The following is a 57,671-nucleotide window of genomic DNA, read 5'->3' as shown; positions in this document are numbered from 1 at the left end:
GGAATTAAAAATCACAGCTTCGCTAAGCGCGGTTGCTGGCTACACTGTAGAGCAGCAACTGATTTAAAAAAGGAGAGAGGTTTGACACAGGACTCGCAACGCCGCGTCGTATTTTTCGATCTGGATGGCACGCTGCATCAGCAGGATATGTTTGGAACCTTTATGCGCTTTTTGCTGCGCCGGCAGCCGCTGAATCTGCTGCTGGTGGTTCCGCTGCTGCCGGTTATCGGGCTCGGGCTGCTGGTTAAAGGCCGGGCAGCGCGCTGGCCAATGAGTCTGCTGCTCTGGGCGATCACGTTCGGGCACAGCGAAACGCGCCTGCGCGCGCGTGAAGCGGAGTTTGCGCAGTGGTTCCGCGAGCGGGTAGTGGCGTTTCCGGTGGTGCAGCAGCGCCTGACAGATTACCTGCAGAGTGACGATGCCGATGTCTGGCTAATTACCGGATCACCGCAATCACTGGTGGAGCAGGTCTATTTCGATTCCGCCTTTCTGCCGCGTGTGAAACTGATCGCCAGCCAGATGCGGCCAGGACGCGGCGGACGCGTGCTGGCAATGCGCTGTCTCGGCCACGAAAAGGTCGCGCAGCTGGAAGAGCAGATTGGCACGCCGCTGCAGCTTTACAGCGGCTACAGCGACAGCAAACAGGACAACCCGCTGCTGTTTTTCTGTCAGCATCGCTGGCGCGTAACACCGCGTGGCGAACTGCAGCAGCTGGAGTGAATCGCGCGGCGTTTTTGTCTATAATGCGCCGCCTTTTCATTCTGCAGGAGTTACCCGGTGAAACCACAAACTGATGAATACTGGATGCGTCACGCGCTGCAGCTGGCGCAGCGTGCCCGGGAGCAGGGTGAGGTGCCGGTCGGGGCTGTACTGGTGCAGGGAGAGCGGATCATAGGGGAGGGCTGGAACCGGCCCATCGGCCAGTGCGATCCTACCGCACACGCGGAGATCATGGCGCTGCGCCAGGGCGGTAAAGTGCTGGATAACTACCGCCTGCTGGATACCACGCTCTATGTCACGCTGGAGCCGTGCGTCATGTGTGCCGGTGCCATGGTACACAGCCGCATTACCCGGCTGGTTTACGGCGCAAAAGATGTCAAAACCGGTGCGGCCGGTTCACTGCTGGACGTGCTGGGGCATCCGGGGATGAATCATCAGATCGAGATCGCCTGCGGCGTGCTGGCGGAAGAGTGCGCCGGCATGCTGAGCGACTTTTTTCGTATGCGACGCGAGCAGAAGCGCGCGCTGCGTCAGGCACAGCGCGCAGATTAATTCATGGCGATTTTGGGCTCAACCGCCGGATAACCGGCGCCCAGCTCCGCTTCCAGCGCTGAACGCTGCGCCAGGCGCCGCTCCTGCTCCTGCAGATAGCCCACCAGACTTAGCTGATACTTACGGATATTCTCCACGTAGTTATACGCTTCGTGCCCGCGCGCATAGCCATAGGCGGTTTGCGCGTAGTAGCGCTTCTGACTGAGCATCGGCAGGCGCAGCTTCACATCTGCCCAGCTGTCAGGGTTGCCGCCCTGTTTCGCCGTCAGCCGGCGCACATCGAGCATGTGCGCATATCCCATGTTATAGGCCGCCAGCGCAAACCAGATGCGCTCGTCGTCAGGCACGCTCGCCGGCACTTTATCCATCATACGCTGCAGATACTCACTGCCGCCGCGAATGCTCTGCTCCGGGTCAAGCCGGTCATCAACATTAAGGCTATCCGCCGTGTTACGCGTCAGCATCATCATGCCGCGTACGCCGGTGGGTGAGGTCGCCTGCGGATTCCAGTGCGACTCCTGATAGGAGATCGCCGCCAGCAGACGCCAGTCCATACTTGCAGAATACTTTTTAAACAGCGGTTTGATATCCGGCAGCGTATTGTCAATCGCGCGCAGGAAGGTGCGGGTATCGACATAATCAAATGTGCCAACGTGACCGAGGTATTTCTCCTCCAGTCGCGCCATAGTGCCTTCTTCACCCATCTGGCTGTAAAAATCGAGCATGGCCGCGTTAAGGCTGCTGTCATCATTGCGCGGCAGATACCAGGTCACCGGCTCTTCATCGGTGATATCAAAGGCGACCGCCAGCTGCGGGTGAATACGCTGCAGCAGGCCCACGGTAACCGAGTCGCCTACCGTGTAGTCAAGTTTGCCGTCAGCCACCGCCTCCAGCAGCGCTTTCTGTCCCTGATCGGTGGCGATTGCCCAGTCGAGATCGGGATAGCTGTTGGCTTTTTCTGTCCGCAGCGTCGAGAGATAAGCTGAGCCGGACTGCACCACCAGGCGGCCTTTCAGGTCGCCCAGCGTGCGCGGACGCGGTTTATCGATACGGTAAACCAGCTGCTGCGACACCGAATAGTAGCTGGGGCCGGCCTGATAGTGCGCCAGACGCTCGCTGTTATAGATAAGCCCGGCGGCGAGCAGATCGGCTTTTCCCTCATCGAGATCGTCAAACAGATCGCCCAGGCTGGGCCGCACAGTGACCTCCAGCCTGACGCCGAGGTAGTCTGCAAAGCGCTTTGCCAGCTCGTAATCCATGCCAGCCGGTGCCTGATTGATGGTGTAATACGTCAGCGGCGAATTGACCGTACTGATGCGTAACACGCCGCGTGATTTGATCGCTGTCAGCGCGTCCCGATCGCCCCCGTACCAGGGGATTGCCGGCCATAGCGCCAGCGCCAGCAGCACGGTGATCAGACCGATGAACAGATAATTTAATTTTAGGCGTTTCAAATGGTTGTCTCTTAATGGCTCACAGGCCTCTGTCCTTTAAAGGCAGTATTGGTATTGTTTTTTACTCCCAGAGCGAGGGGCATTTTGCGCAACAAAGCGAAACAGGGCAACTCATATAGCAGGTTTTGCGCAAAATTCAGGCAAATCCCGTATGGCAGTTTTTCTGCGCAAACGGTTTCGTTACCTGCGCGCTTTCTCTATAATACCGCCCGTTTTCCCTGTTGCGCCCAATGAAGCGTCGCCCGGCGCTTCGAAGACGAGAGATCTTTAATGATGGAAATTCTGCGTGGTTCGCCCGCTCTGTCAGCATTTCGTGTAAACAAACTGCTGACCCGCTTTCAGAACGCTCATCTGCCGGTGAGTGATATTTACGCCGAGTATGTCCATTTTGCTGATGTTGCTGCACCGCTCAGCGCGGATGAACACGCCCGCCTGCAGCGCCTGCTGAAATATGGCCCTTCTCTCGCTGAACATGCGCCTCAAGGGCGTCTGCTGCTGATTACGCCGCGTCCTGGCACTATCTCTCCCTGGTCATCGAAAGCCACGGACATTGCTCACAACTGCGATTTGCCGCAGGTTAAACGCCTGGAGCGCGGCCTGGCGTTCTATGTTCAGGCGCCGCAGCTGACAGAAACGCAGTGGCAGCAGCTGGCTGGCCTGCTGCACGATCGCATGATGGAGTGCGTATTCAGCGACCTGCAGGCAGCAGAGCAGCTGTTTGCTCATCACACGCCGCAGCCGCTGCAGAGCGTTGATGTGCTGGGAACCGGACGTCAGGCGCTGGAGCAGGCGAATACCACGCTGGGGCTGGCGCTGGCAGATGATGAAATAGACTATCTGCTGGATGCTTTTACCCGTCTGGGTCGCAACCCTAATGACATTGAGCTCTATATGTTTGCACAGGCGAACTCAGAGCACTGCCGTCACAAAATTTTCAACGCTGACTGGATCATTGATGGCGAAAAACAGCCCAAGTCGCTGTTTAAGATGATCAAGAATACGTTTGAGCAGCATCCCGATCACGTGCTGTCAGCCTATAAAGACAACGCTGCCGTGATGGAAGGATCAGACGTTGGTCGCTTCTACGCTGATGCACAGCAGGGCGAATACGCTTTCCATCAGGAAGCCGCGCATATTCTGATGAAAGTAGAGACGCATAACCATCCCACCGCTATTTCTCCCTGGCCGGGTGCAGCGACCGGCTCGGGCGGTGAAATTCGCGATGAAGGCGCAACCGGGCGTGGCGCCAAACCGAAAGCGGGTCTGACCGGCTTTTCCGTTTCCGATCTGCGCATTCCGGGCTTTGAGCAGCCGTGGGAAGAGGATTTCGGCAAGCCGGATCGTATTGTTACCGCGCTGGATATCATGACTGAAGGTCCGCTGGGTGGCGCAGCGTTTAACAACGAATTTGGCCGTCCGGCGCTGAACGGTTACTTCCGTACCTATGAAGAGCAGGTTAACAGTCATAACGGCGTTGAACTGCGCGGCTACCATAAGCCAATTATGCTGGCAGGCGGTATCGGTAATATTCGTGCAGACCACGTGCAGAAAGGCGAGATTGTCGTGGGGGCCAAACTGATCGTCCTGGGCGGGCCGGCGATGAACATCGGCCTCGGCGGCGGTGCAGCGTCATCCATGGCCTCCGGTCAGTCAGATGCCGACCTCGATTTTGCGTCAGTGCAGCGCGACAATCCGGAAATGGAGCGCCGCTGTCAGGAAGTGATCGACCGCTGCTGGCAGCTGGGCGAAGCCAACCCGATTCTGTTTATCCACGACGTCGGCGCGGGCGGTCTCTCTAACGCCATGCCTGAGCTGGTCAGCGATGGCGGACGCGGCGGTAACTTCAATCTGCGCGACATTCTCAGCGATGAACCTGGCATGAGCCCGCTGGAAGTGTGGTGTAACGAGTCGCAGGAGCGCTATGTGCTGGCCGTGGCGCCAGAGAAACTGGCGCTGTTTGATGAGCTGTGCCAGCGCGAGCGCGCCCCGTATGCGGTGATTGGTGAAGCTACCGAAGAGCAGCACCTGTCGCTGAGCGACAGCCATTTTGACAACAAGCCCATCGACATGCCGCTGGATGTTCTGCTGGGCAAAACGCCTAAAATGACGCGTGATGTCACGCGGCAGCAGGCAAAAGGCGATGCGCTGCAGCGTAGCGGCATCACAATTGCTGACGCGGTTAACCGCGTGCTGCATCTGCCTGCGGTGGCTGAGAAAACGTTTCTTATCACCATCGGCGACCGGTCGGTGACCGGTATGGTGGCGCGCGATCAGATGGTCGGACCCTGGCAGATCCCGGTTGCGAACTGCGCCGTGACCACGGCCAGCCTCGACAGCTATCACGGCGAAGCCTTTGCCTTAGGTGAGCGCGCGCCGGTCGCACTGCTGGATTTTGCAGCCTCCGGGCGTCTGGCAGTAGGCGAAGCCCTGACTAACCTGGCTGCTACTGCAATTGGCTCGCTGAAGCGCGTGAAGCTGTCCGCGAACTGGATGGCAGCAGCGGGACACCCGGGTGAGGATGCCGGCCTGTATGAAGCGGTTAAAGCCGTTGGTGAAGAACTCTGCCCGGCGCTGGGGATCACTATTCCGGTTGGCAAAGACTCAATGTCGATGAAAACCCGCTGGCAGCAGGGCAATGAGGAGCGTGAAATGACCTCGCCGCTCTCGCTGGTGATCACCGCTTTTGCGCGCGTGGAAGATGTCCGGCGTACCGTAACGCCGCAGCTGCAGGCGGATCAGGATAACCTGCTGCTGCTGGCAGACCTCGGCAACGGAGCCAATACGCTGGGTGCAACCGCGCTGTCGCAGGTCTATCGTCAGCTGGGCGATAAGCCGGCTGACGTGCGCGATGCCGCACAGCTGGCGGGCTTCTTTAATGCTATCCAGACGCTGGTCAGCGAACAGAAGCTGCTGGCCTACCACGACCGTTCCGACGGCGGCCTGCTGGTGACGCTGGCAGAGATGGCCTTTACCGGCCACTGCGGTATTGAGGCGGATATCGCCGCGCTGGGCAGCGATGCGCTGGCGGCGCTGTTCACCGAAGAGCTGGGCGCGGTGCTGCAGATTAACGCAGCCGATCTGGCGGCGGTAGAGCAGGTATTTGCTGACCACGGTTTGCGCAGCGCGCTGCACGTGATTGGTAAGGCGCTGCCGGGCGACCGTTTTGTGATCCGCGCCGGCGAGCATCCGGTCTACAGCGAAAGCCGCACAACGCTGCGTACCTGGTGGGCCGAAACCACCTGGCAGATGCAGCGCCTGCGTGATAACCCGGCCTGTGCCGATCAGGAGCATGAAGCGAAGCAAAACGACAGCGATCCGGGTCTGAACGTTCAGCTGACCTTCCGTCCGGAAGAGGATGTGGCTGCACCGATGATCGCCACAGGCGTGCGTCCGCGCATCGCCGTACTGCGCGAGCAGGGCGTTAACTCGCACGTTGAGATGGCAGCGGCGTTCCATCGCGCCGGCTTTACCGCCGTGGATGTGCACATGAGCGATCTGCTGGCGGGCCGTCGCGGTCTGGAAGAGTTCCATGCGCTGGTGGCGTGCGGCGGCTTCTCTTACGGTGACGTACTGGGTGCCGGCGAAGGCTGGGCAAAATCGATTCTGTTTAACGGGCGCGTGCGTGATGAGTTTGAAAACTTCTTCCATCGTCCGCAGACGCTGGCGCTGGGGGTTTGCAACGGCTGTCAGATGATGTCAAACCTGCGCGAAGTGATCCCCGGCAGCGAGCTGTGGCCGCGTTTTGTGCGCAATCAGTCTGAGCGTTTTGAGGCGCGTTTCAGCCTGGTGGAAGTGGCGGCCAGCCCGTCGCTGCTGCTGGAAGGGATGGCGGGTTCACGCATGCCGATCGCGGTATCGCACGGTGAAGGCTTTGTTGAAGTGCGTGATGGCGCCCATCTGGCCGCGCTGGAAGCAAAAGGCCTGGTCGCACTGCGCTTCACGGATAACTTCGGTAACGTGACCGAAAACTATCCGGCTAACCCGAACGGCTCGCCAAATGGCATCACGGCAGTGACGAACGAAAGCGGTCGCGTCACGATCATGATGCCGCATCCGGAGCGCGTCTTCCGCACCGTCAGCAACTCCTGGCATCCGGCGGAGTGGGGTGAAGACAGCCCGTGGATGCGCATTTTCCGCAATGCGCGTAAACAGCTGGGCTGATCTGCATTTCGCAGCAGGCAGATGAAAGAAACCACAAAGCCGCCGCAGGGCGGCTTTTTTGCAGGATTCAGGGCACGTGTCGCGATATACCGACAAATGAGCGACTGTACTGTCGCTATCAGGAGACACTTAACGCCCTGATTTTTATGATTAAGAAAAAACCTGACGAAATGCGTCGCTAAGCAGAGACACTTCTGCGCCGTCAGCAGGCTGCTTTCGTGATCCGGACGCCATTTTCCCTGGTGTATCTCTGATAAATAAAGAGATTTAAAAAGTGGCACGATAGTTGCTATAATTAGCGCGTGGCTCATTCGCCTGTCTGTGATTGCCCCGTACTTTACGGCAGAGCTCACAGAACCCTGAATGACGCACCAAACGGAGCCTGCCGTCCACCTGACCGATAATCGCCTGCATTGCAGCGTTATCAAGCATCGGACGTAACGTTGAGTTAGGCTCCACCTCTTCTGAGCGGCAGACCTTCGGGTCTGCCGTTTGCATTTCCGGCTTTCTAAGCGCGCCAGAGTTAGCTAGCATGCCTGCAGCACCCTATTTGCGAGAGCGCGGCAGTATGAGATGGCGTCTGTTTCCCCGATCCCTGCGACAACTGGTCCTGATGGCATTTTTACTGGTGCTGCTGCCGCTGCTGGTGCTGGCGTGGCAGGCGTGGGAAAGCCTGTCAGCGCTCAGTAATCAGGCCGCCGATACGAACCGCAATACCTTTACCGACGTGCGGCGCAGCGAGGCGATGGCCCGCACCGCGCTGGAGCTTGAACGCAGCTATCGTCAATACTGCGTACTGGGTGATGCTGCGCTGATAAAGCTCTATACCACGCAGTGGACCCGCTACGGGCAGATGCTGAACAGCCATGCGGCCAGTCTGCCGGAACTGCCCACCTTTACCCTGTTGCGCGGCACGCTGCCGCAGCTCGCCACAGCCGCCTGCGAAAATGGCACGCCTTCGGCGTCCGGAGCCGCTGCGCTGGATCGCTTTTCGGACGCTAACGCGCGTATGGTACAGGCGACGCGCGAGGTGGTGTTTTCCCGCGGGCTGCAACTGCAGCGTGATATCGCCGAGCGCGGCCAGTTCTTTGGCTGGCAGGCGCTGATCCTGTTTCTGATTACATTGATGCTGGTCCTGCTGTTTACCGGCATGATTATCGGACCGGTAAAGCGTGTGGAGCAGATGATCAACCGGCTGGGAGAAGGGCAGTCGCTGGAAAACAACGTCAGCTTTCGCGGACCGCGTGAGTTGCGCTCGCTGGGGCAGCGTATTGCGTGGCTTAGCGAGCGGCTGAGCTGGCTGGAGGCGCAGCGACATGAGTTTTTACGTCATCTTTCGCATGAGCTCAAAACGCCGCTCGCCAGCCTGCGTGAAGGGACCGAGCTGCTGGCCGATGGCATTGCCGGGCCGCTTAATGCAGAGCAGCAGGAAATCGTCGCTATTCTGGACAGCAGCAGCCGCCATCTGCAGCGTCTGATTGAACAGCTGCTGGATTACAACCGCAAGCTGAACGAGATGCCGCTCAGCCCGGAACCGGTCGCGCTGGATGCGATCGTGACTGCTGTGACCCGCATACATTCCCTGCCAGCCAGCGCCCGGCAAATAAAAACGCACGTTGATCTGCAGGCCACCTCCTGTCTGGCAGAAGCGACACTGCTGCAGCGCGTTATTGACAACCTCTACTCGAACGCCGTGAACTATGGGCGTGAATCCGGTAACATCTGGCTGCGCAGCCAGCAAAAAGGCGATCGGGTGTGGATTGACGTAGCGAACAGCGGTATCCCGATCCCGCCAGAGGAGCAGGCGATGATCTTTGAACCCTTCTATCAGGGCAGCCGGCAGCGGCAGGGGCCCGTAAAAGGCAGCGGTCTGGGCCTGAGCATTGCGAAAGATTGCCTGCGTCGCATGCAGGGCGATCTGCAGCTGGTCAGCCACAAAGAGGCAGATGTCTGCTTTCGCATTATTTTACCCGCCAGCGCCAGGAAGCCTGAACCATGAAACGCCTTATCAGACACGCACTTCTGAGCGTACTTATTTTGAGTGGCGTGAGCGCCTGCCAGCCGCATGCGGTGCCTGTGCCACAGCGTGAGCGGGTGAGCGTTGCTGAGCCCGCTACCCGGCTGCCTGACTACCTGACGACCGCCTGTCAATACGTATGGCCTGCGGAAACCTCAGCGGCGGTAAATAATCCGCTTTACTGGCAGCGTGCGATTGATTGCAGTGAACGTTTTACGGCCACGGAGGCCCGCGCGGAGGCGCGCCGCTGGCCGGTGCAGAACTGGGCGCGTGCCTTTAAGCAGGGCATCCTGCTGGCGAACGGTAACGTAACGCCGGTTGAGCGCCGGCAGTATATCGCCACGCTCGACAGCTACAGCGCAGACTTTCCCGCAACGGTACGTCCGCTGATCCAGCTGTGGCGCAGTAACCAGGCTGCACAGCTGGAGCTGAGCGCGGCGCGCAGCCGCTACAGCGCGCTGCAGCAGAGTCACGATAGCGAACTGGATGCCCTGCGTCATCAGCAGACCCGGCTGCATCAGGCGCTGAACGACACCCAGCGCAAACTGGAGCGGCTGACCGACATTGAACGCCAGCTCTCAGCGCGTAAAGCGCCGGACAGCAACGATAGCCCGCACAGTGAGGGCGAAACGCAGAGTGAGGAGCAGCCATGAGTTCACGCGCCCGTTTACTGCTGGTGGATGATGACCCCGGCCTGCTGAGGCTGCTCGGTATGCGTCTCACCAGCGAAGGTTTTCAGGTCGCTACCGCCGCCAGCGGAGCTGAAGCGCTGCGTCAGCTGCAGAAAGAGCCGGCTGATGTGGTCATCAGCGATTTGCGGATGGATGAGATGGACGGACTGGCGCTGTTTGGCGAAATTCAGCGGCGTCATGCCGGGCTGCCGGTAATTATCCTGACCGCGCACGGTTCCATACCCGATGCAGTGTCTGCCACGCAGCAGGGCGTGTTCAGTTTTCTTACCAAGCCGGTAGATCGCGACGCGCTGTATAAAGCGATTGATGAGGCGCTGGCGTTGCGTGCCCCGGTCAGTGACGACCGGTGGCGTGAAGCGATTGTCACCCGGAATCCGCTGATGCAGCGGCTGCTGGAGCAGGCGCATATGGTGGCACAGTCGGATGTCTCCGTGCTGATTAATGGTCAGAGCGGCACCGGGAAAGAGGTGCTGGCACAGGCTATCCATGCTGCCAGTCCGCGCGCCGCAAAACCGTTTATCGCCATTAACTGCGGCGCACTGCCGGAGCAGCTGCTGGAGTCAGAGCTGTTTGGTCATGCGCGGGGTGCGTTTACCGGCGCGGTCAGCGCGCGCGAAGGATTATTCCAGGCAGCAGAAGGCGGCACGCTGTTTCTGGATGAGATTGGCGATATGCCGCCGGCGCTGCAGATTAAACTGCTGCGCGTGCTGCAGGAGCGTAAGGTGCGTCCGCTGGGCAGTAACCGGGATGTGGAGATCAACGTCCGTATTCTTTCTGCTACCCACCGCGACCTGCCTAAAGCGATGGAAAAAAAGAGTTTTCGGGAAGATCTCTATTACCGGCTTAATGTCGTGAATCTGAAGATCCCGGCGCTGCACGAGCGCGCTGAAGATATTCCGCTGCTGGCTAATCACTTACTGCGTCAGGCAGCCGAGCGCCATAAACCCTTTGTACGCAGCTTCTCCGCGGGTGCGATGAAGCGACTGGTCAGCGCCAGCTGGCCGGGTAATGTCCGTCAGCTGGTTAACGTGACTGAGCAGTGCGTCGCGCTGACCGTTGCACCCGTCATTGGCGAGGCGCTGGTGGAGCAGGCGCTGGCGGGTGAGAACACCGCGCTGCCCACCTTTGCTGAGGCGCGCAATCAGTTTGAACTTAATTATCTGCGCAAGCTGCTGCAGATGACCAAAGGCAATGTTACGCATGCCGCGCGTCTTGCTGGACGCAACCGTACCGAATTCTATAAGCTACTCTCTCGTCATGAGCTGGATGCCAGCGACTTTAAAGCGTAGTTTGCCGCGTCACCGGCGCCGTTAGCGATATATACTTTCTGTTATCCGTCCGTCATGGAGGGAGCAAAAAAGGGATCTGCGATGAAAAAGATCGATGCAATTATTAAACCATTTAAACTTGATGACGTGCGTGAAGCGCTGGCGGAAGTCGGCATCACCGGGATGACGGTGAGCGAAGTCAAAGGCTTCGGACGTCAGAAAGGCCACACTGAACTCTATCGTGGCGCAGAATATATGGTCGATTTTCTGCCTAAGGTAAAAATCGAGATGGTCGTGGGCGATGATATCGTTGATACCTGCGTAGAAACCATCATGAAAACGGCGCAGACCGGCAAAATCGGCGACGGTAAAATTTTCGTGTTTGACGTGGCCCGCGTGGTGCGCATTCGTACCGGCGAAGAGGATGAAGAGGCGATCTGATCGTCTGCTCTGCATTACAGTAAAAGCCTGCCAGCCGCAGGCTTTTTTATTGTTGCGGTTACAGCACCTTATGCGGGCCGAAAACCTCATAGTGGATACGGTCCGTGGTGACGCCTGCGTCCAGCAGCTGGCGAGCAACAAACTGCATAAACGGCAGCGGGCCGCAGAGCCAGAACTCACGGTCCGGCTGGCTCAGTTCCGCTGAGACGCAGGCCAGATCCATCACGCCCCCGGCATCATACTGACCGGCATCGTCGCTGGCAGGCTGGCGATACCAGACATGGCTGCAAAAATGCGACAGGGTGGCTCCCAGCGTTGCGACCTCCTGCGCAAAGGCGTGCTGCGCGCCATTTTCCGCCGCGTGCAGCCAGGTTACGGCTGCCGGATGCTGCTGCTGCGCCAGCACGGCGAGCATCGCTAACATCGGCGTCTGGCCCACGCCCGCTGAGATCAGCGTGACGGGCGTCGCTGGTTCTGTCTGCAGCACGACATCACCCGCCGGCGCGCTGCACTGCACAATATCTCCTACCCGGGCGCAGTCGTGCAGCCAGCCGGACACGGTGCCGTGCGCTTCACGTTTGACCGCAATTCGATAGCCTTTGCCGTCAGGCGCGTGCGTCAGCGAGTACTGACGATGCTGCATAAATCCATTTTCTGTCAGACGCAGGCTGAGCGTCAGGTATTGTCCCGGCAGGAAACCGGCTACCGGCTGTCCGTCATTGGGCACCAGCTCCAGACTGGTGATCACGCTGCTCTCCGGCGTGATACGGCGGATACGGAAATCACGCAGGCCACGCCAGCCACCGGTTTTCTGTTCTGATGCCTGGTAAATGGCTTCTTCGCGCTGAATAAAAACCTGTGCCAGCAGCGCATACGCTTTGCCCCATGCCGCAAGCACCTCATCCCCGGGGTTCAGCTGCTCCTTAATGGTATCCAGCAGCGTCGCACCGACCAGATCATACTGTTCAGGCCGGATATTCAGGCTGGCGTGCTTCTGCGCAATTTTTTCTACCGCCGGCAGCAGTGCAGGTAAATCTTCCAGGTGGGTGGCGTAAGCGCAAATCGCATTAAACAGGGCTTCACGCTGATCGCCGCTGCGCTGGTTATTCATATTAAATACGTTTTTCAGTTCAGGGTGATCGTTCAGCAACTTGTGGTAAAAACAGCCGGTAAGAGCAGGCCCCATCTTTGCAATAGCGGGCACAGAAGAGTGAATAGTCGCGATAGTCTGAGCGTCAAGCATGGTGTGTTCCTCAGCGGATAACTTAAAAGATGTATTTTAAATGCATCTTATGCTGCGCGCGTCCGGCTGTAAACCGGATGCAACGGGTTTTATCGCAAAGCGGATCCATATTCCGTGCGATTCAGGCTTATCTTTCGGACCCTCACGCCATTTTTCTGCGCATCGCTGAAGCGTAAAAAAGCCGTTCCAGCGGCCTGCCAATCGTTTGCGTAAAAAGAGCGCCCTGGCGCTATCGTCCCCTGGCAAAACCGTTTACACTGTTGGCCTTCGCCCCTAAGCGGGGGCTTAAATTGCCGTTAAAGTTGCTGAGTCAGGAGATGCGGATGTTAAAGCGTGATATGAACATTGCCGATTATGATGCCGATTTGTGGCAGGCTATGGAGCAGGAGAAAGTGCGTCAGGAAGAGCATATTGAACTGATCGCTTCAGAAAACTACACCAGCCCGCGCGTTATGCAGGCGCAAGGTTCACAGCTCACCAATAAATACGCGGAAGGGTATCCGGGCAAGCGCTACTACGGCGGCTGTGAATATGTTGATATCGTTGAGCAGCTGGCTATCGACCGTGCAAAAGCGCTGTTTGGTGCAGATTTTGCCAACGTTCAGCCTCACTCTGGTTCTCAGGCAAACTTTGCTGTTTACACTGCGCTGCTGCAGCCGGGCGACACCATCCTCGGGATGAATCTGGCGCACGGTGGTCACCTGACCCACGGTTCACCGGTCAACCTCTCTGGTAAACTTTACAACGTTATTCCCTATGGCATCGATGAAACCGGCAAAATCAACTATGACGAACTGGCCGAACTGGCACAGACGCATAAGCCAAAAATGATCATCGGCGGTTTCTCTGCTTACTCCGGCGTCTGCGACTGGGCAAAAATGCGTGAAATCGCTGACAGCATCGGTGCCTGGCTGTTTGTGGATATGGCTCACGTGGCAGGCCTGGTGGCGGCTGATGTGTATCCTAACCCGGTTCCGCATGCGCATGTCGTTACCACGACTACGCACAAAACGCTGGCGGGTCCGCGTGGCGGCCTGATCCTGGCGAAAGGTGAAGATGAGGATCTGTTCAAGAAGCTCAACTCTGCTGTTTTCCCTGGCGGACAGGGCGGCCCATTGATGCATGTCATCGCTGGCAAAGCTGTGGCATTCAAAGAGGCGATGGAGCCGGAGTTCAAAACCTATCAGCAGCAGGTCGCTAAAAACGCTAAAGCGATGGTGGAAGTCCTGCTGGAGCGCGGTTACAACATCGTTTCCGGCGGTACGTATAACCATCTGTTCCTGATCGATCTGGTGAGCAAAGGCCTGACCGGTAAAGAAGCGGATGCCGCGCTGGGACGTGCAAATATCACCGTGAACAAAAACAGCGTGCCAAACGATCCGAAAAGCCCGTTTGTGACCTCTGGCGTGCGCATCGGTACACCAGCGGTAACCCGTCGCGGCTTCAAAGAGGCGGATGTGCGTGAGCTGGCTGGCTGGATCGCTGACGTGCTGGATGATGTGAATGATGAAGCCACCATCGAACGCACCAAACAGAAAGTGCTCGATATCTGTGCCCGTCTGCCCGTTTATGCCTGACAGGTTTTAACGGATGAAAAAAGGATGGCTCCGGCCATCCTTTTTTATTTGTGTGCTTTCCACCGCTTAGCGCACAATTGATCCGCTCTGCGGGTTTATTTTTGGCCGGTGCTTTGCCACAGTAGCGCCCAAATCGCAGTCAGTGGCGCGCGCCACAGGAGAGAGCATGACCATCGCATCAGCCAGGTGGCTGGGACTGAGCTATTTCACCTACTTTTTTTGCTACGGCATCTATTTACCTTTCTGGAGTGTCTGGCTGCAGGGCAGCGGCCTGGATGCGGAAAAAATCGGCCTGCTGCTCGGTTGCGGCATGGTGGCTCGTTTTGCCGGCAGTCTGCTTATCGCCTCGCAGGTTAAAAATCCGGCGCAGCTGATTGTCGCGCTGCGGCTGCTGGCGCTTCTGACCGCACTGTTCGCCCTCGGCTTCTGGTTCGGCGGTCAGTGGCTCTGGCTGCTGCTGGTCATGGTGGGATTCAATCTGTTTTTCTCCCCGCTGGTGCCGCTGAGCGATGCGCTGGCGGCCACCTGGACGCGCCAGATTGGGCTGGCCTACGGCCCGGTGCGGCTATGGGGATCGCTGGCGTTTGTCATCAGCTCGGCGCTTACCGGCATGCTGGTCAGCGCTTACTCTTATCAGGCGATTTTGCTGCTGCTGAGCCTGGGCGTGATGGCCATGCTGAGCGGTATGCTGCTGCCACCGCAGACGCGTCCGCAGGGTGATGCGCGACAGGGTGCCAGCGGAGGCTGGGCAGCGTGGCGCGACCTGCTGCGGGAAAACAGCGTCTGGCGTTTTATGATCTGCGTTACGCTGCTGCAGGGCGCACATGCCGCCTATTACAGCTTCAGTGCCATCTGGTGGCAGCAGGCGGGCTACTCTGCCTCTGTGGTGGGGTATCTGTGGTCGCTTGGCGTGGTGGCGGAGATCGTGGTGTTTGCACTCAGCAGCCGGTTATTCAGACGCTGGAGCGCGCGCGATCTGCTGCTGCTTTCCGGCGTCTGCGCACTGATCCGCTGGACGCTGCTCGGGGCCACGACCGCGCTGTCGCTACTGGTTGTTGCTCAGATTTTGCACTGCGGCAGTTTTACCGTCTGTCATCTGGCGGCGATGCGCTTTATCGCTGCACGCAAAGGCACAGAGGTGATCCGCCTGCAGTCGCTCTACTCGGCGCTGGCAATGGGCGGCGGCATCGCCGTGATGACCATGATCTGCGGCGTCCTGTTTGCACATCTGCAGGGGCATCTGTTCTGGGTGATGGCACTGGTTGCGCTGCCGGCACTGTTCCTGCGCCCTGCAGCTCAGAACTCCAGCAACTGAAGAATGCGCTGCTGCTGATGATCGCTCAGCGGCAGCTCTGCGTGGATCAGCGGCGGCGAAAAGAGCGGCAGTGAAATGGCATAGGGGGTGACCACCAGCGCCACATCGCGCGGTGCACCCTCACGCTGAAAGTGCAGCATATCCTGATAGGTAATATTGATCGGCAGCAGCGTCATGTCGCGCAACTGCTGCTCCAGCAGCTGCTCCAGCGCAGCGTCCACGCCGGTCAGCAGCAGAACCTGCTTCTCCTGCAGCGCACTCTCCTGCATCATCCAGGCACCAAACAGCACGGCGACCAGGCTTGTCTCCTCGGCGCTGAACTGCGTGCCAAAGTCGCTGCTGAAATGGTACAGCGCGCGCTCGGTGGTGCGCATCAGTCGCGGATAGAGCCGCGCCACATCCAGCGCAACGCTGTTATCTATGCCAATCGAGAAATGGCTGCGGTCCAGCGCCTGCGCCAGGTGGGTATAGAGCTGTATCTTTAACTCATGCTGGTTGCGGATGCGCGTTTTTGCCAGCTGCTCAAAACGCGCAATCAGCGCCTCTGTGGCGCTCATCAACCGGCGCGCCTGCGGCGCACTCAGCTGCGTGGCATCAGGGGCGTGGATCAGGCTGAACAGCAGCGTCCAGAAGTCGGTTTCGCTGGCATCAGGCATCAGGTGGCAGCGTTTCTGCCAGTGGTGGATAACATCATCTGCTGCGATACGCTCCGCTTTCTCTGACAGCCAGCTGCGCTGGCGCTCATTGAACAACGCCGCCTGACGCTGACAAAGGGCATATTTCATAAAAATAAGCAGAAAAAGCCGATCGCGTGGAGAAAAGTTGCGCATCAGCCGCAGGCTGCAGTGCTGGATCAGCGCCTGCAGGTTGATCTCATCCCACAGCGCTTTTTCAATCTTCAGCACTTTAAGTCGCTGGCGCAGTGCAGGAACAAAATGGTCGCAGACAAACGCCTGCGACAGACGCAGCGCGCGTCGCAGCCAGTGGATCAGGCAGAGTCTTCTGTCCAGTTCCGTACCGTGAATGCGAAAGCTGCCATCCACCATCTGATGTAGTTCCAGCTGATGAAAGCGCTGTATCTCATCACCCACATCCGCGATATCCTGACGGGCAACCGCAGGATCAACGCCGTTCAGCTGGCACAGTTTTTCGAGCGTCAGGGCGGGAGCGGGCAGAAATAACAGCAGTAACAGATGGCAACGTCGCTGGGAACGGCTGAAGAGTGGTGCTGTAGCAGGCGCAAAACTCATCACGTATTTTATCCGCAGCTCATTTTTCAGCTAAGAATAGCTAATATCGCGCTGAAATTACGCCATCAGTACAGACTTTTACTCAGAGCTTCAGGGCGGGTCACAGTTTTTTTCGGACCACGTAAACCTTTACCTTATAAATTGTTACTTTATAACATATGAAAATTGCGCTTTTACTGGTTACGCTGTTTTTCTCCGCTGCAGGTGCCTGTCATCCGCACAGTTTTATTGCGATGAAAGCAGAGCTGACAGGCGAAAACGATCGGCTGACCGGCATAAAAATGGTCTGGACGATGGATGAAATAACTTCCGCTGACCTGCTGTATGACGCCGGAAATGCTGAACCGGGTGACGTGGTATGGAAAAAGCTGGCGGCTCAGGTCATGGCTAACGTGCTGGGCCAGCACTATTTTACCGAGCTGTGGCAAGCGAAAACGCGGATGAAATTTCTCAATCTGCCACAGGAGTATCATTTGTCGCGTAACGGACATAAGGCCGTACTGGAATTTATTATGCCGCTGGGCGAGCCGCAGCCGCTGGCCGGAAAGCGTTATCGTATGCTGACGTTTGACCCCAGCTACTTTGTTGATATGCAGTATGAGAATGCACAGGATATTGCCATGGATGAGAATGTAAAGGCGCACTGCCAGCTGGCACTGACTACACCCCAGCCGGATGCTTCGCTGCAGCAGTACGCGCTCTCGCTGGATAAAGCTGACGCGCCGCCGGAAGAGATGGATCTGGGCCGACAGTTTGCTCAGACGGTGACGCTGATATGTCGCTGAATACCTCGCTTTCAGTCCGGCGTCGCTGGCCGCTGCCCGCCGCCATAATGCTGCTGCTGATCGCGATGCTGCTCTGGCACGCCTGGCCGCAGATCCTGCTGCAGAGTGTACTCTGGCAAAAAGTGCTTAATCAGGCAATGACACAGCTGCTGCAGCAGGTGGCGGCACAGCCACATCAGGCAGGGCTAACATTATTGCTGCTGAGCCTGGCGTATGGCGTGCTGCACGCGCTGGGGCCGGGACACGGCAAAGTGGTGATCGCCACTTTTTTAGCGACGCACCCGACACAGTTACGCACCAGCATCCGGCTGACTCTGCTGGCTGCACTGCTGCAGGGCGGTGTGGCGGTCGCTCTGGTCACGCTGATGCTGGTGGTACTGCAGACCTCATCGCGCCAGCTTCATCTCAGCAGCTACTGGCTGGAAAAAGGGAGTTATCTGCTGGTGATAGCGCTGGGTGGCTGGCTGGGCTGGCGCGCCGTGCAATCGCTGCGGTCAGCCCTGCGTCCGGCAGCAGGCGGGCAGATCCACGCGGTACATCCGCAGCATCAGCATGAGGCAGGTTGCGCGTGTGGCCATGCGCATGTGCCGGATGCGCGTCAGCTGGCACAGGCGGTGGACGTCAGGACGCAGCTGCTGCTGGTGCTCTCAATGGGGCTGCGCCCCTGTTCCGGAGCGCTGATGATGCTGTTATTCGCGAAAGTGATTAATGTCTATCTGTGGGGCGTGGCCGCCGCGCTGGCGATGGCGCTGGGTACCGCACTGACGGTCTCGCTGCTGGGCATTGTGGTTCAGCGTTCACGCCTGCTGGCCGCCAGAGTGAGCCGGTCAGCGTCGGATCAAAAACGGACCGCCATCCTGATAGCGCTATTGATGTTACTGGGCGCCATCGCACTGATTCTGGCCGGACTGCTTTTGTGGCAGAGTGCACTACCCGCTGCCGGCGGCGGCCTGCGACCTTTTTAACGTGCTCCATAATAAACATCCGGACGCGTGTAATCGCCCGGATGTTTACGCTTCTTCTGTCTGATAAAAATATCCTGCTGCCCGGCGCTGGTGTAATTAGCATTCTCTGTCTACGCTAAATGACATCAGCTGAGAATTTACTTTTTTAAAATAAACTTTTATCAGTCGTCGTTTTTGCGAGGAAAATACCATGCCTGAAATCCGGACTCATAATGGCATCACGGATACCGTGACCGATACACATACGGGCCTGCCGTTAAAGCGCATTTCCTGGAGTGCAATATTTGCAGGGGTTATTGCTGCGCTTATTGTTCATATATTACTGGGAGTATTAGGAACGGCAATTGGTGCCACGACCATTGATCCGCAGCAGGAGCAGAATCCTCTGGAGCATCTTGGCACGGGCGCACTGATCTGGACCGGTGCCAGCATGCTGATTGCAATGGCGGTAGGTAGCTATATCGCCGGCCGTCTGGCACAGCGTGAAGGTGCACTGCATGGTTTACTGATGTTTGGTGTCAGCACGCTTATTACTCTGTGGCTGGCCTTTTCACTGGCGAGCGGTATTATTGGCGGCGCCTTTAATATTCTGGGTTCAGGTGTAAACGCACTGGGTAATGGTATTTCTTCTGTTGCGCCTTCGCTAACCAATATGGCGAAAGAGAAACTGCAGGAAAATAATATTAACCTCGATGATCTGCAGAATGAGCTGGAAACCACGCTGCGCCAAACCGGCAAGCAGGAATTACAGCCAGAAAATCTGCAGCAGGATGCAAATAGCGAAGCAAATAACGCTGAAAATCAGGCAAAAAATACGGCACAAAATCCGCAGAATGCGGATGCCGATCTGAGCAACTGGTTTAAAGGTGTGCTGAGCCGTCATTCTGATACGCTGCAGGCTGCTGACCGCGATGCGCTGAAAAACATCATCAAAGCGCGTACCGGTAAGAGCGATCAGGAAGCAGAGCAGATTGTTAACCAGGCAGAGCAGAGCTATCAGCAGGCAATGCAGAAGTATCAGCAGCTGAAGCAGGAAGCGGAGCAAAAAGCGCGTGAAGCTGCAGAACAGGCTGCCGCTGCTACAGCGAAAGCAAGCTGGTTTACCTTCATCATGCTGATTATCGAAGCCGTACTGGCCGCGATTCTGGGTGGTGTGGGTCGTCGCACTCAGCCACGTCAGGTGTTAACGCACGAACGTCGTTAATCCGTACCTTCAAAAAAGGCGGCCCGCGGGCCGCCTTTTTTTTGCTTAGCGCTTCAGCGCTTCGCTCAGCTCTTCGCGCATGTTAGCCAGCATGGCTTTCACAACGCGCGGGTTACCGGCTACAAGATTACCTGAGTGCAGGTAACCGTGGTTGCCGGTGAAGTCGGTAACGAGACCGCCAGCCTCACGTACCAGCAGTTCGCCCGCGGCAAAATCCCATGGCTTCAGGCCAATCTCAAAATAACCATCTACGCGGCCTGCTGCCACATAAGCCAGATCCAGCGCCGCTGAACCGCTGCGACGGAAGTCTGCGCACTGGGTAAACAGTTTGCCAACAATGTTGATATACGGCGTAGCGTGCTGCTTGACCTTGAACGGGAAGCCGGTCGCCAGGATAGTGCCATCCAGATCGCGGGCGTTGCTGCCGCGCAGACGATAGCCATTCAGCTGTGCACCCTGACCGCGTACGGCAGTGAAGAGTTCATTACGCATTGGATCGTAAACCACGGCCACTTCAGTACGGCCTTTAATGCGCACGGCAATAGAGACGGAGAAGTGTGGCAGACGTTTGATGAAGTTGGTGGTGCCATCCAGCGGATCGATTACCCATTGAATGTCCTGATCCTCACCCGCCAGCTCACCGCTCTCTTCGGTGATGATGGTATGTTGTGGGTAAGATTTACGAATCACTTCGATAATCAGGCGTTCTGCGTCGCGGTCAACATTCGTAACGAAGTCGTTGCTGCCTTTCTGGCTGGCTTCGACAGCGTCCGGGGTTTCGTAATTTTTGGCAATTAAATTTCCGGCCTTGCGCGCTGCGCGCACGGCGATGTTGAGCATCGGATGCATCGGTATCTCTCGCTGGATGTTAAAGAACGGGGAAAACGGCGCGGAGTATAACAGCGTGTTCAGCAAATGTCCTGCATTTATGTTAGGATGCGCGCCATCATTTTCTCACCCGCTCATAATTATGCTGCAAAATATCCGAATTGTACTGGTTGAAACGTCCCACACCGGCAACATGGGTTCTGTTGCCCGCGCCATGAAAACCATGGGGTTAAGCAACCTTTATCTGGTGAATCCGCTGGTTAAACCTGACTCGCAGGCGATTTCTCTGGCGGCGGGTGCCAGCGACGTGATTGGCAACGCCCGCATTGTTGATACGCTGGATGAGGCGATCGCCGGCTGCAGTCTGGTGGTCGGCACCAGCGCCCGTTCACGATCGCTGCCGTGGCCAATGCTGAATTCACGCGAGTGCGGCATCAAGAGCGTGGAGGAGGGGCAGCAGGCACCGGTCGCGCTGGTGTTTGGTCGTGAGCGTGTCGGACTGACCAACGATGAGCTGCAGAAGTGTCACTATCACGTAGCCATTCAGGCCAACCCGGAGTACAGCTCGCTGAATCTGGCGATGGCGGTGCAGATCATCGCGTATGAAGTCCGTATGGCGTGGCTGGATGCGCAGGAAAAAGCGGCCCCGCAGCCGGAATATGAAGCCTCACCTTATCCGCTGGTGGACGATCTGGAACGCTTTTATCAGCATATCGAACAGATGATGCTGGAGAGCGGCTTTATCCGTACCGGCATACCGAGCCAGGTGATGAGCAAGCTGCGTCGCCTCTATACGCGTGCGCGTCCGGAACGCGATGAGCTGAATATTCTGCGCGGCATGCTCTCCTCCTTTGAAAAACCCAAAGGTGATAAGGGTAATAGTTGAGTAAAACGCCAGGTTAAATAGTTGAGTAAATTACTCGGTTAAATAGTTGACCAAAATACTCGGGAATGGCAGACTGCGCTGACTGACATTCCACCGATAACCCGCCTGCGCAAGGGCGGACGCCGACGAGGTTTTACGCTATGAGACTGACATCCAAAGGACGCTATGCCGTTACCGCTATGCTGGACGTGGCCCTGCATTCGCACGAGGGACCGGTACCGCTGGCGGATATTTCCGAGCGTCAGGGGATATCACTCTCCTATCTGGAACAGCTGTTTTCACGTCTGCGTAAGCATGGCCTGGTCGCCAGCGTGCGCGGCCCGGGTGGCGGTTATCTGCTGGGCAAAGAGGCCAGTGCGATCGCAGTAGGTGCAGTGATCACCGCGGTGGATGAGTCGGTGGATGCCACGAAATGTCAGGGCAAAGAGGGCTGTCAGGGTGGTGAACGCTGCCTGACTCACGTGCTGTGGCGCGATCTCAGCGAGCGCATCAGCGATTTCCTGAATAATATCTCGCTGGCTGAGCTGGTGAATAATCAGGAAATCCTGGATGTTGCTGACCGTCAGAACAGCGTGGATAACCGTCGTTTTCAGCAGCATCGCGTGCAGGAAACCATCAACGTTAATCTGCGTGCCTGATCGCAATCGCATTGCCTGACTGAAAACTGACTTTTTACAAAGCCCCGGGCGCTTAGCGATTAAGCCCCCGGGGCTTTGTGCTGTTAGCGCTTCTGCCACCGGCCGCATGACCGGTTTACTCTCCGCAGGCTGAATCATGCTATAAAGACCTGTGTTTTATTTTACGGAGTTACAGCGCCATGAAATTACCGATCTACCTGGATTACGCAGCGACTACGCCTGTGGATCCACGGGTCGCCAGCAGAATGATGCAGTGTCTGACGCTGGATGGCACCTTCGGTAACCCTGCATCCCGTTCCCATCGTTTTGGCTGGCAGGCCGAAGAGGCCGTGGATGTTGCCCGCAATCAGGTTGCGGCGCTGGTTAACGCCGACCCGCGTGAAATTGTCTTTACTTCCGGGGCAACCGAAGCGGACAACCTGGCCATTAAAGGGGCAGCACACGCCCGCCAGGCGCGCGGACGGCATATCATTACCAGCCAGACAGAACATAAAGCGGTACTCGATAGCTGCCAGCAGCTGGCCCGCGAAGGGTTTGACATTACCTGGCTGACGCCCGGCAGTGACGGCATTGTCACGCCGGCTATGCTGGCTGCCGCGCTGCGCGACGATACCGTGCTGGTGTCGCTGATGCACGTCAACAATGAGACGGGCGTCATTCAGGATATTGCGGCGCTGGGTGCGCTCTGTCACGCACGTGACATTCTGTTTCACGTCGATGCCACGCAGAGTGTGGGCAAGCTGGCGCTTGACGTCAGTACGCTGCCGGTAGATCTGATGTCGTTTTCGGCGCATAAGCTCTACGGACCCAAAGGCATCGGTGCCCTCTGGGTGCGCCGTAATCCGCAGGTAAAAATTGATGCGCAGATGCACGGCGGCGGACATGAGCGCGGTATGCGTTCCGGCACGCTGCCGGTACATCAGATTGTCGGCATGGGTGAAGCCTATGCGCTGGCAGGCGAGGTGATGGCTGAGGAGATGGCGCGACTCGCTACGCTGCGTCAGCGACTCTGGCAGGGCATCAGCAGCCAGCTGAGCGGCGTACAGCTCAACGGTACACTGGCGCACAGCGCGCCAAACATCCTCAACATCAGCTTTGCGCAGGTTGAGGGTGAAACGCTGATTATGGCGCTGAAAGATCTGGCGCTTTCGTCCGGCTCCGCCTGCACTTCGGCGAGTCTGGAACCTTCGTACGTGCTGCGCGCCATGGGCGTTGAGCCGGAACTGGCCTACAGTTCGCTGCGCTTTTCGCTCGGACGCTTCACCACGCAGGAGGAGATTGACTACGCCATTGCGCTGGTCAATAAAGCTGTCAGCCGGATGCGGGCCGTTGCCCCGGCAGCGGCCCGCTGATCCATGCCACTCTGCGCCGGTCTGGCGCGGAAATGAGACCAAACGTAAACGGAGCGACGCGATGACAACACAACCGATGAATATTACGCTTAGCGCTCAGCCCGCTGATGCGCGCTGGGGCGAAAAAGCGCTGCTAAGCAGCACTGAGAGTGGTATGACGCTGCACCTCACGGGCACCGATGCTCTGCTGACGATTCAGCGTGCGGCGCGCAAGCTCGACAGCCAGGGGATCCGCCACGTCGCGTTGTGCGGTGACGACTGGGATCTGGAGAAGTGCTGGGCATTCTGGCAGGGCTATCGCAGCCCGAAAGGACAGCGTCAGGTTGAATGGCCGCCGCTCAGCGAGAACGATCGTGCTGAGTTCGATCGGCGCTTGCAGATTGTAGACTGGGTGCGCGATACCATTAACCTGCCCGCGGAAGACCTGAGTCCGGAGCAGCTGGCGCACAGCGCTATCGATCTGATCAGAGAGGCAGGCGGCGATGCCGTCAGCTATCGCATTACCAAAGGTGAAGATCTGCGTGAGCAGGGGTACAGCGGGATCCACACCGTAGGCCGCGGCTCATCGCGCGCGCCGGTGCTGCTGACGCTTGACTTTAACCCGACCGGTGACGCAGATGCGCCGGTTTACGCCTGTCTGGTCGGTAAAGGGATCACCTTTGATACCGGCGGCTACAGCCTGAAGCAGAGCGCCTTTATGGACTCCATGAAGTCCGATATGGGCGGTGCAGCGACCGTTACCGGCGCACTGGCGCTGGCGATTGCCCGCGGGCTGACGAAGCGCGTAAAACTCTATCTCTGCTGCGCCGATAACATGGTCAGCGGCAATGCATTTCGTCTCGGCGACATTATTCGCTATCGCAATGGTAAAACCGTTGAAGTGATGAATACCGATGCCGAAGGGCGTCTGGTGCTGGCAGATGGCCTGATTGACGCCAGTGCGCAGCAGCCGGAACTGCTGATTGATGCTGCCACGCTGACCGGTGCCGCCAAAACGGCGCTCGGCAACGACTATCACGCGCTGTTTACCTTCGATGACGTACTGGCTGAGTCGCTGCTGGGCAGCGCCACTGGCGAAAACGAGGCGTTCTGGCGTCTGCCGCTGGCGGAGTTCCATCGCAGCCATCTGCCGTCAAATTTTGCCGATCTCAACAACATCGCCAGCCCGGCTCACGCCGCCGGTGCCAGCAGCGCGGCAGCGTTCCTCTCATGGTTTGTTGAAAAATATCAGCAAGGCTGGCTGCATATCGACTGCTCCGCAACCTATCGCAAAAGCGCGGTGGATCAGTGGTCAGCGGGCGCAACCGGACTCGGCGTGCGCACTCTTGCCAACCTGTTACTGAAATAATCCCGCCCCGGGCAGGCTCTCTCCTGCCCGCTTTTTTGGAATGAAACACGCATGAGTAATCGTCTTGAAGAGGTGCTGAAGCTGGCCGCCACCGAGCCGGCGCATCGCCCGGAGTTTTTTCAGCTGCTGCTGGCTGCGGATGTCTGGGTGCCAGGTGAAAGCCCGGCTGAACAGTTTAATGCGACTTCGCCCGTCGAGTTACAGCACTGGGAGAAAGAGGGAGGCGGCAGCGTGATCCCGTTCTTCAGCTCTGAGGCGGCGATGCGCGAGGCGATAGCGGATGAGCAGCCGTGGCTGCGCCTGCCGGCGCGTACGCTGTTTGAGATGACGCTGGGTGAAACGCTGTTTCTGAACCCGAAATTACCGGCCGGTAAAGAGTTTACTCCCGGTGAGATCGCGCATCTGCTGGGTGAAGAGGGGAGTGCGCTGAGCCAGCAAACCGTGCTGGAGGGCGGTCACGCGCTGCTGTTATCCGAAGTAGCTGAACCGCCGGCACAGATGATCGACTCCCTGACCCGGCTGTTTGCTAAATACAAGCAGGTACGCCGCGCCTATATTGCCAGCCTGCGGGAAAGCGTGACGGAGGCGCCCAATCTGCTGATTGGTATTGAAGCTGACAGTGATATTGATGAGATAATTCAGGCAGCAGGCAGCGTGGCGACCGATACGCTGGCTGATGATGCGCCCATTGATATCTGTGAAGTGGATGCCGGACAGCAGGGCGTCAGCCACTTTTTTACCGCACATATCACCCCGTTCTATGAGCGGCGCTGGGGCAGCTTTTTGCGTGATTTCAAAGGCAGCCAGCGCATCATTTAACCATCGCATGCTGATGCATATGGCCCCCGGACCGCACGTAACACGGGGCGCATTAATGCGCCCCCTACGGGGGATGGGTGCAAAATCTTCTGTAGGGGCGCCATTCATGGCGCCCTGGTTTCAGGCGGGTACGCAGTACGCATCAGGTGCGAAATCCCCCACAGGGGCGCCATTCATGGCGCCCTGGCTTCAGGCAGGTGACTATTTTTCGATCGGTAAATCGTCGCGGCTGCCCCATTCACCCCAGGAGCCGTCATACAGCGTTGCATCACGCACGCCCAGCGCCGTCAGTGCCAGAATCAGGACTACCGCCGTTACGCCCGAGCCGCAGCTGGCAACAATGGGCCGGTCCAGCGCCACTCCTGCCTGAGCAAACTGCTGGCGCAGTTCAGCATCGGGTTTCAGCGCGCCGTTTTCCACCAGACTGTTCCACGGCAGATTAAGGCTGTGCGGAATATGTCCGCGCAGCAGGCCGGGACGCGGCTCATCTACCTCAGCGTTAAAGCGGTTTGCCGCGCGCGCGTCTACAATCTGCGCGCCTCCCTCATGGCTGAGCAGCAGCACATCGTTCAGTCGTTTCACCTGGCTGCTGTCCATGTGTGCCGTAAAGTCTCCTTCCGGCAGCGTTACCGGACCCTCTGCCGTAGCGAAACCTGCGGCTTTCCAGCCCTGCTGGCCGCCTGCCAGAATGGAAACCCGTTCGCAACCAAAAGTACGCAGCATCCACCAGGCGCGTGGGGCAGAGAAGAGGTTACCCTCGTCATACACAATCAGGTGCTTATCCTGCACCACGCCCAGTTCGCGCATTGCGACGGCAAAACTTTCAGGACGGGGCATCATATGCGGGTAAGGACTGGTGTGATCGGAAAGCGCTTCAATATTAAAGAAAGCTGCCTGCGGCAGGTGACTGGCCAGATACTCTGCGGTGATATCGCGCACTGCATCCTGACCCGGCGGAACCATACGCGCATCCAGCACCTGGACTTCTTCATCATCGCAGTGCTCATGCAGCCACTCAGCAGATACAAACAGGGGAGCCGTCATTGCCATCTTCTCTCTTATCGGGGAAAAAGCCAGTCTCCGGGAATGTGCAGGCTATCTCAAGCCCGTAATGGCGAAAGTGAGCACCTCAGGATGAAATTACGCCACATAGTCTGCTGCCTGTGTCGGGTCTGTGCCACACGCGGCTAAACCATGGCAGAACGCCAGACCGGCGCATTACTGTGCGGCCTGCACCAGCAAAAAGTAATTATTTTCAATAATTCCACCAATCACTCATAGGCAACACGCGTCGATCTCCCTATAATCGGCGCGTTTTTCTTACCGGGAGAGGGTTCCCGGTTTATTCAGGATGCTAATTCAGAGGTAATCATGGCAATCGAACGTACTTTCTCCATCATCAAACCAAACGCCGTTGCTAAGAACGTTATCGGTGCTATCTACAACCGTTTTGAGAGCGCGGGCTTCAAAATCGTTGGCGCAAAAATGCTGCACCTGACCAAAGAGCAGGCTGAAGGCTTCTATGCTGAGCACAAAGGCCGTCCATTCTTTGATGGTCTGGTTGAGTTCATGACCTCTGGCCCGGTAGTGGTTTCTGTTCTGGAAGGCGAAAATGCCGTTCAGCGTCACCGTGACCTGATGGGTGCGACCAACCCGGACAACGCACTGGCAGGCACCCTGCGTGCAGATTACGCAGACAGCTTCACCGAAAACGCGACCCACGGTTCTGACTCTGCAGAGTCTGCTGCCCGTGAAATCGCTTACTTCTTCGCTGAAAACGAAGTCTGCGCGCGCACCCGCTAAATGCATTGCAGCTGAAGCGGACAGGGGAGTTTACACCTTTTACCTCGGCGTAAAACGGTTACCCTGGCATCGTGCTGCAGTTATAGTACAATAATGCGCCCCTGTTGAGCCTGGCTCAGCCGGGGCGCTGTTTTTTCTTCTTTCCTAACCAGAGCCGTAACGTGTAACAACGAGGCCAGAGATTATTATGTCCGAACAGATTGTGACGCCAGCTGCCGCGTCTCCCGCCGTGGTTTCTCCTAAAAACGAAAAAATTAATCTGCTTGATCTGAACCGCCAGCAGATGCGCGAATTTTTTATCGAAATGGGCGAGAAGCCGTTCCGTGCCGATCAGGTCATGAAGTGGATTTACCACTACTGCTGCGACGATTTCGAGCAGATGACGGATATCAACAAAGTGCTGCGCGGCAAGCTGATGCAGCGCGCAGAGATCCGCGCGCCGGAAGTAGCGGAAGAGATGCGCTCCAGCGACGGCACCATTAAATGGGCGATTCGCGTAGGCGATCAGCTGGTGGAGACGGTCTATATTCCGGAAGCGGAGCGCGCCACGCTATGCGTCTCCTCTCAGGTGGGCTGTGCGCTGGAGTGCAAATTCTGCTCCACGGCGCAGCAGGGTTTTAACCGCAACCTGCGCGTTTCCGAAATTATTGGTCAGGTGTGGCGCGCGGCCAAAATTATTGGCGCCGCGAAAGTGACCGGCCAGCGTCCCATCACCAACGTGGTAATGATGGGCATGGGTGAGCCGCTGCTCAACCTGAACAACGTCGTGCCGGCGATGGATATTATGCTGGATGATTTCGGCTTTGGCCTCTCCAAACGTCGCGTCACGCTCTCAACTTCAGGCGTTGTACCCGCGCTGGATAAGCTTGGCGATATGATCGACGTGGCGCTGGCGATCTCGCTGCACGCTCCAAACGATACGATCCGTGATGAGATCGTGCCGATCAACAAAAAGTACAACATTGAAACCTTCCTGGCCGCGGTGAAGCGCTATATCGGCAAATCGAATGCGAATCAGGGCCGCGTGACCATTGAGTATGTGATGCTGGATCATATCAATGACAGCACTGACAATGCGCATGAGCTGGCAGCGCTGCTGAAGGAGACACCCTGCAAGATCAACCTGATCCCATGGAACCCCTTCCCGGGCGCACCGTATGGCCGCAGCTCCAACAGCCGTATCGATCGCTTCTCCAAAGTGCTGATGGATTATGGCTTTACCACCATTGTGCGTAAAACCCGTGGTGATGACATTGATGCTGCCTGCGGTCAGCTGGCGGGCGATGTGATCGACCGTACCAAGCGTACGCTGCGTAAAAAGATGGCAGGTGACGCTATCTCTGTGAAGGCGATCTGAAACCGCACGTCCGCAGATTCGCTGCGGGCGTAATGCATGGCACTCTCCCGGTTTATTCGCAGGGAGAGCGCTATGTTAAAAGGATTAGGGATTGCCGTGGTGGCTGGCTTTGTTGTAACCGGGTGTGTCACTGGCTCGCCATCGCATCGCGCAGCGGATATTCGTCTGCAGCTGGGACTGCACTATCTGGCGGCGAACAATTTAGCCGCTGCTGAACGCAATCTGCTGCAGGCGCAGCGCGTTGCTCCTGAGGATTACCGCGTGCCCCTGGCGCTGGCGCGGGTCGCTCAGGCGCAGCAGAATAGTGTACAGACACGCCGGTACTACCAGCGGGCACAACAGTTAGCGCCCGCTAATGGTTATGTCGCTAACAATTACGGTGCGTTTCTCTGCGGATTAGGGCAGTATGGCGAAGCGCATCAACAGTTTAAGCTGGCAAATGCGGCACCAGAGAGCGATGCCCGTCAGGATGTCCTTCTGATTTCAGGCTATTGTTATCTGCAGGCGGGCAACGAGGCCGCCGGGCGCAAACTGCTGCTGCAGGCGCTGGAAACCGCACCTGAGCAGGGAAACTGGCTGCTGGAGGAGGGTGAACGGCAGCTGATGCAGCCGGCAGGAAACAGGCTTTCCGTGCTTTTAGAACTCTACCATCAGCGTCTGCCCGCAACGGCAGAGAGCCTGTGGTTACAGATACGTTTCGCCGCGCAACAGGGAAACGCTGCTGACGTTACACGTTATGGCGACCGGTTGGCGCGAAGTTTTCCACAATCGATACAGTACCAGCGTTATTTAGCTAATGAATACTGAAGCCACTCAAGAAAACTCTGCAGTACATTCCACAGGTGAACGCCTGCGTCTGGCCCGTGAGCAGATGGGGCTGACGCAGCAAAACGTCGCTGAGCGCCTGTGCCTGAAACTTTCCACCGTGCGGGACATTGAAGAGGATAAGTCGCCGGCCGATCTCGCGTCGACTTTTCTGCGCGGTTACATTCGTTCCTACGCCCGTCTGGTTCATGTACCGGAAGACGATCTGCTGCCGATGATGGCGAAGCAGGCACCGGTGCGCGCAGCTAAAATTGCGCCGATGCAGAGCTTCTCGCTGGGCAAGCGCCGCAAAAAGCGCGATGGCTGGCTGATGATCTTTACCTGGCTGGTGGCGTTTGTTGTTATCGGCCTGACCGGCGCCTGGTGGTGGCAGAATCATAAGGCCTCACAGGACGATCTGGTCTCGATGGCCGATCAGAACGGCAGCAGCGACAGCGGTCAGTCTATCCCGCTGGGCGATACCAGCACGGATAGCATGAGTGACAGCGACACCAATGCCGCGGGCACGCCGGTTGATAACGGGGCAGGGGCAGTGACGTCCCAGAGCAGCAGCACCGCAGGCAGCGCGGATAACAGCGCTAGCGCGCCGGCGGCCTCTTCTGCCGCCGCGGGCGACAACGCGGTGGTGTCTCCGTCGCAGGCGCCGGTTGATAACACGCCGCCAGCGGCCACCTCGCCGGCACCGGCCAACAGCGTTGCGGCCGGCAGCATGCCAACGGCGAATGCTGCTGTCAGCCAGCCCGCAGGCGATCCCAATGCTGTCGTCATGAATTTCAAAGCCGACTGCTGGCTGGAAGTCAGCGATGCAACCGGCAAGAAACTGTTCAGCGGGATACAGCGCAGCGGCGGCAAGCTCAGCCTCTCCGGCACACCTCCGTATCGTCTGAAAATTGGCGCACCGCGCGCGGTTGACGTGCAATATCAGAATCAGCCCGTTGATTTAAGTCGTTTTATCCGTAATAACCAGGTTGCCCGTCTGACGCTGGGTGCGCAATAACGCGCAGCGCGCTTTCCGGGGAATTGTGGAGAGAAAATATGCATAACGAAGCACCCATTATCCGTCGCAAATCAACGCGTATTTACGTCGGCAAGGTGCCAGTCGGCGATGGTGCACCCATCGCCGTTCAGTCCATGACCAACACCCGCACCACCGACGTGGAAGCCACGGTTAACCAGATCCGCGCGCTGGAGCGTGTGGGTGTGGATATCGTACGCGTCTCGGTGCCAACCATGGACGCGGCGGAAGCCTTTAAACTGATTAAGCAACAGGTCAACGTGCCGCTGGTAGCGGATATTCACTTTGACTACCGTATCGCCCTCAAAGTGGCAGAATATGGCGTCGACTGCCTGCGTATCAACCCGGGCAACATCGGCAACAACGAACGTATTCGTCAGGTAGTGGACTGCGCTCGCCACTATAACATCCCGATTCGTATCGGGGTGAATGCCGGTTCGCTGGAGAAAGATCTGCAGGAAAAGTATGGCGAACCCACGCCGCAGGCGCTGCTGGAATCCGCTATGCGCCATGTCGATCATCTTGATCGCCTGAACTTTGATCAGTTCAAAGTCAGCGTTAAAGCCTCTGACGTATTTCTGGCCGTAGAGTCTTACCGCCTGCTGGCGAAAGCGATTGATCAGCCACTGCATCTCGGGATCACCGAAGCGGGCGGCGCGCGTGCCGGCGCGGTGAAATCGGCCATCGGCCTCGGTCTGCTGCTGGCAGAAGGTATCGGTGACACGCTGCGTATTTCACTCGCGGCCGATCCGGTAGAAGAGGTGAAGGTTGGCTACGACATCCTGAAATCGCTGCGTATCCGTGCGCGCGGGATCAACTTTATCGCCTGTCCGACCTGTTCACGTCAGGAGTTTGACGTGATCGGTACCGTAAACGCACTGGAAGAACGGCTGGAAGATATTATTACGCCGATGGACGTCTCCATTATTGGCTGCGTGGTCAACGGTCCGGGCGAAGCGACCGTGTCGACGCTGGGCGTCACCGGTGGCAGCAAGAAAAGCGGTTTCTATGAAGATGGCGTTCGTCAGCGCGATCGTCTCGACAACGATGACATGATCGATCAGCTGGAAGCGCGCATTCGGGCCAAGGCATCCATGCTGGATGAGAGCCGCCGCATCAGCGTGCAGCAGCTGGAAAAATAATCAGGCGGTACGCGCCCGGCGCGTACCAGTTTATGAATGAACCTGTGCGGTTTCATCCTCATAAGGTATGATGCCGGACAGGTTTTTTTGTATTAAGAGATTTTAACGTGGCGAAGAATATTCAAGCGATTCGCGGGATGAACGACTTCCTGCCAGCCGATACCGCAATCTGGCAGCGTATCGAGGGCACCCTGAAGCAGGTGCTGGCCAGCTATGGCTACAGTGAAATCCGTCTGCCAATCGTCGAGCATACCCCACTGTTCAGCCGCGCCATTGGTGAAGTCACCGATGTGGTTGAAAAAGAGATGTACACCTTTGAAGATCGCAACGGCGAGAGCCTGACGCTGCGTCCGGAAGGCACTGCGGGCTGCGTGCGTGCCGGCATTGAACATGGCCTGCTCTATAACCAGGAGCAGCGCCTCTGGTATGTCGGACCGATGTTTCGCTATGAGCGTCCGCAGAAAGGGCGCTATCGCCAGTTTCATCAGATGGGCGTTGAAGTATTTGGCCTGCAGGGACCGGATGTTGATGCTGAGCTGATCATGATGACCGCTCGCTGGTGGAAAGCGCTGGGCATCGCCGATCACGTTGAACTGGAGCTGAACTCCATCGGCTCTCTGGCGGCGCGTGCAGACTATCGCAGTGCGCTGGTGGCGTTTCTGGAGCAGCATCAGGATGTGCTGGATGACGATTGCAAACGCCGTATGTACACCAATCCGCTGCGCGTGCTGGACAGCAAAAACCCGGAGATTCAGGCGCTGCTGAATGATGCGCCAACGCTGGGTGAGTTTCTTGATGAAGAGTCGCGTGCCCATTTCACCGGGCTCTGCGCGCTGCTGGATGATGCCGGTATTCGCTATCGCATTAACCAGCGTCTGGTTCGTGGTCTCGACTACTACAACCGCACTGTTTTTGAGTGGGTCACCAGCAGCCTCGGCTCGCAGGGTACCGTATGCGGCGGCGGGCGTTATGATGGCCTGGTCGAACAGCTGGGCGGACGTGCCACGCCAGCGGTAGGATTTGCCATGGGTCTGGAGCGGCTGGTGCTGCTGGTACAGGCGGTAAATCCGGAATTTGAACCGACGCGGGTTGTCGATGTCTATGTTATCGCTTCAGGGCAGGGCGTTCAGTCTGCGGCTATGCAGCTGGCGGAAACATTGCGTGATGCGAACCCGGCGCTGAAGCTGATGACCAACTTCGGCGGCGGCAACTTTAAGAAGCAGTTTGCCCGTGCAGACAAATGGGGCGCACGCATTGCGCTGGTGCTCGGTGAGGATGAAGTGAAAGCGGGTCAGGTGGTGATTAAAGATCTGCGCACCGGCGACCAGCAGACGCTGGCTCAGCAGGACGCCGCTGCGACGTTGCAGACGCTGCTGCAGTAAGCAGCACGCGGCAACAGCCATTTTAAGGAGAGGGATTGCGTGGAAGTTTACAGCAACGAGAATGAACAGGTTGATGCGCTGCGTCGCTTTTTTGCCGATAACGGCAAAGCGCTGGCGATTGGCGTGGTAGTAGGGATTGCGGCGCTGGGCGGCTGGCGCTACTGGAGCTCACAGCAGGACAACGCCGGTAAAGCCGTGTCAGCGCAGTATCAGCAGCTCACCAGCGCGATGCAGGCAGATAAACCCGAAAGCCTGGAGGCTGTTGCCAGCTTCGCCAGCGAAAACAGCAATACCTATGGTGCGCTGGCCGCGCTGGACCTGGCAAAACAGTACGTTGAGACCAGCCAGCTTGATAAAGCGATTGCGCTGCTGCAGAAAGGGTTGAGCGACACCAAAGATGCCAATCTGCAGGCGGTTATTAATCTGCGTCTGGCGCGTATTCAGCTGCAGCAGAAGCAGGCTGATGCCGCCCTGAGCACCCTGGATAACGTCAAGGGTGACGGCTGGAGCGCTATCGTGGCCGATATTCGCGGTGAAGCGCTGCTGAGCAAAGGCGACAAGCAGGGCGCGCGCGATGCCTGGAGTAAAGGCGCAGGTTCGCAGGCTTCTCCGGCACTGAAGCAGATGCTGCAGATGAAAATAGATAACTTAAGTTAAGCCAGACAAGAGAGCGCACATGGAATTACGTAAATACCTGCTGCCAGGGCTGATTTCCGTCACTCTGCTCAGCGGTTGCTCGCTATTCAGCGGCGAAGAAGATGTAGTGAAGATGGCTCCGCTGCCGAAAGTGGAAAATCAGTTCACGCCGGAAACTGTCTGGAGCACGTCAGTAGGCGACGGCATTGGCGATTTCTACTCCAACCTGCATCCGGCCTGGCTGGACGGCACCGTTTACGCTGCCGACCGTTTTGGCGTGGTGAAGGCGCTGGATGCCAGCAACGGTAAAGAGAAGTGGAAAGTCGATCTCTCTGAGAAGACTGGTTTCTTCTCGAAAAACATCTCTGCGCTGCTCTCCGGCGGCGTCACCGCCAGCGGCGATCGGATCTATATTGGCAGCGAGCGCGGGCAGGTATTTGCACTTAATAGCAGCGACGGCAGTCTGGCGTGGCAGACCAAAGTAGCCGGCGAAGCGCTGTCGCGCCCGGTGGTCAGCGATGGCCTGGTACTGGTCCACACCAGTAACGGTATGCTGCAGGGACTGGATCAGAGCAGCGGTGCGGTAAAATGGACCGTAAACCTCGATATGCCGGCGCTCTCGCTGCGCGGTGAGTCTGCGCCTGCGGTCGCCTTTGGCGGCGCTATCGTTGGCGGTGATAACGGTCGCGTCAGCGCGGTGATCCTGAACCAGGGTCAGCTGATCTGGCAGCAGCGCATTTCACAGCCAAGCGGTGCGACGGAAATCGATCGTCTGAATGATGTCGACACTACGCCGGTTATCGTGAACGGTGTGGTCTATGCGCTGGCGTACAACGGCAACCTGACCGCGCTCGACCTGCGCTCCGGTCAGATCATGTGGAAGCGCGAAATCGGCGGCGTCAAAGATCTGATTGTCGATGCCGGACGCATCTACCTGGTGGATCAGGACGATCGCGTAATTGCGCTTAATGCCGATGGCGGCGTGGCGCTGTGGCGTCAGAGCGATCTGCTGCACCGTAACCTGACGGCGCCGGTGCTGTTCAACGGTTATCTGGTGGTGGCAGACAGCGAAGGTTACGTACACTGGATCAACACGCTGGATGGCCGCTTTGTGGCGCAGCAGAAGCTGGACAGCGACGGTTTCCAGACCGAGCCGGTTGTTGCCGGTGACAGGCTGCTGATTCAGGCGAAAGGTGGCGAGGTTTACGCCATCAGCCGTTAAGGTCAAAGCGTGCGGGAACGGACTTCCGTCATCAATTGCGGCTCCTGATTCGTCAGGAGCCGTTCTGTTTTTTATCAGGCGTGATATTCTAGGCGCCTTAAGCCTGAAGCGGGCGACAAATGTCGTTATACTCACGCCATTCGGGCGATTCATTTTTAAACTGAGGCAAGTGTTATGGTACCTGTGGTCGCGCTGGTTGGGCGTCCCAATGTGGGGAAATCCACGCTGTTTAACCGCTTAACGCGCACCCGTGATGCGTTAGTGGCCGATTTCCCTGGACTGACTCGCGATCGCAAATATGGTCGCGCCGAAGTGGAAGGGCGCGAATTTATTGTTATCGATACCGGCGGTATTGATGGCACCGAAGAGGGCGTGGAAAACCGCATGGCGGAACAGTCGCTGCTGGCGATTGAAGAAGCGGATGTGGTGCTGTTTATGGTGGATGCCCGTGCGGGCGTGATGCCGGCAGATCAGCAGATCGCCAATCATCTGCGCTCCCGTGAAAAAGCAACGTTCCTCGTGGCAAACAAAACGGATGGCCTGGATGCCGATGCCGCCGTGCTGGACTTTTACGCGCTAGGTCTGGGTGATATTCATCCGATTGCCGCGTCGCACGGTCGCGGCGTTACCTCGCTGCTGGAAACCGCGCTGCTGCCGTGGATGGACGTGGCAGACCCGCAGGAAGTCACCGAAGAGGATGAAAACGAAGCCTACTGGGCCGCGTTAGCCGCAGAAGAGAATGGCGAAGAGGCTGAAGAGGAAGAGGCGTTTGATCCGACCGGCCTGCCGATTAAGCTGGCTATCGTGGGCCGTCCTAACGTAGGTAAGTCAACGCTCACTAACCGTATTCTTGGTGAAGATCGCGTGGTGGTCTATGACATGCCAGGCACGACGCGTGACAGCATCTATATCCCGATGGAGCGTGACGAGCGGGAGTATATCCTGATCGACACCGCCGGGGTGCGCAAGCGTGGCAAGATCACCGATACCGTTGAGAAGTTTTCGGTGATTAAAACCCTGCAGGCGATTGAAGATGCTAACGTCGTGATGCTGGTGATTGACGCGCGTGCCGGTATTTCCGACCAGGATCTCTCGCTGCTGGGCTTTATTCTCAACAGCGGGCGCTCGCTGGTGATCGTTGTAAACAAATGGGATGGTCTGTCGCAGGAAGTGAAAGATGAAGTGAAAGAGACGCTGGATTATCGTCTCGGCTTTATCGATTTTGCCCGCGTACACTTTATCTCGGCGCTGCACGGCAGCGGCGTAGGTAACCTGTTTGAATCCGTAACGGAAGCGTACGACTGCTCAACCAAACGCGTCAACACCTCTATGCTGACGCGCATTATGAACATGGCAGCAGAAGATCATCAGCCGCCGCTGGTACGGGGCCGTCGCGTTAAGCTGAAATACGCTCACGCCGGTGGTTATAACCCGCCTATCGTGGTCATTCACGGTAATCAGGTAAAAGATCTGCCTGATTCCTACAAGCGCTATCTGATGAACTACTTCCGCCGCTCGCTGAACGTGATGGGTACGCCAATCCGTATTCAGTTCAAAGAGGGTGATAACCCGTATGCCGGCAAACGTAATCTGCTGACGCCGACGCAGCAGCGCAAGCGCAAGCGTCTGCTGGCGCACCTGAAGAAGAATAAGCGTTAACTAAAAAAGAGCCCGCCGGGCTCTTTTTTTTGCCTGTGATTTAACAGCCGCTTAGCACCGCAGATGTAGCAAAAATGCTATTGGCCGGTAAACCCTGCGTTATGATCGTTCACTTTTAATTGTACCATCTGGTACAATCCTGCCGCCTTATGGTGAGCTCGCCCTGATATACCGCGTTCTCATGCATGAGTGCGTGGTAGCGGGCTGCTTCGCAGTCCGTCATTAAATAAAGTGCTGCAGTGTCCCGCGACAGAGCCGGACAGGCGGCATGCAGTATTTTTCAGGAGAGTTTGTGTGAAGGCAGAACATTCCACTCGCCCCGGCAGGGGACTCAGTGCCTGGTCCGTGCTGTTCGGGCTGGTGCTGCTGGCGATCGGCCTGTTTTTCGCTATTGGCGGCGGTAAACTGGCGGCACTGGATGGCAGTAAATACTTTCTGATTGCCGGTATCGTTATGATCGCGTCGGCGATCCAGTTTATCCGGCGCAAAGCGTCAGCGGTAACGCTGCTGGCGCTGGCGTTTATCGGTACCCTGATCTGGGCGGTGATGGATGCCGGCTGGCACTTCTGGCCGCTGGTTTCCCGGCTGATGGTGCCGGCAGGCCTGATGCTGTTTGCATTTCTGACGTGGCCTGCGCTGCGTAAAAGCGAAGGCAAAGCGCCGCTGGCAACGCTCTCTTATGCGCTGTCAGCGCTGATTGCGGCTGGCATGGTCACCACCGTGGTGCAGATGTTTCAGCCGCATCCGACCGTGGCCTTTACCGGTTCACAGCTGCCGCTGATCCCGGCAGATAAAAGCAAACCGCAGCAGGACTGGAGCAGCTACGGCCGCACGCCGGAGGGCGATCGCTTTGCGGCGATTGACCAGATCACGCGTGACAACGTTAAGGAACTGCAGGTTGCCTGGACCTTCCATACCGGTGACACGCCGCTCAGTCCGACCGGCAATGGCGCTGAAGATCAGCAGACGCCGCTGCAGGTAGGCAACACGCTCTATCTCTGCACGCCGCATAACAATGTGATTGCAGTGGAAGCGGACAGCGGTAAGCAGATCTGGAAGCGTGAAATCAATGCGCAGGCGGAAGTGTGGAACCGCTGCCGCGGTCTGGCCTATTTTGACGCCACCAAACCGGTAACGCAGCCTACGCAGCCAGGCTCCACGCCGATGCCGCCACCGGTACTGGCCGCAGGCGACAGCTGCCAGCGCCGTATCCTGATGAACACCATCGATGCGCGTCTTATCGCAATTAACGCCGACAACGGTGAGTTCTGCGCCAGCTTTGGCAACAACGGTGTGGTTGATCTGAAGCAGGGGCTGGGCAAGGCGCCCGATCCGCTCTATCAGCTGACCTCCGCTCCGCAGGTTGCCGGTACCACCGTGGTAGTCGGCGGTCGCGTGGCGGATAACGTGCAGACCGATATGCCAGGCGGCGTACTGCGCGGCTTTGATGTGATCAGCGGTAAAATGCGCTGGGCGTTTGATCCGGGCAATGACGATCCGAATGCGGTACTGATGCCGGGCCAGGATTATACCCGCAGCACGCCAAACTCCTGGGCGCCGCTCTCCTACGATCCGGCAATGAACACCGTATTCCTGCCGATGGGCAGCTCGTCAGTGGATCTGTGGGGCGCGAATCGCACAAAGCTCGATCACACTTACGGCGCATCAATCCTCGCGCTGGATGCCACCACCGGCAAACAGAAGTGGGTCTATCAGACAGTTCACAACGACCTGTGGGACTTCGACCTGCCGATGCAGCCAAGCCTGGTCGACTTCCCGATGAAAGATGGCACCACCAAACCGGCGGTGGTCATCGGGGCAAAAACCGGCATGATCTGGGTGCTGGACCGCCTGACCGGCAAGCCGCTGACCAAAGTGGAAGAGCGGCCGATGCCGCAGGGCCACATCCCGAACGAGCAGTACACCAAAACCCAGCCGCACTCGGTTGAGATGCCCAATATCGGCAATCAGACGCTGACGGAATCCGATATGTGGGGCGCGACGCCGTTTGACCAGCTGGCGTGCCGTATCGCATTTAAAGGCATGCGCTATGACGGTCTGTTCACCGTACCGGACACGGACAAGTCGCTCAGCTTCCCGGGGTCTCTGGGTGGTCTGAACTGGGGCAGCATCTCATTTGATCCGAACAACCAGTATATGTTCGTCAATGATATGCGTCTCGGCCTGTGGGTGCAGATGATCCCGCAGGACACCAGCAAAGTGGCCCGCGGCAGCAACGGCGGTGAGTCGGTGAACACCGGTATGGGTGCCGTACCGCTTAAGGGCACGCCATATGCGGTGAACAAAAACCGCTTTATGTCGCCGCTCGGCATTCCGTGCCAGGCCCCGCCGTTTGGTACGCTGTCAGCCATCGACATGAAAACGCGCCAGATCGTCTGGCAGGTGCCGGTGGGTACCGTGCAGGATACCGGCCCGTTTGGTATCAAAATGCACGCGCAGATGCCGGTAGGGATGCCAACGCTGGGCGGTACGCTGGCGACGCAGGGCGGACTGGTGTTTATCGCCGGTACCCAGGACTACTACCTGCGCGCCTTTGACAGCTCAACCGGTAAAGAGGTGTGGAAAGCGCGCCTGCCGGTCGGCAGCCAGGGTGGCCCGATCAGCTATGTCTCGCCCAAAAATGGCAAGCAGTACATCCTGATCTCTGCCGGTGGCGCACGCCAGTCGCCGGATCGCGGGGATTATGTGATTGCCTACGCGCTGCCAGACAGCAAGTAAGAGCAGCAGGGCCGGCAGACAATGCCGGCCTTTTTTTTGCCTACTCCCCGTTCTGCCACAGCGCCTGCAGCGCTGGCGGCGCATCCTTCTCCGCCACATAAATCACAATGGCACCTGCTTCATGGTGAGTGGCGTAGGTGATCTGAATACGAAAATAGTGCTGATCGCCACTGCCTGCGGTGCTGGCTTGCTCCGCCTGCTCTCCGAAGGGCAGCGCCTGCTCCAGCACCTGACAGACCCGCTGTTTCTGCGGCTCCGGCAGCTGGGCCAGCGCAAAACGCCGCTCTTTACGCAATTTGGGGATAAAGGCGAAACCGCCCTCCCGCGCCAGCTCTATGATGGCGTCATCCGTCAGTTCTACGTTCACTTCACACCCACCTCTTGCCAGGCGGCCCTGATCTGCTCCGCGACCTGCCGATCAAAGCGTTTCGCCGCATGCTCAACGGTAAAGCGGGCAAAGGTGCTGAAATCAGCATCCTGCGGCAGGGTTTTGTCACACAGCGTGTCATACCATGCCTGGCCGGCGCGTTCCCACGCAAAGCCGCCCAGCGCGGTGGCCGCGAGATAAAACGCGCGGTTGGGAATGCCGGAGTTAAGATGCACGCCGCCGTTGTCATCACGCGTTTCGATATAGTGCGCCATATCCGCAGGCTGCGGATCTTTGCCCAGCAGCGGGTCATCATAGGCGGTGCCGGGTGCGGACATTGAGCGCAGACCGCTGCCGTTAATGCCTTTAGCCAGCAATCCTTCGCCGATGATCCAGTCCGCTTCCTCCGCGCGCTGCTGCCGCTGATACTGTTTTACCAGTGAGCCAAAGACATCAGACATCGACTCATTCAGCGCGCCCGCCTGCTGAAAGTAGATCAGTCCCGCTTCGCTTTCCGTGACGCCGTGCGTCAGTTCATGGGCGACCACGTCAATCGCGATGGTGAAGCGATTAAAAATCTCGCCGTCACCGTCGCCAAAGACCATCTGCTGGCCGTTCCAGAAAGCGTTCTGATAATTCTGGCCGTAGTGCACAGTACCGTCCAGCTTCAGCCCTTTGTTGTCGAGCGAGTTTCGCTGATAAACGTTCCAGAAAAAATCATAAGTAACGCCCAGATAGTCCCAGGCTTCATCAGCAGCCACGTCGCCATTGCCGGGCTGACCTTCCTGACGAATCAGCGTGCCGGGCAGCGTCTGGCTATGCCCGGCATCAAAAATGGCGCGCAGTACCTCGCCTGGCCGGGCAATATCCGCCGGGGCGACAACGCGGTGCGGCTCCGCCATCAGCTGCTGAACGTGGGTAAGCGTACGGCGTGCCGACGCCTGTTGCGGCCCTGCACAGTTATCGATGATATTACGCAGAATATAGGGGGGGATTACGCTGTATGACATGCCGGACTCCCTGAGTGATGGGTATGCAAAGAGTATAGACCGGGGTCAGGCAGAGCAGGGGGGCGTGAAAGCAGGGAGAGCATCTCTCCCTGCTGGCTTAGTCAGATCGGCGGGATGTGCGGCGGCGCTTCAGCGGCGTGAGGGCAGTGACTTCGCTCTCTACCCAGCCATCCTGCAGCCGGGTGCGCAGTCTGTCGCCCGGCTGCAGCGGGGCGATCTGTTTTACGACTTCGCCCTGCGTATCGGTGGTGACGCTGAAGCCGCGCGCCAGCGTCGCCAGCGGGCTGACGCCCTCCAGCTGTGCCATCAGCGTGCCAAAGCGCTGGCGATCCTGCCCCAGCTGCTGCGTCATGCTCTGCTGCAGCCGGTAGTGCCAGTGCGTGAGCTGCTGCTGCGCGCGCAGGATGCGTCCCTGCGGCTGCTGCGCACTGAGCCGCTGCAGCAGCCGATCCTGCTGCCGCTGCGCGCTGCGCAGTTGCCGATCGGCGGCGGCGCCTAAGCGACGCTGCAGCTGAAACAGGGCGGTCTGCTGGCGAGCCAGGCGCAGCTGCGGATGCTGCTGCTGCAGGCGATGCTGAAGCTGGGTGAGATAACGCTGCTGCCCGGCAAGGTAGTAGTCCATCGCCATCTCCATGCGCTGCTGCTGTGACTGCAGCTGGCGCAGCAGTTCGACCTGATTGCGGCTGACGATCTCAGCGGCGGCAGAGGGCGTGGGCGCGCGTAAATCCGCGACAAAATCGGCAATGGTGACATCCGTTTCATGTCCCACGGCGCTGACCACCGGCAGGCGGCTGGCAAAAATCGCACGCGCCACGCGTTCATCGTTAAAGCACCAGAGATCTTCCAGCGAGCCGCCGCCGCGGCCGACAATCAGCACGTCACATTCGTTGCGCTGGTTGGCCAGCTCGATAGCGCGCACGATGGCAGCGGGCGCATCGGCCCCCTGCACCACGGTGGGGTAGATGACCACCGGGAGTGAGGGATCGCGGCGGTGCAGCACGCGCAGCACATCATGCAGCGCGGCGCCGGTTGCGGAGGTGATCACCCCGACCTGGCGGGCCGGATCGGGCAGCGGCTGTTTGAACTGCTGATCGAACAACCCTTCTGCGCTGAGCTGCGCTTTCAGCTGCTCAAACTGCTGCTGCAGCAGGCCTTCACCCGCCGGATGCATGCTTTCAATGATTAACTGATAGTCGCCGCGCGGCTCATACAGCGTGACGCTGGCCCGCACCAGCACCTGCTGCCCGTGCTGCGGCCGGAACGTCACGCGCCGGTTGCTGTTGCGGAACATCGCGCAGCGCACCTGGGCGCCATCATCTTTCAGCGTGAAGTACCAGTGGCCGGACGCGGGCTGCGTGAAATTAGAGATCTCAGCGCTGAGCCACACCAGGCCCATCTCATTTTCCAGCAGCGTGCGCACCGTGGTGTTGAGGCGGCTGACGGTAAAAATATTGGCGGTTGCAGGTAGCGACATGTGATGAAGATCAAATTTTAAATCAGAGGGTTAATTCATCGATACTACAGGGCTGCTGCGCAGGATCAAGACTTTTTCTGAAAAAGCAGTAGAGGCAATCGGTTTCGTCCTGTATAATGCCGCGGCAATATTTTATCTGTTTTCAACGCCCCCAGGTGGAGATATTGCAATGCTAAGAATCGCGAAAGAAGCCCTCACATTTGACGACGTCCTGCTCGTTCCCGCTCACTCCACTGTATTGCCTAACACCGCTGACCTCAGCACCCAACTGACCAAAAACATCCGTCTGAACATTCCTATGCTCTCTGCTGCGATGGATACCGTGACCGAAGCGGGTCTGGCGATCGCGCTGGCACAGGAAGGCGGCCTCGGCTTTATTCATAAAAATATGTCGATTGAGCGTCAGGCTGATGAAGTGCGTAAGGTGAAAAAGCATGAAAGTGGCGTGGTAACAGAGCCGCAGACCGTGCTGCCGACCACGACGCTGGCGGAAGTGAAAGAACTTACCGACCGTAACGGCTTCGCCGGCTACCCGGTCGTCAACGCCGGTAACGAGCTGGTGGGGATCATCACCGGTCGCGATGTGCGCTTTGTGACCGATCTGACGCTGCCGGTTACCGCGGTCATGACGCCGAAAGAGCGTCTGGTCACGGTAAAAGAGGGTGAGGCGCGTGAAGTGGTACTGCAGAAGATGCACGAAAAGCGCGTTGAAAAAGCGCTGGTCGTGGATGAGAGTTTCCACCTGCTGGGCATGATCACCGTAAAAGATTTCCAGAAAGCTGAACGTAAACCCAACGCCTGTAAAGATGCGCAGGGCCGTCTGCGCGTGGGCGCGGCGGTGGGTGCCGGCGCCGGTAACGAAGAGCGCGTGGATGCGCTGGTTGCCGCTGGCGTTGACGTGCTGCTGATTGACTCTTCGCACGGCCACTCCGAAGGCGTGCTGCAGCGCATTCGTGAAACCCGCGCCAAATATCCCGATCTTGAAATCATTGGCGGCAACGTTGCCACCGGTGCCGGTGCCCTGGCGCTGGCTGAAGCGGGCGTGAGCGCGGTGAAAGTGGGTATCGGTCCGGGCTCTATCTGTACCACCCGTATCGTGACCGGCGTAGGCGTACCGCAGATCACCGCTGTTTCTGACGCCGTGGCGGCGCTGGAAGGCACCGGTATTCCGGTCGTGGCTGATGGCGGTATCCGCTTCTCCGGCGATATCGCTAAAGCGATCGCCGCAGGCGCAGCCGCTGTGATGGTGGGCTCCATGCTGGCCGGTACCGAAGAGTCTCCGGGCGAGATCGAACTCTACCAGGGCCGCGCCTTTAAATCCTACCGCGGCATGGGCTCGCTCGGTGCGATGTCCAAAGGCTCTTCTGACCGTTACTTCCAGACTGACAACGCCGCAGACAAGCTGGTACCGGAAGGCATTGAAGGCCGCGTTGCTTATAAAGGCCGCCTGAAAGAGATCGTTCATCAGCAGATGGGTGGCCTGCGCTCCTGCATGGGCCTGACCGGCTGCGCGACCATTGATGACCTGCGTACCAAAGCGGAGTTTGTTCGCATCAGCGGCGCCGGTATCAATGAGAGCCACGTGCACGATGTGACCATCACCAAAGAGTCACCGAACTACCGCATGGGTTCCTGATCCCTGAAGATTTCCCGCCCGGCTCTGGCCGGGCGCTTTTATTGTTAAGTCCCTTCCACTGGAAATGCCTCAATGACGACTGAAAATATTCATAAACATCGTATCCTGATCCTCGATTTTGGTTCGCAGTATACGCAGCTGGTTGCGCGCCGCGTGCGTGAGCTGGGCGTCTACTGCGAACTCTGGGCGTGGGATGTCACCGAAGAGCAAATCCGTCAGTTCAACCCAAACGGGATTATCCTGTCAGGTGGCCCTGAGAGCACCACCGAGCTGGACAGCCCGCGTGCGCCTGAGTATGTCTTTAACGCCGGCGTGCCGGTGCTGGGCGTCTGCTACGGCATGCAGACCATGGCGATGCAGCTGGGCGGCAAGGTTGAAGGCTCAAACGAACGCGAGTTTGGCTATGCGCAGGTGGAAGTCACCACCCAGAGTGCGCTGGTGCGTGATATCGAAGATGCGATCAGCGCCGCCGGCAAGCCGCTGCTGGATGTCTGGATGAGCCACGGTGATAAAGTCACCGCGATCCCGGCTGACTTCGTCACCGTTGCCAGCACTGAAACCTGTCCGTTTGCCATCATGGCCAATGAAGAGAAGAAGTTCTATGGCGTGCAGTTCCATCCGGAGGTGACGCACACCCGTCAGGGACTGCGCATGCTGGAACGCTTTATCCGCGATATCTGCGGCTGTGAAGCGCTCTGGACGCCGGCGAAAATCATTGAAGACGCCGTTGAACGTATCCGCCAGCAGGTGGGCAGCGACCGCGTGATCCTCGGCCTTTCCGGCGGCGTTGACTCCTCGGTAACCGCCATGCTGCTGCACCGCGCCATCGGCGATCGCCTGACCTGCGTATTTGTTGATAACGGTCTGCTGCGCCTGAATGAAGCAGAGCAGGTCATGGATATGTTTGGCGATCATTTCGGTCTGAACATTGTCCATGTACCGGCGGAAGCGCGTTTCCTGGATGCGCTGGCGGGTGAAAACGATCCGGAAGCCAAACGTAAAATCATCGGCCGCGTATTTGTCGAAGTGTTCGATGAAGAAGCGCTGAAGCTGACCGAAGTGAAGTGGCTGGCGCAGGGCACTATCTATCCGGATGTGATTGAGTCTGCCGCCTCTGCCACCGGCAAAGCGCACGTCATCAAATCGCACCATAACGTGGGCGGCCTGCCGAAAGAGATGAAGATGGGCCTGGTTGAGCCGCTGAAAGAGCTGTTCAAAGATGAAGTGCGCAAAATCGGCCTTGAGCTGGGTCTGCCGTACGACATGCTTTACCGTCACCCGTTCCCGGGTCCGGGTCTCGGCGTGCGCGTGCTGGGCGAAGTGAAGAAAGAGTACTGCGATCTGCTGCGCCGCGCCGACGCCATCTTTATTGAAGAGCTGCGCAAAGCGGATCTCTACAATAAAGTGAGTCAGGCGTTTACCGTGTTCCTGCCGGTGCGCTCCGTCGGCGTGATGGGCGACGGCCGTAAGTATGACTGGGTCGTCTCACTGCGTGCGGTGGAAACCATCGACTTTATGACCGCACACTGGGCGCATCTGCCATACGACTTCCTGGGCCGCGTCTCCAACCGCATCATCAATGAAGTCAGCGGCATCTCCCGCGTGGTGTATGACATCTCCGGTAAGCCACCGGCGACGATTGAGTGGGAATAATCCCTTTCTGACACAAAGCCCGCCGCGTGCGGGCTTTTTTTATGGCTGAAACACAGCGGCAGCGCACAATGATGTGTTTGCCGGCGCGTTGCGTGCCAGCGCATAGTTGGTGAATAAACAGGCGCCGTTTTGCTGCATAATAGCGCACTCTTTTTCTGCCCCGGATACCCCTGAATGCTGCCTGTAAAACTTATCCTGCTGACTTTTCTTTGTGCCGTGATCCTGTCGCTGGCGGCGAGCCTGGCGCAGGCGACGCGCAGCGGCGACCTGCAGACCGGGCAGGGCGGCTGGGCTACCGCGCGGCGCGACTCCGCCGGACTGGCACCCGATCCGCAGCGCTACGCCAGCGAGGCGGTGGTGCAGGTCTATGCGGCTCCCACTTACGGCTGGAAAGGCGCAGTGGCGGTGCATCCGTGGATCATCTTTAAGCGCGCCGGCGAGACGCAATACAACCGCTATGAGGTGATCAGCTGGGGCAGCGGTGACAAGGTGCGGCGCAACCGCAATCTGCCGGATGGCTACTGGTATGGCGCCCGTCCGCGCCTGCTGGTGGATCACCGCGGGGCGGCAGCGCAGGCGATGATCCCGCAGATTGAGGCGGCGATCCGCTCCTATCCGTGGCCCGCCACCTATCGCGCCTGGCCGGGGCCAAACAGCAATACCTTCCTGGCACACATCGGTCGCGAAGTGCCGGCGCTGAAGCTCGACCTGCCGGCAAACGCCGTCGGCAAGGATTACCGCTCGCTGCTGCACCCGGTCGGGCTGCCGCCCTCGGGGCGCGGTCTGCAGCTGTCGCTGCTGGGCGTACTGGGCGTGACGGTCGGTGCAGAAGAGGGCGTAGAGATGAATATACTGGGACTTAATCTTGGCGTGGATTTCACACCGCTGCGGCTGCGGCTGCCGTTTATCGGCGGCATCGGCCGGGAGAACGTGCAGAAGGATAATCCCTGACGGGGCGCCGCGGAGTGCGGCGCGCCGGGCACTCAGCAGACGCCGAAGTCGCCCTCTTCATGATAGAGGTTGACGCTGTCTGCTTTAATCTCTATCTCTTTTTTCAGCGGGTCGTCGATGCGGGCGCACCAGAGCATATCGCCCTCTGCACGCAGCACCTGCATTTTAGGACCACCGGTTTTTGACTGCACAAAATCGCCTTCGTTAAACATGTTGTGTCTCCATCAGATAAAGGATATGAGTGAGTGTAGCTGCGCCGGCATAAAGGCGCAGCTATCGTGACTCAGTGCGGCAGTAAAAACAGCGTGGCCAGACCGAGAAAGATAAAGAAGCCGCCGGTGTCGGTAAGGGCGGTGATCAGCACGCTGGAACCCACCGCCGGATCGCGCTTCATTTTGGTCATGATCAGCGGAATTAATACGCCCATCAGCGCCGCCAGCAGCAGGTTCAGCACCATCGCCAGCATCATCACGCCGCCAAGCTGAATATTGTCATACATCAGCCAGGTGATGCCTCCCATGATGCTGCCCCAGAACAGGCCGTTGATCAGCGCCACGCCCAGCTCGCGGCCTATCAGGAACGAGAAGTTACCGGGCTCCACCTGATGCAGCGCCAGCGCGCGCACAATCATGGTAATGGTCTGGTTACCGGTATTGCCGCCAATGCCGGCCACAATCGGCATCAGGGTCGCGAGCGCCACCAGCTGCGAAATAGTCGCTTCAAACAGGCCGATGACGCGCGAGGCGATAAATGCGGTGCAGAGATTAATGGCCAGCCACGTCCAGCGCTTGCTGACCGCTTTACGCACCGGTGCAAACACATCCTCTTCCTGGCTGATACCGCCCATTTTGCGGATGTTGCTCTCATTCTCCTGGTTCACCAGATCGATCACATCTTCTACAGTAATGCGCCCAATCAGTTTGCCTTTGGCGTCGGTGACAGCGGCAGAGATCAGGTTATAGCGCTCAAAAGCGCTGGCGGCATCCTCGGCGTTATCATTGAGCTGAAACGTAGTGGGACGAGGGTTCATGACATCTGCGACCAGCGTTTTGGGTTTGTTCAGCAGAATATCGGTCAGCGGCAGCTCACCGAGCAGCTGATTCTGTGCGTTGGTAATAAAAATTTTATCGGTGCCGTTGGGCATGCTGCTGCGTTTGCGCAGAAAGCGCTGCACCGTGGCAAGGGTAACGTCGGCGCGCACGGTGAGAATATTGAAATCCATGATGCGGCCTACGCGATCGCGATCCAGCTCAATCACATCAAGCAGGCGCGCGCGCAGCTGCGGCTCCAGCGTGGTCAGCAGGCGGCCGGTGAGATCGCGCGACAGATAGCGTGCCAGATAAACCTGATCGTCAATATCCAGCGGTTCAATCGCGCGCAGGATCTCGCGATCGCTCATGCCGTCAGTCAGGCTCTCCCAGACGGTTTCTGAGGCTTCAACCAGCACGCGGCCACGCTGTTCTGAGGGCACCAGCTGCCAGAGCGCCCGGCGTTCCTCTTCCGGCAGCGCTTCCAGAATATCAGCGAGGTCGGCGGCATGCAGCGGCGCCAGCTCCTGCTCCAGCTGCTGACGCCAGGCGGCCACTTCGCGCAGCTCTGCGGCGCTGAGGTCGACAGATTTATCCAGCAGGACATCCACTAAGTCCTGTTTGCTTAGCAGCAGCGAGAGAATGCGCTGGCGGGATATGGTTAGTTGTTGTGCGTGCGAGGCAGACATAACGCGTCCTTTGTGTCTGTAAAGTCAGCACAAAGTGTAGCGTGTTACCGGCAGAACGGGCAGAACAAAGGCCGTAATTGCAGCGTCAGCGCGTGTCGCTGCTGCTCAGCGTCGCCGGTTCCGGCAGGGGCTTTTTCTGCTGATGATGCTCAATGGCACCGGGAATGATAAAAATCAGGCGACCAGCCAGAATAAAAAAGCTGATCAGCAAAACGATGCGGGTCATGGTGCCGGTTTTGGGACGTCTTCGTGGTGATAGGGCGCTGTTCACGCGGGTGTTCCTGTTGATACCCCTCAGGGCGATAACAATATTTAGTCACAGTTACCGGATGGGGTCAATCGCTGTATGAAAAATAAGCATTGAATGCGTGCGACAGGGGCCGCAGACCGCGGCCCTGCTTCAGTAACTCGCCTTTTGTGCCAGCAGGGTGGCAAACTGACATTTAATGCGGTTACCGTCGGCGTCACGACGGTGCAGCTCGCCGACATCCTCGTTATATTTTACGATGTGCCAGTTGCGGTAGTAGTGGCTCAGCTCGCCCGATTTAAAGGTAAACGGGAACGCCTGCGTATTGGGGTAATCAGCGGTGCTCATCGCCGCCACAATCAGGTTGTAGCCATACTTCTGCGTACTGGCTTGCATATCGGCAATCAGCTGCGGGATCGTCTCCGGCTGCAGAAACATCATCACCACCGTTGAGAGCACAAACTGATAGCTGCCGTTGAAGCGCAGCTGGTTGAGATCGCACAGCGCTGTCTGAATGTTCGGCAGCTGTTCGGTGGCAATAATGGTATTCAGGTAGTCAAGGCTTGCCGGATTAGCGTCCCAGGCGGTGACGTTAAAGCCGTGCTGGCTGAGATAAAGGCTGTTGCGGCCTTTACCGCAGCCGAGATCCAGCGCGTTGCCCGGCGTCAGCTTTGGCAGCGCCGCGCGCACTTCAGAGTGCGGCGGCGATAAATCATACTTTTCTGTAAACCAGTTATCAGGGCGTGTCGTCATCGTCAGACAGCGGGCAGACGGCCCGCGTTACTCCTCTTCCAGTAGCAGTTTCCAGCCGGTCACGTCGCTCCAGTACGCCTGCTCGCGCTCAAGGTCGAGCTGCACCAGCGTATTCTGGCTGAGGAAACCGGCCGGGAAGGTGAGCGTCCAGTGACCATCATCCGTTGAAAGCTTCAGTGCATCGGGGCGCGTGGTCGCCTGACGCTGGTTGTTCAGCAGCGTGCCGAGGCGCAGCAGAAAAATCATCGGCAGCACCTGCTTTTTCTTAAACAGGGTAAAGCGCGGGATCTCATCCTGCTTCACCGCTTTACGATGGAAGCGTACCAGCGTGGCCAGCAGCATCTGTTGATCCTGGTTAAAGCCAGGCATATTAGAGTGCTGCAGGATATAGGCGGAATGCCGCTGCATACCACTGTGATTAATGGTCAGGCCGACCTCATGCAGCAGGGCCGCCCACTTCAGCAGGGCGGTCAGCTGCGGATTCGCCTGCTTCGGATTCTGCTCCTGCCACTGCAGATAGAGCTGCTCTGTGGTTTCCAGCACGCGGCGCGCCTGATCGCTGTCGATCACATAGTGATTCGCCAGGCTCTGCGCGGTACGGCTGCGGATATCCTGATGGCGGAAGCGCCCCTCCATCTCATAGAGAACGCCTTCGCGCAGCGCACCGTCAGAGAGACGCAGTTCGCGGATCGCCAGCGCGTCAAAGACGCCGCACAGGATCGCAAGGCCAGGCACAAACACCGCTTTGCGCTCTTCAGATAAGCCCGGCAGGCTCAGGGCATCAAAGGATTTATGCTTCAGCACTTCGCTGACCAGCATATCGAGATTGTCAGGCGTCACGCGCTTCTCTTTCTCGCCCATCGCCAGCAGCACTTCACAGGCGGCTTTGATACTGCCGGAGGCGCCCAGCGCATATTGCCAGCCGTGCAGGCGATATTGCCACGCCAGCGTCTCCAGCTTGTGGGTGGCGGCAAGGCGGGCGCGGCGAAAATTATCCTGGCTGATTTCGCCTTGCGGGAAATAGAGGTTAGCGAAGCTGACGCAGCCCATGCGGCGGCTCTCAACCAGCTGCGGCTCAAAATCCTCGCCGATCACCAGCTCGGTTGACCCTCCGCCGATATCAATCACCAGCTTGCGCCCTTTTTCCGGCTGAGTATGCTCAACGCCCATGAAAATCAGGCGCGCCTCTTCGTTGCCGGAGATCACCTCAATTGGATAGGGGATCACCTCTGCGGCGCGCTGCAGAAACTCTTCGGCATTGGTTGCGATGCGCAGCGTATGCGTGCCGACAATGGTCACGTTGGCGGCGCTAAAGCCCTGCAGGCGCTCAGCGAACAGAGCCAGGCAGCTCAGACCGCGCACAATCGCGTCTTCGCTCAGCCGGTTCTGCGCGTCAAGCCCGTCAGCCAGGTGCACCCGCTGCTTCAGACGCCCCAGAACCTGCATGGCGCCATCTACTACGCGGGCGATCACCATATGAAAACTGTTTGAGCCGAGATCGATGGCCGCAAATTCCTGCGGCTTCGGCGTACTCTTCGGAGTAATTGGCATAGGCGTTATTCAGGTTGTTCCAGTCTCTTGATGTAATCGTAAATCGCCAGCTGCGAGCGCACTTTCCTGCGATTGCCGCGCGGAACATAACGGTTACTCAGCTCTTTGTCTACGATACGTGCTTTCACCGTATCACTTAACAGAATGGCGATAATATCCAGAATCCGCTGTTTAAGACGTGGATCGAGCACCGCCACGGCGACCTCAATGCGGTAATCGATGTTGCGCGTCATCCAGTCAGCCGAGGAGAGAAACACCTTTTTCTCGCCGCCATTTTCAAAAATATACACCCGGTCGTGTTCAAGATAACGATCAACAATGCTGGTAATGCGAATATTTTCACTGATGCCGGGCAGGTCCGGGATCAGCGAGCACATACCGCGCACCAGCAGGTTGATTTTCACCCCGGCTGCCGAGGCCGCATAGAGTCTGTCGACCAGGCCATTATCAACCAGGTTGTTGATTTTTAATGTAATACCGCACGGCTTGCTCTGCTGCGCATTGGCAATCTCCGTATCGATCAGCTGATAGAGCACGGCCCGTGAATTTTGCGGCGACACCATCAGATGTTCAAAGGTCACCGGGCGATAGGGGTTCTCAATGAAGTTAAATACGCGGCGCACTTCGTTCGTGATGCGCGCATCAGCGGTGAGCAGGGAGTAGTCGGTATAAAGGCGCGCGGTCTTCTCATTAAAGTTGCCGGTGCCGATATGCGCATAGCGCACCACCTCTTCATTTTCGCGACGGGAAATCAGAAACAGTTTGGCGTGAATTTTCAGACCAGGCGCAGAGAAGATAACGTGCACGCCCGCCTCAGTCAGCCGCTTGGCCCAGTGGATATTCGCCTCTTCATCAAAGCGCGCCTGCAGCTCAACCACCACCGTGACTTTTTTGCCGTTATGCGCTGCGTGGATCATCGCATCCATGATGCGGGAGTGTTTGGCTACACGATAGATATTGATTTTAATCGCCAGCACGCTGGGATCGAATGACGCCTGACGCAGCAGCTCCAGTACATGCTCAAAGGTGTGATAGGGATAGTAGAGCAGCACATCGCGATTGCGGATGGCGTCAAAGCCATTGCGGAAGCCATCAAAGCCGATATGGCGGATCTGCGGCAGCGGCCGGTTGACCAGGTTACTTTTGCCGACGTTTGGAAAGCCGATAAAATCTTTAAAGTTATGGTAACGGCCACCCGGTACAATGGAGTCATAGTTGGAAATAGAGAGCTTGTGGCGCAGCATCTCCACCATGGCATCGGGCATGTCGCGCTGATAGACAAAGCGCACCGGCTCAGCAGTAAGACGCTGCTTCAGGCTGGAGGACATCAGCTCCAGCAGGCTCGACTCCATCTCCGTGACCAGATCATATTCGGCGTCGCGCGTCATTTTCATGGAGTAGGCATTCAGCGCATCGTAGTCGAAAAAGCCTTTGAAAATCTCGTCCAGACAGTAGCGCAGAATGTTATCCAGCAGGATCATCGGCTTGCGGCGGCGTGGCGACTCTGCCGGCAGGTTGATAAAACGCGGCACCTTGTCGGACGGAATTTCAAGCAGCGCATAGCGGATATCCTCGCCGCGGATAATCTCCACCGCCAGGTAGGTATAATCATCTTTGAGAAACTCAATCAGATCGGTGTCATGGTTGATCAGAATAGGCGTGACGTGCTGGCGCAGCTGATGCTTGAAATAGTGGCGCAGCCACTCCTGCTGATTAGGTGAAAGCTGACGCTCGTTGATCAGGAAGATCTGATTGCGCGCCATCTCCAGCAGCAGCTCATTGTAGAGTGCATCAAACTCCTGATCGGACTTCAGCACCCGCTGCTGGATCTTCTTCAGCAGATGCCGCAGGGGAGTGGGTTTACCCTGCTCTTCGCTGATCAGAATGCGCCGCTTTAGATCGGCAAAGCGCACTTTATAGAACTCTTCAAGGTTGTTGGAATAGATACCTAAAAACCGCATGCGCTCAATCAGCGGGTTACTTTTATCCGCCGCTTCCTGCAGCACACGTTCATTAAAGGATAACCAGCTTATTTCTTTTTCGATATACAGCTTTTCCTGACCCATTCTGACTCCGTGATGCTGTGGCGGGACAATATGTCCGGCGCAAGGCGCGCAGTGGTGCGGCTCCGCTCAGTCTCCCTCACCATTATTGCTAGAGTATGGCAGGCTTGTCCAACCGCAACAGTTGTCTTATCAACCCGCTACGGGCAACATAGCGACTCTCTAATCTGAATCCCTGACCGGCATGAGCATAAACCATATTCCTGTTGAATTTAATGACCGTCGCCGGCGCGCCATCGATCGCTTCGTGCGGCGCATGGTGACGGCGTGCGGCGCAGGAATATTGCTGCTGATGCTGCTGCTGTTCTTCTGGCTTATCTGGGTGGTTCTGCCCTTATTCAGCGCGCCACAGCTTCAGCCTGCGCTCAGTCAGCAGCTGTGGGATAAAACGCCGGCGCTGGCGCTGGGCAGCAGCGGCACATTGGGCTGGCGTATCAGCCCTCATGAAGCGCGCTTTATTCCGCTTAACGGCGACCCCGCCGGCCCGGCGCTGGCGCTTTCGGACGCGCCGCAGGCTGCCGTTACCAGTAGCGCTGCTGATGCAGTGTTACTCAACGTGCAGGGCGCTCTGCTGTTGATGCAGCCGCGGATAGATCACCATCACGGCGAGTGGTATTTTCCGCTGGGCGATCGGCCGCTGCGGCTGCCGCAGGGTGCCGTCAGCCAGATGGCGCTGGCACAGACCGGCGAGGGGCAGTGGCGTATTGCTGCACAGACGCCAGCGGGGATCAGCGTGCTGACACTGGCTGGCCAGCAGCAGGTCAGCCAGGTCGTGCTGCCGCAGCAGCACGCCGATCAGCTGCTGCTGGCGCCTGACGGCACGCAGCTTTTTACCAGTCGTGAGCGCCAGCTGCAGGTGTGGCAGATTAGCGCCGGGGGCGCAGAGCTGCGTGAAACGCAGGCGCTGACGCATCCGGTTGCGAGCCTGCATATGCTGGCGGGGGGCCGATCGCTGCTGATCAGAGACGATCGCGGTGTCAGCCAGTGGTTTGCCATTACCGGCGAGCGCGGTCCGCGTCTGCAAAAAATCAAAACCTGGCACGGCTCACAGGGCGCGCAGGGCGTGGTGACGGAGCCACAGCGCCGGGTATTTGCCAGCTGGGATGGGCAGGGCGTGCTCAGCCTGTTTGCCAGCAAACAGTCAGGGCCGATCCTGACGCGTCAGCTGGCACCGGGTATTCAGGCGGTCGCCTTTTCGCCGCGCGGTGACGGGCTGATTGTCGAGCGCGCCGGGCACTGGCAGCAGTTCCGGCTTGATAATCCGTGGCCTGATGTTACCTGGCGTAACCTGTGGCAGAAAATCTGGTACGAGAATTATCCGCAGCCCGACTGGGTGTGGCAATCCACCGCTGCCGGCGACAGCTATCAGGCGAAATTCAGCCTGGTTCCGCTGGTCATTGGCACGCTCAAAGCCGCCGCGCTGGCGCTGCTGTTTGCCACGCCGCTGGCGCTGGCTGCGGCTATCTACACCGCCTGGTTTATGTCGCCGGGCCTGCGGCGCTGGGTTAAGCCTGGTATTGAGATGATGGGCGCGCTGCCGAGTGTGGTGATTGGCCTGATTGCCGGTATCTGGATGGCACCGCATATCAGCCACGCGCTGGCGGGCGTACTGCTGCTGCCGGTGATACTGGCCGCTACGCTGCTGCTGTGCGGCGTGCTGAGTCCGCGACTGCCGGCGCGCTGCCGTCGCCCGGGTGTTGAGGTGCTGTTACTGCTGCCGCTGCTGCTGCTGGTCACGCTGCTGACGCTATGGCTGGCGGCCCGGCTCTGGCCGGACGCCGGTGAACAGCTTATCCACTACGAACAGCGCAATCTGCTGGTTGCCGCGGTGGCAATGGGGTTTGCGCTGGTGCCGCTGATATTTACCCTGGCGGAAGATGCGCTGTTCAGCGTACCGGGGGCGCTCGGACAGGGCTCACTGGCGCTGGGCGCCACGCCGTGGCAGACCCTGACGCGGGTGGTGCTGCCTGGTGCGTCGGCAGGCATTTTCGCGGCACTGATGATCGGTTTTGGCCGGGCGGTGGGGGAGACGATGATCGTGCTGATGGCCACCGGCAACACGCCGGTAAGTGAAGGCGGGCTTTTTGCCGGGCTGCGGGCGCTGTCAGCGAATATCGCAATAGAGATGCCGGAGGCGGCAGCGGGCAGCGCACACTACCGCATTCTGTTTCTCAGCGCGCTGCTGCTGCTGCTGTTTACGCTGGTTATCAACACGGTGGCAGAAGTGATCCGCCAGCGGCTGCGCCGGCGTTACGGTCAGCATGAGGGACAGGGATGAAAAACGCACATCGTCAGAACGATCGCTGGCGCTGGCTGACGGCGGGGGCGGTGGCTGTCTGTTTGCTGGCGTTTACGCTGCTGATTGGTCTGCTTGGCTGGCAGGGGGTGCGTGCATTCTGGCCGCAGCCGGTGGATCGCTATCAGTTTCAGGCCTCTGGCACCGCGCCCGTTACGCTACTGGGCGAAACGCTGCAGGCAGAGCGGCAGAGCACCGGATGGCGCTATCTGGTGAAAACCGGCAACCGTGATTTTGCTGCCCCTGATTTCCGCGTGATTTACAGTCGCGCGCCAGCTGTTGCTGAACAGCCGCGTGACGTGCTGGTGCTGCAACGGCGCAACGGCGGTAACGCTTACGGCTGGCTGGTGGCGCTGCGGGAAGACAACGAGACACTTACCGCACATAATCGCGATGCGCTGCTGCAGCAGCGCCTGCAGCAGGTACAGGAGCAGCTGCGTCAGGCTGAGAATATTCGCCGTGTCGATATGGCGCGTCTTAACGCGCAGCTGGAAAATCTGCAGCAGCAGGCGGATGAGCAGCAGCACGAGCAGCGTTTTGGTCTGCAGCAGCAGTCAGAGTTTGATGCCAACAGCGCAGCCCTGCATCGTCGCTTCAGCGCGCTGGCTGAGCAGCTGGCGCATCTGCAGCGGGCGAGCCAGCGCGATACGCTGATCCTCCGCGACGCGCAGGGGACGGAACATACCCTGCCGCTGGCGCAGATTGTGGCGGCCTGGTATCCCAATAACATGAGCGTGACGCAAAAAGCGCAGCACTTTTTCCGGCAGGTGTGGCAGTTTGTCAGCGATTCACCCGCGGCAGGTGGCAGCGAGAGCGGCGCGTTTCCGGCTATTTTTGGTACGGTGCTGATGGTGGTGCTGATGTCGGTCATCGTTATGCCGCTCGGCGTGGTGGCTGCCGTCTGGCTGCATGAGTATGCCGGACGTCATACCCTGACGCGGCTGGTGCGCATCGCCGTGGTGAACCTTGCGGGCGTGCCCTCTATTGTTTATGGCGTATTTGGCCTCGGCTTTTTTGTCTGGCTGATTGGCGGCACGCTCGATCAGCTCTTTTTTTCCCGGGCGCTGCCAAACCCGACCTTTGGTACACCCGGCCTGCTGTGGGCGTCGCTGACGCTGGCGCTGCTGACGCTGCCGGTGGTGATTGTGGCAACAGAAGAGGGATTGTCACGGATACCCGATACGCTGCGTCAGGGATCGCTGGCGCTGGGGGCCACGCAGGCGGAAACGCTGTGGCGGGTGGTACTGCCGCTGGCGGTGCCGGCGATGCTCACCGGGCTGATTCTGGCGGTAGCGCGCGCGGCGGGAGAGACGGCGCCGCTGATGCTGGTCGGTGTGGTTAAAATGGTGCCGGAGCTGCCGGTAGACGCCGTGTTTCCTTATCTGCATCTTGACCGCAAATTTATGCACCTCGGCTTTCAGATTTACGATCTGGCCTTTCAGAGCCCGAACATCAATGCCGATCGGCCGCTGGTTTACGCCACCGCACTGCTGCTGGTAATGATCATTCTGTCGCTGAATCTGCTGGCGATGGTACTGCGCCACCGGCTGCGGGAGCGTTACCGGCTGATGACGCACTAATAAGGTTGGAACATGACGTCCGATGAGAACATTGCGCTACGCGTAAATAAATTATCGCTCTGGTACGGCGAGCGCCAGGCGCTGAACGCTATCGATCTGCAGATCCCGAAAAACCGTATCACGGCGCTGATTGGCCCCTCCGGCTGCGGAAAATCCACGCTGCTGCGCTGTTTTAACCGTATGAACGACATGATTAGCGGCTGCCGTACCGAAGGGGAAATTCTGCTGGACCAGCTGCCGGTGATGCAGGCGGGGCAGGATTTGCCGGCGCTGCGGCGGCGCATCGGCATGGTGTTTCAGCGTCCTAATCCGTTTCCCAAATCGATTTATGAGAACGTGGTGTATGGCCTGCGTCTGCAGGGCGTGCGCGATCGCCGCGTTTTAAATGAGGCGTGTGAACGCGCACTGCGCGCGGCGGCGCTCTGGGGAGAGGTGAAAGATCATCTGGCGCAGAATGCGCTGACGCTCTCCAGCGGTCAGCAGCAGCGGCTGGTGATCGCGCGGGCCATTGCGATTGAGCCGGAAGTTCTGCTGCTGGATGAGCCGACCTCTGCGCTCGATCCTATCTCTACGCTGGTGATTGAAGAGCTGATGACCACGCTGAAAGCGCATTTCACGCTGGTGCTGGTGACGCATAATATGCAGCAGGCGGCCCGCGTGTCTGATTACACCGCGTTTATGCATCAGGGACAGCTGATTGAGTTTGGAGATACCGATCGGATTTTCACCGCACCCGGCGTGCGCCGCACCGAAGAGTACATCACCGGCCGGTTCGGTTAATGCCGGTTACCGGAGGCGTCATTGCGTTCCGCACGCGAATCAACCCAGGGGCGCATGAATGGCGTCATTAGGTTCCGCACGCGAATCAACCCAGGGGCGCATGAATGCGCCCCCTACGGGGGGGATAAATGTATGGGGCGCATTAATGCGCCCCGGGTTGCGGGGTATCGAACGGGCGTCGTCGCGTTCCGCACGCGAATTAAACCAGGGGCGCATCAATGGCGTCATTAGGTTCCGCACGCGAATTAACCCAGGGGCGCATGAATGCGCCCCCTACGGGGGGATAAATGTAGGGGGC

At 58.2% G+C, this 57,671-nt stretch carries 47 protein-coding genes; 33 read left to right on the top strand and 14 right to left on the bottom strand.

The window, feature by feature from the left end; translation table 11 throughout:
* The first annotated feature begins 81 nt into the window (after nucleotides 1-81).
* Both yfhb and tadA read left to right on the top strand, forming a co-directional pair.
* A complete protein-coding gene (gene yfhb, locus B3041_RS05395; RefSeq protein WP_065648661.1) occupies nucleotides 82-720 on the top strand; it encodes a phosphatidylglycerophosphatase C in 639 nt (212 codons plus the stop codon).
* Between the two features lie 57 nt (nucleotides 721-777).
* A complete protein-coding gene (gene tadA / locus B3041_RS05390; RefSeq protein WP_075050724.1) occupies nucleotides 778-1,272 on the top strand; it encodes a tRNA adenosine(34) deaminase TadA in 495 nt (164 codons plus the stop codon).
* On the opposite strand, the gene mltF is transcribed toward tadA, so the two are convergent.
* On the bottom strand, nucleotides 1,269-2,726 hold the full coding sequence (gene mltF / locus B3041_RS05385) for a membrane-bound lytic murein transglycosylase MltF (RefSeq protein WP_065648663.1): 1,458 nt from the start codon (nucleotides 2,724-2,726) through the stop codon (nucleotides 1,269-1,271). The genes tadA and mltF overlap by 4 nt on opposite strands.
* Before the next feature lie 270 nt (nucleotides 2,727-2,996).
* On the opposite strand from mltF, the gene purL reads away from it, so the two are divergent.
* From purL to glnB, 5 genes are all read left to right on the top strand, one after another.
* The gene (gene purL / locus B3041_RS05380; protein ID WP_065648664.1) at nucleotides 2,997-6,887 is read left to right on the top strand and encodes a phosphoribosylformylglycinamidine synthase; all 3,891 of its coding nucleotides are present in this window, start codon (nucleotides 2,997-2,999) and stop codon (nucleotides 6,885-6,887) included.
* A gap of 568 nt (nucleotides 6,888-7,455) precedes the next feature.
* Nucleotides 7,456-8,886, top strand: a complete 1,431-nt coding sequence (locus B3041_RS05375; protein ID WP_292969954.1) for a sensor histidine kinase — start codon at nucleotides 7,456-7,458, stop codon at nucleotides 8,884-8,886.
* Nucleotides 8,883-9,557 carry a two-component system QseEF-associated lipoprotein QseG gene (gene qseG / locus B3041_RS05370; protein WP_065648667.1) on the top strand — a complete coding sequence of 225 codons (675 nt, stop codon included), beginning with the start codon at nucleotides 8,883-8,885 and terminating at the stop codon, nucleotides 9,555-9,557. The genes B3041_RS05375 and qseG overlap by 4 nt, the downstream gene beginning before the upstream one ends.
* Complete coding sequence (gene glrR / locus B3041_RS05365; RefSeq protein ID WP_065648668.1) at nucleotides 9,554-10,885, top strand: two-component system response regulator GlrR; 1,332 nt, start codon at nucleotides 9,554-9,556, stop codon at nucleotides 10,883-10,885. The genes qseG and glrR overlap by 4 nt, the downstream gene beginning before the upstream one ends.
* Nucleotides 10,886-10,966: 81 nt before the next feature.
* Nucleotides 10,967-11,305 (top strand): nitrogen regulatory protein P-II, encoded by a 339-nt coding sequence (gene glnB / locus B3041_RS05360; protein ID WP_007886217.1) that lies wholly within the window; start codon nucleotides 10,967-10,969, stop codon nucleotides 11,303-11,305.
* A gap of 58 nt (nucleotides 11,306-11,363) precedes the next feature.
* Here glnB and hmpA read toward each other — a convergent pair whose 3' ends face one another.
* Entirely contained in the window at nucleotides 11,364-12,548 is a 1,185-nt protein-coding gene (gene hmpA / locus B3041_RS05355; RefSeq protein ID WP_292969936.1) for an NO-inducible flavohemoprotein, read from the bottom strand.
* Nucleotides 12,549-12,871: 323 nt separating this feature from the next.
* Here hmpA and glyA point away from each other — a divergent pair, with 323 nt between their 5' ends.
* Together glyA and B3041_RS05345 are read left to right on the top strand one after the other, a co-directional pair.
* The gene (gene glyA / locus B3041_RS05350) at nucleotides 12,872-14,125 is read left to right on the top strand and encodes a serine hydroxymethyltransferase (RefSeq protein ID WP_065648670.1); all 1,254 of its coding nucleotides are present in this window, start codon (nucleotides 12,872-12,874) and stop codon (nucleotides 14,123-14,125) included.
* A 166-nt stretch (nucleotides 14,126-14,291) separates the two neighbouring features.
* Complete coding sequence (locus tag B3041_RS05345) at nucleotides 14,292-15,440, top strand: 3-phenylpropionate MFS transporter (protein WP_292969934.1); 1,149 nt, start codon at nucleotides 14,292-14,294, stop codon at nucleotides 15,438-15,440.
* Here B3041_RS05345 and csiE read toward each other — a convergent pair.
* A complete protein-coding gene (gene csiE, locus B3041_RS05340) occupies nucleotides 15,422-16,690 on the bottom strand; it encodes a stationary phase inducible protein CsiE (protein ID WP_065648672.1) in 1,269 nt (422 codons plus the stop codon). The two genes, B3041_RS05345 and csiE, sit on opposite strands and share 19 nt — an antisense overlap.
* Nucleotides 16,691-16,848: 158 nt before the next feature.
* Here csiE and B3041_RS05335 point away from each other — a divergent pair, with 158 nt between their 5' ends.
* The 3 genes from B3041_RS05335 to B3041_RS05325 all read left to right on the top strand — a co-directional run bounded on the left by B3041_RS05335 (nucleotide 16,849) and on the right by B3041_RS05325 (nucleotide 19,644).
* Nucleotides 16,849-17,475, top strand: a complete 627-nt coding sequence (locus tag B3041_RS05335; protein WP_292969933.1) for a DUF1007 family protein — start codon at nucleotides 16,849-16,851, stop codon at nucleotides 17,473-17,475.
* Nucleotides 17,466-18,440 (top strand): nickel/cobalt transporter, encoded by a 975-nt coding sequence (locus B3041_RS05330; RefSeq protein ID WP_292969932.1) that lies wholly within the window; start codon nucleotides 17,466-17,468, stop codon nucleotides 18,438-18,440. Before B3041_RS05335 ends, B3041_RS05330 begins: the two co-directional genes overlap by 10 nt.
* A gap of 190 nt (nucleotides 18,441-18,630) precedes the next feature.
* Nucleotides 18,631-19,644, top strand: coding sequence for a TIGR04086 family membrane protein (locus B3041_RS05325; protein ID WP_065648675.1), 1,014 nt, complete (start codon nucleotides 18,631-18,633; stop codon nucleotides 19,642-19,644).
* 45 nt (nucleotides 19,645-19,689) lie between these two features.
* On the opposite strand, the gene suhB is transcribed toward B3041_RS05325, so the two are convergent.
* On the bottom strand, nucleotides 19,690-20,493 hold the full coding sequence (gene suhB, locus B3041_RS05320) for an inositol-1-monophosphatase (protein WP_065648676.1): 804 nt from the start codon (nucleotides 20,491-20,493) through the stop codon (nucleotides 19,690-19,692).
* 121 nt (nucleotides 20,494-20,614) lie between these two features.
* Between suhB and trmJ the strand changes: the two genes are divergently transcribed.
* The 5 genes from trmJ to sseB all read left to right on the top strand — a co-directional run bounded on the left by trmJ (nucleotide 20,615) and on the right by sseB (nucleotide 25,515).
* On the top strand, nucleotides 20,615-21,358 hold the full coding sequence (gene trmJ, locus B3041_RS05315) for a tRNA (cytosine(32)/uridine(32)-2'-O)-methyltransferase TrmJ (protein ID WP_292969928.1): 744 nt from the start codon (nucleotides 20,615-20,617) through the stop codon (nucleotides 21,356-21,358).
* Nucleotides 21,359-21,498: 140 nt separating this feature from the next.
* Nucleotides 21,499-21,996: a Fe-S cluster assembly transcriptional regulator IscR gene (gene iscR / locus B3041_RS05310; protein WP_065648677.1), complete on the top strand. Its 498-nt coding sequence runs from the start codon at nucleotides 21,499-21,501 to the stop codon at nucleotides 21,994-21,996.
* 179 nt (nucleotides 21,997-22,175) lie between these two features.
* Nucleotides 22,176-23,348, top strand: coding sequence for an IscS subfamily cysteine desulfurase (locus B3041_RS05305; protein WP_292969926.1), 1,173 nt, complete (start codon nucleotides 22,176-22,178; stop codon nucleotides 23,346-23,348).
* Between the two features lie 61 nt (nucleotides 23,349-23,409).
* Entirely contained in the window at nucleotides 23,410-24,696 is a 1,287-nt protein-coding gene (gene pepB / locus B3041_RS05300; RefSeq protein ID WP_065648679.1) for an aminopeptidase PepB, read from the top strand.
* A gap of 51 nt (nucleotides 24,697-24,747) precedes the next feature.
* Nucleotides 24,748-25,515, top strand: coding sequence for an enhanced serine sensitivity protein SseB (gene sseB, locus B3041_RS05295; protein ID WP_292969923.1), 768 nt, complete (start codon nucleotides 24,748-24,750; stop codon nucleotides 25,513-25,515).
* A 201-nt stretch (nucleotides 25,516-25,716) separates the two neighbouring features.
* Here the strand turns inward: sseB and sseA are convergent, their stop codons facing one another.
* Nucleotides 25,717-26,559 (bottom strand): 3-mercaptopyruvate sulfurtransferase, encoded by an 843-nt coding sequence (sseA, locus tag B3041_RS05290; RefSeq protein WP_292969921.1) that lies wholly within the window; start codon nucleotides 26,557-26,559, stop codon nucleotides 25,717-25,719.
* A 327-nt stretch (nucleotides 26,560-26,886) separates the two neighbouring features.
* Here sseA and ndk point away from each other — a divergent pair, with 327 nt between their 5' ends.
* From ndk to B3041_RS05240, 10 genes are all read left to right on the top strand, one after another.
* A complete protein-coding gene (gene ndk, locus B3041_RS05285) occupies nucleotides 26,887-27,318 on the top strand; it encodes a nucleoside-diphosphate kinase (RefSeq protein WP_039379630.1) in 432 nt (143 codons plus the stop codon).
* A gap of 187 nt (nucleotides 27,319-27,505) precedes the next feature.
* Nucleotides 27,506-28,675: a bifunctional tRNA (adenosine(37)-C2)-methyltransferase TrmG/ribosomal RNA large subunit methyltransferase RlmN gene (locus B3041_RS05280; protein ID WP_065648681.1), complete on the top strand. Its 1,170-nt coding sequence runs from the start codon at nucleotides 27,506-27,508 to the stop codon at nucleotides 28,673-28,675.
* A gap of 72 nt (nucleotides 28,676-28,747) precedes the next feature.
* Nucleotides 28,748-29,482 carry a type IV pilus biogenesis/stability protein PilW gene (pilW, locus tag B3041_RS05275; RefSeq protein ID WP_065648682.1) on the top strand — a complete coding sequence of 245 codons (735 nt, stop codon included), beginning with the start codon at nucleotides 28,748-28,750 and terminating at the stop codon, nucleotides 29,480-29,482.
* Nucleotides 29,472-30,497 (top strand): cytoskeleton protein RodZ, encoded by a 1,026-nt coding sequence (gene rodZ, locus B3041_RS05270; RefSeq protein ID WP_065648683.1) that lies wholly within the window; start codon nucleotides 29,472-29,474, stop codon nucleotides 30,495-30,497. The genes pilW and rodZ overlap by 11 nt, the downstream gene beginning before the upstream one ends.
* Nucleotides 30,498-30,535: 38 nt before the next feature.
* Nucleotides 30,536-31,657 (top strand): flavodoxin-dependent (E)-4-hydroxy-3-methylbut-2-enyl-diphosphate synthase, encoded by a 1,122-nt coding sequence (gene ispG, locus B3041_RS05265; RefSeq protein ID WP_065648684.1) that lies wholly within the window; start codon nucleotides 30,536-30,538, stop codon nucleotides 31,655-31,657.
* A gap of 107 nt (nucleotides 31,658-31,764) precedes the next feature.
* The gene (hisS, locus tag B3041_RS05260) at nucleotides 31,765-33,039 is read left to right on the top strand and encodes a histidine--tRNA ligase (RefSeq protein ID WP_065648685.1); all 1,275 of its coding nucleotides are present in this window, start codon (nucleotides 31,765-31,767) and stop codon (nucleotides 33,037-33,039) included.
* 39 nt (nucleotides 33,040-33,078) lie between these two features.
* Nucleotides 33,079-33,696, top strand: coding sequence for a YfgM family protein (locus B3041_RS05255; protein ID WP_065648686.1), 618 nt, complete (start codon nucleotides 33,079-33,081; stop codon nucleotides 33,694-33,696).
* A 19-nt stretch (nucleotides 33,697-33,715) separates the two neighbouring features.
* The gene (bamB, locus tag B3041_RS05250) at nucleotides 33,716-34,897 is read left to right on the top strand and encodes an outer membrane protein assembly factor BamB (RefSeq protein WP_065648687.1); all 1,182 of its coding nucleotides are present in this window, start codon (nucleotides 33,716-33,718) and stop codon (nucleotides 34,895-34,897) included.
* Between the two features lie 174 nt (nucleotides 34,898-35,071).
* A complete protein-coding gene (gene der / locus B3041_RS05245) occupies nucleotides 35,072-36,556 on the top strand; it encodes a ribosome biogenesis GTPase Der (RefSeq protein WP_065648688.1) in 1,485 nt (494 codons plus the stop codon).
* 294 nt (nucleotides 36,557-36,850) lie between these two features.
* Nucleotides 36,851-39,295, top strand: a complete 2,445-nt coding sequence (locus tag B3041_RS05240; protein WP_292969913.1) for a glucose/quinate/shikimate family membrane-bound PQQ-dependent dehydrogenase — start codon at nucleotides 36,851-36,853, stop codon at nucleotides 39,293-39,295.
* Nucleotides 39,296-39,335: 40 nt separating this feature from the next.
* Here the strand turns inward: B3041_RS05240 and B3041_RS05235 are convergent, their stop codons facing one another.
* The 3 genes from B3041_RS05235 to xseA form a co-directional block, all read right to left on the bottom strand.
* The gene (locus B3041_RS05235; protein ID WP_292969911.1) at nucleotides 39,336-39,662 is read right to left on the bottom strand and encodes a protealysin inhibitor emfourin; all 327 of its coding nucleotides are present in this window, start codon (nucleotides 39,660-39,662) and stop codon (nucleotides 39,336-39,338) included.
* Complete coding sequence (locus B3041_RS05230; RefSeq protein ID WP_065648691.1) at nucleotides 39,659-40,672, bottom strand: M4 family metallopeptidase; 1,014 nt, start codon at nucleotides 40,670-40,672, stop codon at nucleotides 39,659-39,661. The genes B3041_RS05235 and B3041_RS05230 overlap by 4 nt, the downstream gene beginning before the upstream one ends.
* A 97-nt stretch (nucleotides 40,673-40,769) precedes the next feature.
* Entirely contained in the window at nucleotides 40,770-42,146 is a 1,377-nt protein-coding gene (gene xseA / locus B3041_RS05225) for an exodeoxyribonuclease VII large subunit (RefSeq protein WP_292969909.1), read from the bottom strand.
* Between the two features lie 169 nt (nucleotides 42,147-42,315).
* On the opposite strand from xseA, the gene guaB reads away from it, so the two are divergent.
* The 3 genes from guaB to B3041_RS05210 all read left to right on the top strand — a co-directional run bounded on the left by guaB (nucleotide 42,316) and on the right by B3041_RS05210 (nucleotide 46,386).
* Nucleotides 42,316-43,782 (top strand): IMP dehydrogenase, encoded by a 1,467-nt coding sequence (gene guaB / locus B3041_RS05220; protein ID WP_065648693.1) that lies wholly within the window; start codon nucleotides 42,316-42,318, stop codon nucleotides 43,780-43,782.
* 72 nt (nucleotides 43,783-43,854) lie between these two features.
* A complete protein-coding gene (gene guaA, locus B3041_RS05215) occupies nucleotides 43,855-45,435 on the top strand; it encodes a glutamine-hydrolyzing GMP synthase (RefSeq protein WP_065648694.1) in 1,581 nt (526 codons plus the stop codon).
* A gap of 174 nt (nucleotides 45,436-45,609) precedes the next feature.
* Nucleotides 45,610-46,386: a DUF3750 domain-containing protein gene (locus tag B3041_RS05210; RefSeq protein ID WP_292969905.1), complete on the top strand. Its 777-nt coding sequence runs from the start codon at nucleotides 45,610-45,612 to the stop codon at nucleotides 46,384-46,386.
* A 32-nt stretch (nucleotides 46,387-46,418) separates the two neighbouring features.
* On the opposite strand, the gene B3041_RS05205 is transcribed toward B3041_RS05210, so the two are convergent.
* The 6 genes from B3041_RS05205 to ppk1 form a co-directional block, all read right to left on the bottom strand.
* On the bottom strand, nucleotides 46,419-46,598 hold the full coding sequence (locus tag B3041_RS05205; RefSeq protein ID WP_065648696.1) for a DUF2158 domain-containing protein: 180 nt from the start codon (nucleotides 46,596-46,598) through the stop codon (nucleotides 46,419-46,421).
* A 71-nt stretch (nucleotides 46,599-46,669) separates the two neighbouring features.
* Nucleotides 46,670-48,103 (bottom strand): magnesium transporter, encoded by a 1,434-nt coding sequence (gene mgtE / locus B3041_RS05200; protein WP_065648697.1) that lies wholly within the window; start codon nucleotides 48,101-48,103, stop codon nucleotides 46,670-46,672.
* An 85-nt stretch (nucleotides 48,104-48,188) separates the two neighbouring features.
* Entirely contained in the window at nucleotides 48,189-48,374 is a 186-nt protein-coding gene (locus B3041_RS05195) for a YfgG family protein (protein WP_065648698.1), read from the bottom strand.
* 129 nt (nucleotides 48,375-48,503) lie between these two features.
* Nucleotides 48,504-49,103: a tellurite resistance methyltransferase TehB gene (gene tehB / locus B3041_RS05190; RefSeq protein WP_065648699.1), complete on the bottom strand. Its 600-nt coding sequence runs from the start codon at nucleotides 49,101-49,103 to the stop codon at nucleotides 48,504-48,506.
* A gap of 27 nt (nucleotides 49,104-49,130) precedes the next feature.
* Complete coding sequence (gene ppx, locus B3041_RS05185; RefSeq protein ID WP_292969900.1) at nucleotides 49,131-50,654, bottom strand: exopolyphosphatase; 1,524 nt, start codon at nucleotides 50,652-50,654, stop codon at nucleotides 49,131-49,133.
* 5 nt (nucleotides 50,655-50,659) lie between these two features.
* Nucleotides 50,660-52,720, bottom strand: coding sequence for a polyphosphate kinase 1 (gene ppk1, locus B3041_RS05180; protein WP_065648701.1), 2,061 nt, complete (start codon nucleotides 52,718-52,720; stop codon nucleotides 50,660-50,662).
* Between the two features lie 181 nt (nucleotides 52,721-52,901).
* On the opposite strand from ppk1, the gene B3041_RS05175 reads away from it, so the two are divergent.
* Genes B3041_RS05175 through pstB form a run of 3 tightly spaced genes read left to right on the top strand, consistent with a single transcriptional unit; the run spans nucleotide 52,902 to nucleotide 57,373 of the window.
* Nucleotides 52,902-54,995, top strand: a complete 2,094-nt coding sequence (locus B3041_RS05175) for an ABC transporter permease subunit (RefSeq protein WP_292969898.1) — start codon at nucleotides 52,902-52,904, stop codon at nucleotides 54,993-54,995.
* On the top strand, nucleotides 54,992-56,593 hold the full coding sequence (gene pstA / locus B3041_RS05170) for a phosphate ABC transporter permease PstA (RefSeq protein WP_292969896.1): 1,602 nt from the start codon (nucleotides 54,992-54,994) through the stop codon (nucleotides 56,591-56,593). The genes B3041_RS05175 and pstA overlap by 4 nt, the downstream gene beginning before the upstream one ends.
* Nucleotides 56,594-56,605: 12 nt before the next feature.
* Nucleotides 56,606-57,373, top strand: coding sequence for a phosphate ABC transporter ATP-binding protein PstB (gene pstB, locus B3041_RS05165; protein WP_065648704.1), 768 nt, complete (start codon nucleotides 56,606-56,608; stop codon nucleotides 57,371-57,373).
* Nucleotides 57,374-57,671 lie beyond the last annotated feature (298 nt).

Source organism: Pantoea sp. UBA4549, from assembly GCF_002387285.1.
Taxonomy (GTDB): Bacteria; Pseudomonadota; Gammaproteobacteria; order Enterobacterales; family Enterobacteriaceae; genus Pantoea; species Pantoea borealis.
This window is presented reverse-complemented; position numbering and strand designations above follow the sequence as displayed.

Bases quoted from the DNA above. Each gene is read 5' to 3' on its own strand.
- ispG (WP_065648684.1), top strand. From the start codon at position 30,536: ATGCATAACGAAGCACCCATTATCCGTCGCAAATCAACGCGTATTTAC.
- purL (WP_065648664.1), top strand. From the start codon at position 2,997: ATGATGGAAATTCTGCGTGGTTCGCCCGCTCTGTCAGCATTTCGTGTA.
- tehB (WP_065648699.1), bottom strand. From the start codon at position 49,103: ATGACGACACGCCCTGATAACTGGTTTACAGAAAAGTATGATTTATCG.
- sseA (WP_292969921.1), bottom strand. From the start codon at position 26,559: ATGACGGCTCCCCTGTTTGTATCTGCTGAGTGGCTGCATGAGCACTGC.
- B3041_RS05345 (WP_292969934.1), top strand. From the start codon at position 14,292: ATGACCATCGCATCAGCCAGGTGGCTGGGACTGAGCTATTTCACCTAC.
- iscR (WP_065648677.1), top strand. From the start codon at position 21,499: ATGAGACTGACATCCAAAGGACGCTATGCCGTTACCGCTATGCTGGAC.
- rodZ (WP_065648683.1), top strand. From the start codon at position 29,472: ATGAATACTGAAGCCACTCAAGAAAACTCTGCAGTACATTCCACAGGT.
- glrR (WP_065648668.1), top strand. From the start codon at position 9,554: ATGAGTTCACGCGCCCGTTTACTGCTGGTGGATGATGACCCCGGCCTG.
- der (WP_065648688.1), top strand. From the start codon at position 35,072: ATGGTACCTGTGGTCGCGCTGGTTGGGCGTCCCAATGTGGGGAAATCC.
- pstA (WP_292969896.1), top strand. From the start codon at position 54,992: ATGAAAAACGCACATCGTCAGAACGATCGCTGGCGCTGGCTGACGGCG.
- ppx (WP_292969900.1), bottom strand. From the start codon at position 50,654: ATGCCAATTACTCCGAAGAGTACGCCGAAGCCGCAGGAATTTGCGGCC.
- B3041_RS05210 (WP_292969905.1), top strand. From the start codon at position 45,610: ATGCTGCCTGTAAAACTTATCCTGCTGACTTTTCTTTGTGCCGTGATC.
- B3041_RS05330 (WP_292969932.1), top strand. From the start codon at position 17,466: ATGTCGCTGAATACCTCGCTTTCAGTCCGGCGTCGCTGGCCGCTGCCC.
- glnB (WP_007886217.1), top strand. From the start codon at position 10,967: ATGAAAAAGATCGATGCAATTATTAAACCATTTAAACTTGATGACGTG.
- B3041_RS05230 (WP_065648691.1), bottom strand. From the start codon at position 40,672: ATGTCATACAGCGTAATCCCCCCCTATATTCTGCGTAATATCATCGAT.
- B3041_RS05325 (WP_065648675.1), top strand. From the start codon at position 18,631: ATGCCTGAAATCCGGACTCATAATGGCATCACGGATACCGTGACCGAT.
- qseG (WP_065648667.1), top strand. From the start codon at position 8,883: ATGAAACGCCTTATCAGACACGCACTTCTGAGCGTACTTATTTTGAGT.
- xseA (WP_292969909.1), bottom strand. From the start codon at position 42,146: ATGTCGCTACCTGCAACCGCCAATATTTTTACCGTCAGCCGCCTCAAC.
- guaA (WP_065648694.1), top strand. From the start codon at position 43,855: ATGACGACTGAAAATATTCATAAACATCGTATCCTGATCCTCGATTTT.
- B3041_RS05305 (WP_292969926.1), top strand. From the start codon at position 22,176: ATGAAATTACCGATCTACCTGGATTACGCAGCGACTACGCCTGTGGAT.
- B3041_RS05375 (WP_292969954.1), top strand. From the start codon at position 7,456: ATGAGATGGCGTCTGTTTCCCCGATCCCTGCGACAACTGGTCCTGATG.
- B3041_RS05335 (WP_292969933.1), top strand. From the start codon at position 16,849: ATGAAAATTGCGCTTTTACTGGTTACGCTGTTTTTCTCCGCTGCAGGT.
- pstB (WP_065648704.1), top strand. From the start codon at position 56,606: ATGACGTCCGATGAGAACATTGCGCTACGCGTAAATAAATTATCGCTC.
- pilW (WP_065648682.1), top strand. From the start codon at position 28,748: ATGTTAAAAGGATTAGGGATTGCCGTGGTGGCTGGCTTTGTTGTAACC.
- ndk (WP_039379630.1), top strand. From the start codon at position 26,887: ATGGCAATCGAACGTACTTTCTCCATCATCAAACCAAACGCCGTTGCT.
- B3041_RS05280 (WP_065648681.1), top strand. From the start codon at position 27,506: ATGTCCGAACAGATTGTGACGCCAGCTGCCGCGTCTCCCGCCGTGGTT.
- guaB (WP_065648693.1), top strand. From the start codon at position 42,316: ATGCTAAGAATCGCGAAAGAAGCCCTCACATTTGACGACGTCCTGCTC.
- pepB (WP_065648679.1), top strand. From the start codon at position 23,410: ATGACAACACAACCGATGAATATTACGCTTAGCGCTCAGCCCGCTGAT.
- bamB (WP_065648687.1), top strand. From the start codon at position 33,716: ATGGAATTACGTAAATACCTGCTGCCAGGGCTGATTTCCGTCACTCTG.
- sseB (WP_292969923.1), top strand. From the start codon at position 24,748: ATGAGTAATCGTCTTGAAGAGGTGCTGAAGCTGGCCGCCACCGAGCCG.
- glyA (WP_065648670.1), top strand. From the start codon at position 12,872: ATGTTAAAGCGTGATATGAACATTGCCGATTATGATGCCGATTTGTGG.
- B3041_RS05175 (WP_292969898.1), top strand. From the start codon at position 52,902: ATGAGCATAAACCATATTCCTGTTGAATTTAATGACCGTCGCCGGCGC.
- suhB (WP_065648676.1), bottom strand. From the start codon at position 20,493: ATGCATCCGATGCTCAACATCGCCGTGCGCGCAGCGCGCAAGGCCGGA.
- B3041_RS05205 (WP_065648696.1), bottom strand. From the start codon at position 46,598: ATGTTTAACGAAGGCGATTTTGTGCAGTCAAAAACCGGTGGTCCTAAA.
- csiE (WP_065648672.1), bottom strand. From the start codon at position 16,690: ATGAGTTTTGCGCCTGCTACAGCACCACTCTTCAGCCGTTCCCAGCGA.
- trmJ (WP_292969928.1), top strand. From the start codon at position 20,615: ATGCTGCAAAATATCCGAATTGTACTGGTTGAAACGTCCCACACCGGC.
- mgtE (WP_065648697.1), bottom strand. From the start codon at position 48,103: ATGTCTGCCTCGCACGCACAACAACTAACCATATCCCGCCAGCGCATT.
- ppk1 (WP_065648701.1), bottom strand. From the start codon at position 52,720: ATGGGTCAGGAAAAGCTGTATATCGAAAAAGAAATAAGCTGGTTATCC.
- hmpA (WP_292969936.1), bottom strand. From the start codon at position 12,548: ATGCTTGACGCTCAGACTATCGCGACTATTCACTCTTCTGTGCCCGCT.